Genomic DNA, 54,957 nt, shown 5'->3' with positions numbered 1-54,957 from the left:
GACCGACACGGTGCGCGCCGTCGGCGTCGCCGACCTGGTCGCCGAGCGCCTGGCCGGCCGGGCCGTGGTCGCGCCGCCGTTGCCGTACGGCGTCTCGCCGCACCACATGGCCTTCGCCGGCACCATGACGTTGTCCCCGGCAACCTTCGCGTCCGTCGTCCGGGAGCTGGTGGACAGCCTGCACCAGCACGGCTGGCGGCAGTTCCTGGTCGTCACCGGGCACGGCGGCAACAACGCCGCGCTGTCGGTGCTCGCCCAGGAGTACGTGCGCAGCGACCTCACGTTCGCCTGGACCCCGCTGACCGAGATCGTCTCCGACCTGATCACCGACGTCAGCGAGGTGCACGGTCACGCCGGCGAGGCGGAGACCGCGCAGATGCTGTACCTCGCGCCCGAACTGGTCCACTCCGAGGACCTGGAGCCGGGCGCGCTGACGTTCGACGAACTGAGCACCCCGGCCCGCCTGTCCCGCACCAAGCGGGGACCACGGATGTCGGTCGGGTTCGACGTGTACCACAAGCGTGGCGTCCTGGGAGACCCCCGACGCGCCACCGCTGAGCAGGGTCGTCTCCTGGTCGAGACGGCCGCCGACCGGATCGCAGCCTTCGCCGACGAGCTCCTCTCGGCCTGACCCCACCCGGTCCAGCGCCGCTGCGACCGATCGTTTCCCCACTCACTGGACACGCCCGATGCGTTCCAGGCGCGAGCCTGCCCGCCCGCAGGCCGCACGCCCGAGGAGGCACCCCTGATGAGACTCCATCGCCTTGCTCTTGCCGGCCTGGTCACGGCCGGCCTGGTGACCGCCGTGGCCAGTTCACCGTTGGTTCCGGCCACCGCCGCCCCGGCGGCCGGGACCACGCAGGAGCAGCAGGACAGCGTGGCCGACCGCAGTACTGGTTGCTTCAAGCAAACGACGCAGAAGCCCGGGACCGGCGCCGACCACACGCTGGTCAGCGGCGGCATCGAGCGCACCTACCGCCTGCACCTGCCCGCCAAGTACGACGCACGCAAGGCGCAGCAGCTGATCGTCGTCTACCACGGCCGCGGCAAGACCGGTGAGTTCACCGAGGCCTTCTCGGACCTGTCGAAGCTCGACGCGATCGTTGCCTACCCCAACGGTGTGCTCGGCGACGAGGACAAGCAGGCCTGGCAGGGCGCGCCGTACTCGAAGGCCGGTGTCGACGACGTGAAGTTCACCGCCGACCTGCTGGACAGTCTGGAGGCGACGTACTGCGTCGACCAGAACGCGGTCTACGCGACCGGCAAGTCCAACGGCGCCGGCTTCACCGGCATCCTGGCCTGCACGATGGCCGACCGCTTCGCCGCGATCGCCCCGGTCTCCGGCGCGTTCTACATCGAGGGCGACCGCTGCGCCCCCAGCCGCCCGGTCCCGGTGCTCGCGATCCACGGCACCGGCGACACCACCATCCCGTACGGCGGCGACGGGTCGCGCGACCTGCCGAGCGTGCAGACCTGGGTCCGCGACTGGGCCGTCCGCGACCACTGCGACCCGGAGCCGCGGCTGACCACCAAGGGCGATGACGTCCTGACCGCGACGTACAAGGGCTGCAAGGCCGACGTCGTGCACGTCGCCGTGACCGACGGCGGGCACAGCTGGCCGGGGTCGGACGCGGCGTCCGGTCCGGGCTACGTCACGCAGACCTTCGAGGCGCACGAGCTGATCGGTTCGTTCTTCCGCGCGCACAAGCTGAGGAGCTGACATGAGCACGGCGACCGAGGAGACCAAGGAACTGCCGCGCCTGGTGAGGGCGATGGCAGTGATCGAGAGGGCGGGCAACGCGCTGCCGCACCCGTTCTGGCTGTTCTGGATCCTGTCCGCGATCCTCGCGGTGGTGAGCTGGATCCTGTCCGTGCTGGACGTGTCGGTGATCTCGCCGAAGGACGGCAAGACCGTCGCGGTGCAGAACCTGCTGTCCGGTGACGGCCTGCAGATGGCGGTCTCGACGGCGATCTCGAACTTCGCCGAGTTCCCGCCGATGGCGACCATCGTCGTGGTGATCATGGGCGTCGCGCTGGCCGAGCGGACCGGGTTCCTGCAGTCGGTGATGAAGGTCAGCGTCTCGCGGGTCCCGACCTCGATGGTGGTCTTCGCGGTCGCCTTCGCCGGCACCATGTCGCACGTCGCGTCGGCCGCGGCGTACATCATCCTGGTGCCGCTCGGCGGGCTGGCCTTCCGGGCCGTCGGCCGGTCGCCGATCCTCGGCATCGTGGTGGCCTACACCGCGATCGCCTCCGGGTACGACGCCAGCCCGATCCCGACGCCGAACGACGCGATCTTCGCCGGCATCACCGAGGCGGCCGCCAAGACCGTCGACCCGAACGCGTCGATCTCGCCGCTGTCGAACTGGTTCTTCAACATCGCCTCGTCGATCCTGCTGTCACTGGTGATCACGCTGGTGGTCCGGCTGGTGCTGAGCAAGCGGACCGATCTCGACGCGGATCCGGACGCGCCGGGCGACGAGCCGGACGCGCTGCACCTGTCCGACCGCGAGCGGACCGGCCTGCGCCGGGCCGGCCTGGTGTTCCTGCTCGCGGCGGTCGCGATCGTCGCGATCCTGCTGCCGCACAACTCCCCGTTGCGCGGTGAGAACGGCAGCATCGTCGAGTCGCCGTTCCTGGACGGGATCGCGATGGTGGTGGCGATCCTGTTCGGCCTGGTCGGCATCACGTACGGCGTGACCGTCGGCACGATCAAGACCGGCGGTGACGTGCCGAAGCTGATGGCCGAGGGCATCAAGCAGATGGCGCCGGTGCTGGTGCTGTTCTTCGCGATCGCCCAGTTCCTGGCCTACTTCAGCTGGAGCAAGATCGGCGACCTGCTGTCGGCCGAGTCGGCCCGCTGGCTGGGGGAGATCGGGGCGCCGACGGTGGTGATCTTCCTCGGCATCCTGGTGCTGCTGACGCTGATCAACATCCTGGTCACCAGCGGCTCGGCGATGTGGGCGCTGACCGCGCCGATCCTGGTGCCGATGATGCTGCTGCTGAACGTCCCGGCCGAGACCACCCAGGCGCTGTTCCGGATCGCGGACTCGGGATCGACGGCGATCACGCCGATGAGCCCGTACTTCGTGATGGCGCTCGGGTTCCTGCAGCGCTACCGCAAGGACGCCGGCGTCGGCACGCTCGCGTCGTACACGGTGCCGCTGGCGGTCGCGATGACGATCGCCTGGACGCTGCTCTTCCTGGCCTGGTGGGCGCTCGGCATCCCGCTCGGCCCCGGAGCGCCGGTCAGGTAAGCGCGACCCCTGCCGCGCGCAGCTCGACCAGAGTCTGTTCGGTGCTGGCCGGAGCCACCCCTGCGGTGAGCCCGGTCAGCACCGTCGTCGTGAAGCCCTCGCCGTGCGCGTCCAGGGCAGTCGCGCGGACGCAGTAGTCGGTCGCGATCCCGCAGACGTCGACCTCGGTGACGCCCTTGTCCCGCAGCCAGGCGGCCAGGCCCTCCCCGTCGTGCGACTTGCCCTCGAAGCCCGAGTACGCCGCGGCGTACTCGCCCTTGTCGAAGATCGCGTCGAACGGCTGGGGGTCCAGGTTCGGGTGGAAGCCGACGCCGTCGGTGCCGGCCACGCAGTGCTTGGGCCAGGAGCTCACGAAGTCGGGCGTGTCGGAGAAGTGGTCGCCCGGCTCGATGTGGTGGTCGCGGGTGGCGACCACGTACCCGTACTGCCGGTCGTTCGGGTCGGCCTGGTGCCAGTCGTTCAGCAGCTGCCCGATCCGGAACGCGACGTCCGCGCCCCCGGCGACGGCCAGGCTGCCGCCCTCACAGAAGTCGTTCTGCACGTCGACCACGATCAGCGCCCGTGTCATCGCGGGACTCCTCTCTCCTGCCTCCACGGTACAAGCCGCGGTCCCGGATCGCGGTGAGGAGGAGCACGAGCAGGCCCAGTACGGCGAAGACGGCGTTGCCGGTGGTGAGCAGGACCGCCTGCCCGACGGTCGCGTTCTCCATGTTCGTGACGTGGAAGAAGAAGTGCGGGATCGCGAACGCGCTGTAGGCCAGCCCGGCCGGGATCAGGTGGTGGGCCCGCGGCCGGACCAGCGCGAACCCCATCACGATCGCCAGGCCGAGCATCGTCGCGCCGAGGTCGCGGGCGAAGTGCTCGCTGTACGGCGGGTTGATGTCGACGGTGGGGAGGTCGAGGTAGAAGCTCCTCGGGGCGACGGTGTTCCAGACGCCGATCGTGAGCACCTCGAGGAACAGGAAGCCGAGCAGCAGGCGGATGGCGCGGGTCATCGGGAATCTCTCCTTCGTTCGGTGTGCGGCTAGGACCGGACAGGGCGGTGATTCGTGACACGGCGGGTCGGTGTCACGAATCGCCCGGCTGTCCGGTCCTTGCCGTAGGACCGGACAAGAGAGGGTTGTGATGACGAAGTTCCTGGTGACGGGATCGAGCGGGCAGGTCGGGAAGCCGGCGGCGGAGGCGCTGCGGGCGCGCGGGGCCGAGGTGGTTGGTCTGACGCGCCGTGGTGGGCCGGGCGCGGTGGCGGCCGACCTGGTCAGCGGCGAGGGGCTGGACAAGGCTCTGGCCGGCGTCGACACCGTCGTACACCTTGCCTCGGGCAACAACAAGCGCGACCTGCCGATGCTGCGGAACCTGACCACCGCGGCCGCCGCGGCCGGGATCAGGCACCTGGTGATGGTGTCGATCGTCGGGTGCGACCGGGTGCCGCTCGGCTTCTACCGGCAGAAGGTGGAGCTGGAAGAGATCGCGCTGGCGTCCGGCGTACCGGTGACGATCCAGCGGGCGACGCAGTTCCACTCGTTGGTCGAGCAGGTGTTCACCGCGCAGAAGTTCCTGCCGGTCGTCTTCGGGCCGGCCTGGTCGTTCCAGCCGATCGCGGTCGAGGAGGTCGGTGCGCGGATGGCGGAGCTCGCGCAGGGGGCGCCGCGGGGGCGGGCCGAGGACATCGGTGGGCCGCTGCAGCAGACCGTGCGGGAGCTGCACGCGCTGTGGAAGCGAGCGACGGGGAGCCGGCGGCCTGGGGTGATCTTCCGGCCGCCGGGCAAGATGTCGGCCGCGTATGCGGCGGGGGTCCATATGGTGCCGGGGGCGGCGTACGGGCAGCAGACGTTCGAGCAGTACTTGCAGAGTCGATGAGCCGGGGCCCGACCGTGGGTCGGAGGCGGGTGGTGCTGGGGCTGGCGGGGCTGTGCCTGCTGGTGGTGACGGTCGCTTGGCCGAGTGGCGCCTGGGCGCATGGCGGGGTGGCGGCGACGACGCCCGCCGCTGGGGCGCGGCTTGCTGACGCGCCTGCTCGGGTGCGGATCGAGTTCACGACGCCGATCCGCAGTGGGGCGCTCGTGCTGTCGGATGCCTCGGGCAAGCACTGGTCGCGCGGAGAGGCCCGGGTCGAGGGCGTCCTGCTCGAACGGGCGGCCGGGGCCGGGCTTGCGGACGGGGACTACCAGGCGCGCTGGTCGGCGGTGACCGACGACGGGACGCCGCTGGACGGCGTGCTGCGGTTCCGGATCGGGGTCGTGCCGGACGACGGAAACCCGTTCGACGACGTGATCACGGCGCACGGGATCATCCAGCTGCGCAACGCCGCGATCGTCGGGGTCGGGCTGCTGACGCTCGTCACAGCCGCCGCGCTCGCCGGTACCTACCCACGGCCGCGCCGGTGAGAGATGCTTGAAAGATGAACCCGATCCTGCCGCACGGCCTGCACCACGTCACCGCGGTCGCGACCGATCCGCAGCGCAACATCGACTTCTACACGACGGTGCTGGGCCTGCGGCTGGTCAAGCGGACGGTCAACTTCGACCGGCCCGAGCTCTACCACCTGTACTACGGGGACGAGTCGGGCCGGCCGTCGACGCTGCTGACGTTCTTCCCGTGGCCGGAGGCGCCGGACGGCAAGCAAGGCACCGGCCTGGCGACGGCGACCGCGTTCAGCATCCCGCCGGAGAGCCTTGGCTGGTGGCAGCAGCACCTCGCCGGGCTGAAGGTCGACGTCGACGCGCCGGTACGGCGTACGGACGAAGAGGTGATCGCGTTCCGTGACCCCGACGGGCTGGTGATCGAGCTGGTCGCGGCCGAGGGCGACGCGCGGTCGGGGTGGGACGGCGCGGCGGGGATCCCGGCGGAGCACGCGGTCCGCGGGCTGCACGCGATCACGGTGACCGAGGCCGAGCTCGAGCCGACCGCCGAGCTGCTCAGCGGGATGCTCGGGATGACGCTGGGTGACGAGAGCGGCGGACGGGCGCGCTTCACGATGTCCGGTGACAACCCGGGCACGCTGGTCGACGTGGCCGCGGGCGCCGGTGACAAGGGACTGCAGGCGGGCGGCACGGTGCACCACGTCGCGTTCCGGGCGCCTGATCGGGAGACCCAGGCGCAGTGGCGGGAGCAGCTGATCGAGTCGGGTGCGAAGGTGACCGAGATCCTCGACCGGCAGTACTTCACCTCGATCTACTTCCGCGAACCCGGCGGCGTGCTGTTCGAGATCGCGACCGACCAGCCCGGCTTCACCGTCGACGAGCCGCTGCTGGAGCTGGGCCGCTCGCTCAAGCTGCCGCCGTGGCTGGAACCGGACCGGGAGCAGATCGAGAACACGCTGCCCTCGTTGCGGCTGCCCAGCTGAAAGGACCGGCTGCGGACCGGATCCTGACAGGATCCGGAAAAGTCTCCGCGAGCCTGTGACTCGACCTGGGGCGTGTCTCCAAGCCCCTCGCATACTGCGCGGCACTCGGCACGGCACCTCGAAGCACTGGAGCAAAGCCCACGATGGAAAAACATCGAGGGCTTCACTCCAGCACTCCGAGCTACCGCACCGAGCACCTGCTCGCTACGGCGAGGGACTTGGAGACACGCCCTCTCCCGAGTCATAAGGAACCGCATGTCTCGTCTTCTCTTCCTGACCGGCGCGGTGGCCGCCGGCCTGCTCGGTACTGCCCTGCCCGCTGGAGCTGTCGGTGCGCCGGTGGCCGCGCTGCACGGGGACCACCTGTTCCTGGCCAACCTCGACGACGACGCCGGGCGGTGCCAGGCCAAGGCGCGCACGGTCGCCAAGGACGCGGTCGCGCAGGAGGCGGCGTACGACGACGCCTTCTACCAGCGCAAGGCCGAGCTGGACAAGGAGCCGGACAAGGAGAAGGCGGAGCAGCTGTACCAGGAGCTCGTCCGGACGTACCAGCGGCAGAAGAACGCGGCTGATCGGACCATGGCCGCGTGCAACGACGCTGCCGACTCGGTGGTCAACGGGGCTCAGGACGCGAAGGACCTGGCGCGCGTGCGGACGCAGCCGTGGGTCGGCGCGCCTTCTGGTTCGACCGGGCGGATCACGGTGTCGACCGATCGTGTGCGGGTGTTCGTGAAGCGCGGGTCGGGGTGGTCGGCGTCGACTGTACTGACGGCGGACGAGTTGCGGCACGGGGTGGAGCTCGGGATCGAGGGCCGGGACATCGTCCGCGACGCGGCCGTGTGGGACGGTACGGCGTCGGTGAAGCTTGTTGTCAGCGGCAACGGTTGGACGGCGAGCGCTTCGCTGGCGCTCAAGGAGGCGCCGGTGCTGACGCAGCTGAACACGCAGCGGCTGCAGCGGGTGTTCGCCGGTGACGCGGGGGACAGCGACAAGGTCGGTACGGCGTGGCGCGAGCAGGTCGACACGGTGGTCAAGCAGTCCGGCGTACAGGGTGGTTTGGAGCAGCTCGATCAGGCTGATGACAGCTGGACGCAGGATCTGTTCGAGCCGGCGTACATGTCGATTCCTGGTCCGGGTGGCAAGCCGCACGGGATGAAGGTGCTGCTCGGGTCGGTGAACGACTCGCGGCGGGTCGGTTCGCGGGTGATCTTCACCGAGCTGGCCGGGGCCGATGTCGCGGCGGTGCACGTGGAGCACGTTCCGGTGCCGGAGGAGAACGACAGCTACGACTCGATGGGGAACCTGGAGACGATCCCGCCGACGCCCGGGCACCCGGTCGGGCGGATCGTGATCGGGGGCGACGGGTTCGACCACGGGAAGACCGGGCCGGCGCCGGAGATGCTGACGCTGCTGAAGTCGCAGGGGATGCAGGACCCGCTGGCGCTCGACACCTCGTGGCTGACTGTCGGGCATGTCGACGAGTTCCTGCAGTTCGTGCCGGCGCCGGGCAGCCGGCTGGGGTGGCGAGCGCTGATCGCTGATCCGACTGCGGGGCTGGAATTGTTGCGCGGAGCGCAAAAGAGCGGGCACGGCAAGGAAATCATGCACGGCGGGCTGCCGACGCTGGAGTGGCCGTACGACCTGCGGATCGATCAGCGGAGCACTTCAGAGTTCCTTGCTGACCAGCAGTTCGTGGAGACGAACGAGCGGGCCGCCTCGAAGATTCAGGCGAACGTCGAGGTGCTGAAGGCCCAGGCCGGTCTGACCGATGCGGACCTGGTGCGGGTGCCGTCGCTGTTCACCGCGAAGTCGATGGACTACGGGATGCTCGAGACCGAGATCAACCAGATGAAGGCCGGGCCGGACAAGGACAAGGCGATCGCCAAGCTGCACGCGATGCGGGACGGGGTGGCGGAGATCCCGGGTGCGGTGAACGGGTTGGTGCTGAACGGCGGGCAGTACGTCGCACCGAAGCCGTACGGGCCGGTGGTCAACGGCAAGGACGTCTTCGCGTCCGCGATCGACAAGGCACTGCGCGAGATCGGCTACCAGGTCACCTACGCCGACGACCTGACGTCAGAGCACGTCTCCGAAGGCGAGATCCACTGCGCGACGAACACCTTGAGGGACTCGCTCTCCACACGATGGTGGAACTAAGGCCTTGCTGGCACCGGGCGGGTCTGGTCCTTCTTTCGTGCCCGGTAGGCCTTCGCCTTCATCTTGTTGCCGCAGGTCTCCATCGCGCACCACTCGCGGCGGCCTCCTCGGGAGCGGTCCAGGTAGACCTGGGTGCACTCGGGGCGGCCGCACTCCTTGAGCAGTTCGGCGTCGGAGCCGCCGAGGACGGCGATCGCGTCGCGGGCGACCGCGGACAGGGCCTGGTCGGCGGTGGCCTCGATCCGGTGACCGTCCGGGACGAGCTGGGGGACTGCTGCCGGGAAACGCGCCGCCGCATTGAGGATCGCGGCGGCGTGCTCGTCGTACGGGAGCTCGTTGAGCCGGGCGAAGACGAGCGTGTAGATGGCTTCGCGGACGCTGACGGCCTTCGGGATGTCGGCCGCACCGCAGCTGACCTCGCTGCCGGCGACGACACCCGCCTCGCGGTACCAGGACGCGAGGCCGGTGGGCGCGGTGAGCGTCTCCCGCGGGCCGGGGTTGCGGCGCGCCTTCAGCGTGCCGACGAAGTCGAGGGCGGTGTTGCCACACGGAAAGGCATGCTCCACGTCACCAGCTTGGCAGGTGACGACCAGCGATGCAACGGCCGCCACCGTGCGACGACTGCCTCCATGTATGACGGCTGCCTCGTTGTGGGACGACTGACGTGTTGTACCGCTGCAGTCGTCGCCTACGGCTGCAGTCGGCGTTCGGCGGAGCCTCGTCGTGTGTGCCCGCGGCAAGGTCAGCTGAGGTGGTGGGCGATCTCGGCGGCCAGGGCGGTGGTGAGGGACTCAGGGGTGTCGTCGGGGAGCTCCGGTACGACGTGGTGGACGATGCCGGCGGTCTGCAGATCGGCGGCGGCGATGCGTTGCGTGGTGGCGAGCGCGGACGCGTAGGCGGTGTCGCCGTACATGATCGCGCTGGCGCCTTCGGGCGGAAGCGGCGCGAGCCAGGCATGGCCGGCGGCGATCACGGTCGTTGCCGGGAGCAACGCGAGCGCGCCGCCGCCGGTGCCCTGGCCGAGCAGCACGGAGACAGTCGGGACGGTCAGCGTGCTCATCGTCGCGATGCACTGGGCGATCTCGCCGGCCAGCCCGCCTTCCTCGGCGGCCCGCGAGAGTTCGGCGCCTGCGGTGTCGATCAGTGTGACCAGCGGGAGACCGAGATCTTCCGCCAAGCGCATCCCGCGCCGCGCCGCGCGGAGGGCGGACGGTCCGAGCGGGCGGTCCGACTCGCGATCCTGCCCGACGAGCACGCACGGCCGACCGTCCACGCGCGTCAACGCGACCAGCACACTGGCGTCGGCAGAAGTCAGCCGAACGGTGCCCGTACAGGCAAAGCGCAGGAACTCGCGGACTCCGGCCCGGTCCGCCCGCCGCGTCGACGTAACGGCCTCCCAGCCGTCCGTGGCGAGGACGATTGCGTCAGCCTCCGTGACTGCGGAGTGGGAGGTAGCGGCGTCGGCGGGGGCGTGGGGGCCGTCTGTGGTGGCGAGTGCGTCTGTTGCTGTGGGGGCTGAGCGGTTGCCGGTGCGTCGATCCAGCGTGGGCGGCGTCGGGGGATCGACGAGTATGCCCAAGGCGCGGTCGAGCAGGACCGGGAGGTCGACCGACTCGACCACGCCGTCGATGACGCCGTGCTCGGCCAGGTTCTCCGCGGTTTGTACGTCGGCGGGGAACGGCTCGTCGTACAGGGCTTGGTAGACCTTCGGGCCGAGGAATCCGATCAGCGCGCCTGGCTCGGCGACGGTGACGTGACCGAGGGAACCCCAGGAGGCGAAGACGCCGCCGGTGGTGGGGTGCCGCAGGTGGACGAGGTACGGCAGGCCGGCGGCCTTGTGGTCCATCAGGGCGCGGGAGATGCGGACCATCTCGAAGAACGCCGGGGCGCCTTCCTGCATGCGCGTTCCGCCTGATGCCGTCGAGGCGAGGATGGGCAGGCCTTCCGCGGTCGCCCGGCGGACGGCGGAGGTGATCCGTGCCGCCGCCGCGCGTCCGATCGATCCGGCCAGGAACGCGAACTCACTCACCAGTACGGCGACCGGCCGGCCGTGCATCAGCCCGCGCCCCGTCAGCACCGACTCGTCGGCCCCCGACCGCTCAGTTGCCTTGGTGAGTTGGTCCAGGTACGTCGGGGAGTGCCCAGTGAGATCGGCGGGTTCGTCCCATGACTCGAAGGAGTCCAGGACAACGTCGATGAGTTCTCGGGCGCTCATGACACCCAGCCCCGGATCTCCTCGCCGTGCTGATCCAGCGTCGGCGGCGCCGCGTGGTCCTGCCGAGTCTTCTCAGCGCCGTCCACCCCGAAGAACCGCAGCGGCGGCCCAGGCAGTCGCACAGAACCCAGCGACGAGTGCTCGACATCGATCAGCAGCCCCTGGCTCGCCGTCTGCTCCCACTCGTACACCTCGTCCAGCCGCCGCACCTTGCCCGCCGGCACCCCGACCTCGTCGAGCCGCGCCAGCAACCGCTCGGCAGGCCATTCGGCAAAGGCCGCCTCGACCACCGAGATCACCCGCGCCCGATCGGCCACCCGCACGGCGTTCGTCTCCAGTCCGGTCTCGTCCAGCCCGAACGCCCCGACCAGTCGTTGCCACAGGCTCTCACTGCCGACCGCGATCTGCACCGACCCGTCCGCGCAGCCGAACAGCCCGTACGGCGCGATCGACGGATGATGGTTGCCCTGCGCAACACCAACCTCCCCGGCCACCGTGTACCGCGTGCCCTGGAACGCGTGCACCCCGACCGCCGCCGCCAGCAGCGACGTCCGCACGACCTGCCCGACGCCGGTCTGGTCCCGCTCCCGCAAAGCAGCCAGTACGCCGTACGCGCCGTACATCCCCGCCAGCAGATCCCCGATCGGGACCCCGACCCGCTGCGGATCCGAAGGCCCGGACCCGGTCAGCGACATCAACCCGGCCTCGCCCTGCGCGATCTGGTCGTACCCGGCGCGCCCACCCTCGGGCCCGTCGTGCCCGAATCCGGTGATGGACAGCGCGACCAGCCGTGGATTCCTGGCCTGCAACGACTCCAGCCCGAGTCCGAGCCGCTCCAGCACGTCGGTCCGGAAGTTCTCCACCAGCACGTCGGCACGGTCGATCAACCGCAGCAGGACCTCGCGGTCGCCGGCATCCTTCAGGTCGAGCGCGATCGACTCCTTGTTCCGGTTCGCCGACAGGAAGTACGTCGACTCGTCGCCGACGAACGGCGGCCCCCAGCCGCGCGTGTCGTCGCCGCGGCCCGGCGCCTCGATCTTGATCACCCGCGCGCCGAGGTCCCCGAGCATCATCGTCGCGTGCGGCCCGGCCAGCGCCCGGGACAGATCGACGACCAGTACGCCGTCCAGTGGCCCACTCATCGGCTCACCACCCCGGCAGGACCAGGGCGGCCCAGACCAGCAGCGGGCCGACCAGGACGACGATCATGCTGTAGGTCAGGATCTGCTTGTAGTACACGGGTTCGCTGATCGTGTCCGGCTTGTTGGCCAGCATCAGCGCGCCGTTGGTCGAGAACGGGCTGACGTCGACGATCGTCGACGCGATCGCCAGTGCGGCGACGAACAGGCCGGCGTTGATCCCGCCGTTCGCGATCAGCGGTACGGCGATCGGGATGATCACCGGCAGCAGCGCGGTCGACGAGGCGAATGCCGAGACCACGCCGCCGACGTAGCAGAGCACCAGCGCGCCGATCGCGACCGCGCCCAGCCCGGCGGCCCAGTTCCCGACGAACTCCGGCGAACCGGCCTCGGTCAGGATCGCGGCGTACGTGCTCACTCCGGCGACCAGCAGGACGGTCGGCCAGGCGATCTGCTTGACCGCGTCCTTGTGCTCCTTCGGCGCCAGCATCGCGAGGATCACCGCGGCGGTGATCGCGACGAAGCCGATGTTCTTGTCGAAGGCGAGCGCGACGACGGCGACGCCGACGAACGCGATCAGCGTCAGCACCTGGTCACGCCGTACGCCGAGCGCCTGCGTCCCGGTCGGTGCCGACGTACCGTAACCGCGCGCCGGGACGGTCGCGCCCCCACGATGCAGATCCTCGGTCAGGGAGTCGTCGTCCGGATCGACCCGCTGGGCCATCAGCTTGCGCCCGCCGAACAGCACGAACAGGATCGCCGCCATCACCAGGTTGACGGCCAGGCTGGCCAGGAACACCGTCATCTCGCTCGACGGCAGGTTGTTGTCCTCCATCACCGAGTTGGTGATCGTGCCGTAGATGCTGATCGGGGAGAACCCGCCGCCCTGGGCGCCGTGCACGACGAACATGCCCATCATCAGCGGGTTGATCTTGTACCGGGCGGCGAAGCCGAGCGCGATCGGGCCGATGATCGCGCAGGCGGCCGGGCTGGCCGCGCCGATCGCGGTCAGCAGCGCGGTCACCGCGAACATCACCCACGGGATCAGCGCGACCCGGCCGCCGACCGCGCGGACCGCGGATCTGACGATCAGGTCCACGGTGCCGTTGTTCTTGGCGATCGCGAACAGGTAGGTGACACCGATCAGCGTCAGGATCAGGTCACCGCTGACCCCGCCGAGAATGTCCTTCTCGCTCAGGTCGAGCGAGAACATGCCGACCAGCCACGCCGCGACGTACGCGAGCGCGCCCATGTTGATCGGCAGCAGCGTGCCGATCACGAACAAGGCGACCAGCGCCAGGATCGCTACCCATTCCGGGCCCATCTTGGTTCTCCAGACGATGTGGGGCGGTGAGATCACAGTCACAGTTGGCTCAGTGACCTAGCCAATAGCTCAGTGACCCACTTGTCAATACATTGGTGCTCATGGACGACACCCCGCGCTTCCCCCGTCCCGTACTGCGGACCCGCCTCTACGAGCAGGTCGCGGAGCAGATCACCGGGTGGATCGCGGAGAACGGGCTGCGGGCCGGTGATCGGCTGCCGCCCGAGCGGGAGCTCGCCGTCCGGCTCGGGGTGAGCCGGGCGACGCTGAGCCAGGCGCTGGTCGCGCTCGAGGTGATCGGCGTGGTCGTCGTACGGCACGGTGACGGGACTGTGCTGACCGAGCGGGCGCGGACCGCGCCGGTGATCGAGGCGATCCGGGCGCACGCCGACCGGCTGCCGGAGATCATCGAGGCCCGCGACGCGCTGGAGTCGAAGCTCGCGGCGCTGGCGGCCGTACGGCGTACCGACGCCGACGTGGTCGCGATCCAGGCGGCGCTGGCCGCGATGGAACGCGACATCGCGGCCGGCGGACGCGGCGTCGAGGCGGACGAGCAGTTCCACGGCGCGGTCACCACGGCGGCCCGGTCGGAGCTGCTGGCGCAGATGATGGCGGCGCTCCACGACCTGATCCGGGAGACCCGGATCGAGTCGTTGTCCCAACCGGGCCGGCCGAAGGACTCGCTGGCCGGGCACCGCAAGGTCGCCGAAGCGATCGTCGCGGGCGACCCGAACGCGGCCTCGGCGGCCATGCACGACCATGTGCTGCTGGTCAGCGACGTCGCTCTGCTGCGTGAGCAGCGTGGAGCTGATGCCGCCGAGCCGGCGCCCGCTCAGCGGCGTACGGACGACGACCTCGAGGTCGAGCAGCCGTGACGGGCACCGAGCATCTGATCATCATCGCGGCGGGTCTGGGAGCAGGGCTGCTGACTTCCACCGTCGGGGTCGCCTCACTCGTGAGCTTCCCCGTACTGGTTGCCCTGGGCATCCCACCGGTGGTCGCGAACGCGTCCAACACGGTCGGGCTGATCCCTGCCGGTCTCGGCGGATCGCTGGGGTATCGCCGAGAGCTCCGCGAGCAACCCGCGGTCACCTGGCTCGTCGTCGCCACCTGCGCGATCGGCTCGATCGGCGGCGCGGTGCTGCTGCTCGCACTGCCCTCAGGGGTCTTCGAGGCGATCGTGCCCTGGCTGATCCTGTTCACCTGCCTGATCGTCGGCGCCACCCCGACGATCTCGAAGTGGCTGCGGTCCCGCCGGCCCGACGAGGTCGCGCCGCGGACGAAGATGTCGCCGCTGACCACGTTCTTCGCGGCCCTGACCGGCGTGTACGGCGGCTACTTCGGCGCCGGCTCCGGCGTGATGATGATGGCCGTGCTGGGCCTCGGCCTGGACCTCGAGCTGCGCATCGTCAACGCGCTCAAGACCCTCGCCGTCCTGGCCGCGAACGTCGTCGCCGGCCTGATCTTCGTCTTCGTCGCCGACCTCGACTACACCGCGGTCGGCCTGCTCGCGATCGGCTCGGTCGTCGGCGGGTACGCCGGCGCCCACATCGGCCGCGTGCTGCCGCCGACGCTGCTCCGGATCCTGATCGTTCTGGCCGGCATCATCGCCGCGGTCACGATGCTCACCTGACCGGCGGCGTCAGACCCTTCAGCAGGTCGTCGGCTTCGGCCTCGTCGACGGGCTCGTACCGGCTGTTCCGCAGCTCCTCCAAGGCGACCGCGGCCAGTCCGACGACTCCGGCCTTCGCCGCCTCGGCGAGCTTCGGATCACCTTCGGTCAACGCGCCGAGAGGTGCGGCGGCACCCGCGATCGACACCAGTACGACGATCCGCAGCGCCGAGCTGAGAAAGGCGTCGAGCTGCTCGTGGTCGACCTGCCGCAGCTGGTCGCGCAGCTCTTCGGCCTGCGCGATCGCTTCCTCGGTCGGACCGGCGTACCCCCGCGCGGTCAGCGCGTCCACGATCTCGGCCACGTCCTCGCCGTCGAGATCGAGGAAGTCGGCCGCGGCGTCCAGCGGCTTGTAGCCGGTCGCCTCGACCAGCAACGGCACCGCCTCGACCACGCGCTCCCGCGCCTTCGCGTGCTCGACCCCGCGCAGCAGCAGCACCGCCGTGGTGAAGGCAACGTCGAGATCCGCCACCACGTTCTTCAGCTCCCGCGCACCGTCCGACCCCGAGGCCAGCGCGGCGGCGCGCTCCTTCTCGTGGTCGAACAACCGCCGAGGCATCGGCACCGACGCGATCACCGGCTGGAACGCCCCGACCGACAGCGCGGCCGTCCGGTCCACCGGCGCCTTCTCACCAGGCTTCACCGGCGCCCCGGCGCCCTTGCCCGGCACCTTGAAGAAATCCTCGCGTCGCGGACCACCAGAGGTAAGACTCACCCGTCCAGCCTAACGAACGTCAGATCAGACGTGCGAAAGAGCTGACGAGGATCAGGCCGATGATGATGCCGTTGGCGACCTTGTGGTCGACCAGGACGGCGATGAACTCGCGGATCGTCGCGCTCGGCCAGAAGTAGCGCGCCGTGGGGGAGCCGAGGACGTGGCCGTTGACCTTGGCCTTGCGGGCGGTGAAGGCGGCGCGCAGGGCGTGGAAGTTGTTGGTGACGACGAGGCAGCGGTACTTGGGTTTTTGCCCGGCCATGATTCTGTGGCTGAAGGTGAGGTTCTCGTACGTCGTGGTCGAGCGGTCCTCGCGCAGGACGGCGTCCGCCGGTACGCCGTGGTCGATCAGGTAGTCGGCCATCGCGACCGCCTCGGCGACCTCCTCACCCGGGCCCTGGCCGCCGGAGGTGATCAGCAACGGCGTACGGCCCTTGTCGCGTTCCTTCTGCCAGACCGCCTGCGCCTTGTCGAGGCGGCTGGCCAGCAACGGCGGTACGCGGCGGCCGCGCAGGCCCGAACCGAGCACGACGATGAAGTCGGGGCGGCGGAAGAAGCGGATCCGGGCGTAGACGAACGCGTAGGCCAGGAAGCAGACGAACAGGAACGACACGTAGCCGATCACGCCGAGCAGCGCGGTGTCGACGGCGGCCAGGAACGACGAGCCGGTCTGCTGGACGATCAGCGTGAACACGACGTAGGCGAAGAACCCGACGCCGGCGGCCAGCGAGAGCAGGTTCGCCGGGCGGCGGCCCTCGCGGCGCAGCATGACGACGCCGTTGCCGATCAGCGCGACCGCGAGCACGACGATCGTCAGCGGGAGGCCCACCAGCACGAGCGCGATCAGCAGGCTGGCGGCGCGGTCGTTGATCTCGGCCAGCGCGAAGACGGTACCGATGCCGGCGAAGAGCACGGTCAGGACCAGGTAGACACCGTTGCGCAGCACCCGCCGGTCGCGCACGAAGCTGATCACGAACAGCACGAACCAGAACGCCGCGATGCCGAAGCCGAAGATCATCCGTGCGCCTTTGCTGTTTCTCGTACGACGGCTGGGAGCGGCCGGCCGACCTCGAGGCGGCGCCAGCTGGCCCAGAAGATCAGCGCGCTGATCGCCGACAGCGCCGACGCAAGCGCGCCGGCGCCCAGGAAGAGCGGCCACTGGCTCTCGATCAGGGCCTGCTGGAATCCCTCGCTGATGAGCGGGACGCCCCAGAGGATGCCGCCGAGCGCGAGCCACGCGACGACGTACAGGCAGGTCAGGACGACGAAGACGACGCGCGGGACGTACCGCTTGCCGTCGTACGGCCTCACGAGACCGCGGCGAGACAGCCACCACGACGCCAGGCAGGCCAGGCCGAGCGCGACCGCGTCGGCGGCGATCGTGTCGGAGAGCCGGTGCCACTTCGCGGTCAGCGTGTAGGCGCCGATGCCGGTCGCCCAGCTCAGGGTCAGGAACATCGCGACGCCGCGCCACCGGTACGGGACGACGATCAGCGCGGCGAACAGCACGGTCATCGCGATCGTGGTGTGCCCGCTCGGCAGGCTGTTGCCCTTGAAGTCGCCGGTGACGTCGACCAGCTCGGGGCGGACCAGCAGGTAACGCTTCAGGCCCTGGGTGACGACCTGCCCGGCGAAGATCACGCCCACCGCGGCGACCGCGAGATCGAGCCGGCGACGCAGCAGCCCGATCAGGCCGATCAGCACGCACGCGCCGATCAGCGAGTAGAGGGTGATCTCGTCCAGAGCGTTGTTGGCGGCAACGAACTCGCTCCGGTTCGCCGAGTCGTCGGCGCCACGCAGCACCGCGTTCTCCAGCTCCTGACCGGTCCTGGTGCGGACGGCGAGCAGGTAGGTCGCGACCAGCGTCACCGCGGAGCCCCCTGCGATCAGCAACCAGCGCCGAGGGGGTGCCACGCTACGTGTCTCCTTGATCACCGGCGGATGCGAGCGGTCGTATCAAACCACGGTCTTCGGTGGTCGTCGGGGGATGGCTCGCCGCAGGTGGCGGAAACTTGCCGGGACAGGGTGTGGAAGGCTCGGGGCGGGTGTCGGCGAGAGGAAACTGATGAAGAACTGGGCGGGCAACATCACGTTCGCGGCGGGGGAGTTGCGGCGGCCGCGGTCGGTGGGGGAGTTGCAGGAGCTGGTCGGGGGGAGCGAGCGCGTCCGCGTGCTCGGGACCGGGCACTCGTTCAACCGGATCGCGGACACCGCGGACACGCTCGTCTCCGTGCTCGACCTGCCGAAGACGATCGAGATCGCGGCCGACCGGCGCAGCGTGCGGGTCGCCGGCGGCCTCCGGTACGGCGAGGTGACGGCTGCGTTGCAGACCGACGGGCTCGCGCTGCACAACCTCGGTTCGCTGCCGCACATCTCGGTCGCCGGGGCCTGCTCGACGGGGACGCACGGCTCGGGCGACACGAACGGGACGCTCGCGTCGGCCGTCGTACGGATCGAGTACGTCGGTGCGGACGGCTCGCTGGTCGCGTTCGACCGGTCGGACCCGGACTTCGACGGCGTGGTCGTCGCGCTCGGGGCGCTCGGGGTGACGACGCACCTCACGCTCGCGGTCGAACCGTCGTACGAGATCAGGCAGGTCGTGTACGACGGCCTGCCGGTCGAGCGGCTCGGTGCCTCCTTCGACGAGGTGTTCGCGAGCGCGTACAGCGTGAGCGCGTTCACCGACTGGGTCGATCCCGAGGTGATGGTGTGGCGCAAGGCCAAGCAGATCGAGCTCGAGCCCGAGTGGCTCGGCGCGCGGCTCGCGGACGGCGCCCGGCACCCGATCAAGACCATGCCCGCCGATTTCGCCACCCAGCAGGGCGGCGTCCCCGGCCCGTGGAACGCGCGGCTGCCGCACTTCCGCCTCGAGTTCACGCCGTCGAACGGCGAGGAGCTGCAGTCGGAGTACTTCCTCCCGCGCACCCAGGCCGCCGCCGCGATCGACCAGATGCGGGCCCTGGGCCACCAGATGGCGCCCGTCATCCAGGTCTCCGAGCTGCGCACGATCGCCGCCGACACCCTCTGGCTCAGCCCGAGCCAGGGCCGCGACACGGTCGCCTTCCACTTCACCTGGATCCAGGACGAAACAGTGGTCCGCCCGGTCGTCGAGTCCGTCGAGAACGCCCTGCTCCCGCTCGGCGCTCGCCCGCACTGGGGCAAGGTCTTCACCGCCGACGCCGCCACGCTGCGCGAGTGCTACCCGAAGGTCCCGGACTTCACCAATCTGGCCACCCGCCTCGACCCCGCAGGCAAGTTCCGCAACGACTACCTGAACACCTACCTACCCCGCGGATGACCGGCCGCTCGAGCTTCCGCACCCAGTTGATCGTCCACGCGGTCCTGACAGCGGGCTTCCTCGGCCTGGTGATCGCCCTCGCTGTGCTCGGCGTCTGGCCGGCCGCGGTGATCTGGGCCGTGCCAACAGCCGGCATGGCGACCCGCGTACTCACCGTCGTACGCCTGAACCGGCTGGGCTGGTGGGCACCGGACCCAGCCGACCGCCCGCCGGTCTCAGCAGCCAACCGCCTGCAGTCCGTCGTGTTCCTCGTGCTCCTCGCCGGCTGGACCCTCGCCGCCGTGTACTTCGCGGCGACCCTCTTTTGGCCCGGCCTGCTCCTGGCGGTGGTCCTGGGCGCCATGAGCTTCGCCACAGCCCAAATGCTCCGCCGCCGCTCACCGGAGCTCCTCCCAGGAGCCTGACGGATCAGTCGGATGAGGGACGAAGCCGTCGGCGGACGTATTGTTGACACATAGGGGTCACGTGTCAACAATTTGTCCGGTAAGGAAGGTGTCGTGGCGAGCGAGCAGCTACCGACAGTGGTGCGCCGACGGGATCTCGGCGACCTCGGCCTGTCGAGGTACCGGCTGTACGAGCTGGCGCGGACAGGCGAGTACGAGCAGATCGCGCCTGGGATCTATGCCCGGGCAGGGGTGCTGGACGACACGACAGCCGGTCTGGCGTCGGTGGCACTCAGGAAGCCGGGAGCAACGCTGTGCCTGCTGAGCGCGCTGTCGCTGCACGACCTCACGGACGAGATCCCCCGCGCAAGTGATGTCGCGTTACCGCGCGGCGAGCGAACCCTGAGTACGACGTACGCAAAGGTTCGCTGGCACTACTTCGACCCGGCCACCTTCGACATCGGCCGGCAGCACCACCACCTGGTGGACGGCATCGCGATCGGCGTGTACTCACCCGAGCGAACGATCACCGACGCCTTTCGGCTGCGCCACGAGTTGGGCGCCGACCTCGCGAACGAGGCGCTCCGGCGCTGGCTGAGCCGGAGCGCGAGTCAGCCCGCCGAGCTGCTGACGATCGCCAAGGGCTTCCCGAAGGCGTACTCGGCGGTGCGAGCGGCTCTGGAGATCCTGCTGTGAGCCCGATGCCCGAACGCGGGACGCCGTCAGCGGATGCCTTCCTCGCCCTGCAGGCTCTCGCCCGCCGTACCGGCGCTGACGTCCAAGAACTCCTCACGCTCTACGCCTTGGAAGGTTTGCTCGCCCGGGTGGCGGCATCAGCGTGGGCCGACGAGTTCGTGCTGAAGGGCGGAGTGCTGCTGGCTGCCTTCGACCTGCGACGTCCGACGAAGGACATCGACCTGCAGGCGACCGGACTCCCCAACGAGGTCGACAGCGTGCTCGAGCGGATGTCGGCGATCGCCGCCGCCGACCTCGGTGACGGACTGGTGTTTGCCGCTGGAGCGAACACTGCGCAAGCGATCCGCGACGAGGACCAGTACTCCGGCGTACGGGTCCGGCTCGTCGCCGGCTTGGCGAACGCCCGGCTCACGATCGGCGTCGACGTCAACTTCGGCGACCCCATCTGGCCCGGTGCCGAGCAGGTGGTGATCCCGAGACTGCTGGACGACGGACGCGATCCCGTCCAGGTGCTCGGTTATCCGCTGCCGATGGTGGTGGCGGAGAAGGTGCTGACGGCGGTCGAGAGAGGTGAGGCCAACACGCGATGGCGAGACTTCGCCGACCTCTTGATCATCAGCAGGGCCCAGAAGTTCTCGGCGGGAGAACTGGCGACGGCGCTCGCGACGGTTGCTGCACACCGTAATCTGGCCGAGGCGCCGCTCGGGACCCGGTTGGTGGGCCTGCCGGCGATTGCCCAGAGCAAGTGGGCGATCTGGCGGCGACGGCAGGCGAGCGCCGACCAGCTGCCCGCGAACTTCGCGCAGGTGCTGGACGAGATCGCCGTCTTCGTCGACCCCGTCCTCGAACGGTCTCTCCCGCAGAGCAGCAGCTGGGACCACCAGAACCGGTCCTGGTTCTAGCGTCAGGTGCCGTCCTACATCGTGCTGCGAGGAGCGTACGGGTTTCGGCTGGTGAGGTCGCCGGTGTAGTCCGTCGGGATGGCGGGTTCGCCGCGGCTGAGTTGGCTGGCGCTGCGGGGGAGCTCGTCGCGGACCTTGAGGTGGTGGGCCTGGGACTCCGCCGGGGTGGTGCGGCCGATGATCTTGCCGGCCTCGACCAGGGGCCTCAGCAGCAGGCGGTCGTCGCCGTCGTCGACGGGGGTCTCGCCGACGCCGATCACCTCGGCCTCGGCGACGCCCTGGCGGTTGCGGCGGCGCAGGGCGTACTTGCGGCCGCCGATCGAGATCTTGTCGGGGCTCTTCTTCGCGACCGGGGCCATCGTGCCGTCCGCGTCCTCGCGGGCGACAAGCTTGTAGACGAAACCGCAGGTCGGGTACCCGCTGCCGGTCACCAGCGACGTGCCCACGCCGTACCCGTCGACGGACGCGGGCGCCAGCGCGGCGATCTGGTACTCGTCCAGGTCGCTGGTCACGATGATCCGTGTCTTGGTCGCGCCGAGCGCGTCGAGCTGCTCGCGGACCTGACCGGCCAGCGACGGCAGGTCACCGGAATCGAGCCGTACGGCGCCCAGTTCCGTCCCGGTCACCTCGATCGCGGTCCGCACCGCCTCGGTCAGGTCGTAGGTGTCGACCAGCAACGTCGTGCCCTTGCCGAGCGCGTCGACCTGGGAGACGAACGCGTCCCGCTCGGTGTCGTGCAGCAGCGTGAACGAGTGCGCCGCCGTACCGGCGCTCGGGATGCCGAAGCGCCGCGCGGCCTCCAGGTTGGACGTCGTCGCGAAGCCCGCGATGTACGCCGCCAGCGCGGACGCGACCGCGGCCTCCTCGTGCGTACGCCGCGACCCCATCTCGATGCACGGCCGGCCGCCGGCCCACCAGGTCATCCGGGACGCCGCCGACGCGACCGCGGAGTCGTGGTTCAGGATCGACAGGAACACGGTTTCCAGCAGCACGGCCTCGGCGAACGACGACTCCACCACCAGCACCGGCGACCCGGGGAAGAAGATCTCGCCGTCGGCGTACCCGGAGACGTCGCCGCTGAAGCGGTAGCCGGCCAGCCAGTCGCAGGTCGCGTCGTCGACCACCCCGCGCTCGCGCAGGAACTCGACGGTCGCCGCGTCGAAGCGGAACCGCTCCAGCGCGTCGAGCAGGCGGTTCACGCCCGCGACCACGCCGTACCGGCGCCCGTCCGGCAGCCGGCGGGCGAACAACTCGAAGACCGACCGGCGGTGCGCCGTACCGTCGGCCAGGGCGGCCTGCAGCATGGTGAGCTCGTAGTGGTCGGTGAGCAGGGCGGTCGTAGGCTCCACTGGGCTGGTCACAAGGGCAGCCTATTGCGAGACGAGAACCCGTAGTGGAGAGAATGGGCCCGTGACCACCGCACCGAGCGAGCTCGCCAGCCCCGAAGTCGACGAGGCGATCGAGTTGAGCCCACCGTGGGTGACGATCGTCTGGAACGACCCGGTGAACCTGATGGACTACGTCACGTTCGTCTTCCAGACCTACTTCGGCTACTCCAAGCAGAAGTCGGAGAAGCTGATGAGGCAGGTCCACGAGGAGGGCAAGTCGGCCGTGTCCAACGGCAACCGCGAGGCGATGGAACGCGACGTCGAAGCCATGCACACCTACGGCCTGTGGGCCACCTGTGAGAAGTCGTGACCCGGTTCCGCAAGCGTCGCAAGACCGTCGTCGTCAGTTTCGCCGAGCACGAGGCGGACATCCTGTCCAACCTCCTGCGCAACCTCGTCGAGCTCCTGTACGACGGGATGCCACCGCGCGCCACCGCGGCCGGCGACGACCCGCTGGCCGCGCTGCTCGACTCCGACGGCCCGACCGCGCCGCCGGAGGACGTCGTACTGCAGCGCCTGCTGCCGAACGCGTACTCCGGTGACGACATGGCCGCGTCCGAGTTCCGCCGGTTCACCGAGCGCGGCCTGCGCGACGGCAAGGCGAACGACGCCAAACGGGTGCTGACTGCGCTCGAGGAGCAGGCTCCCGAGGACGGCATCCCGCTCGAGCCCGACGACCAGCTCGCCTGGCTGCGCGCCCTCAACGACCTCCGCCTGGCGATCGGCACCCGCCTGGACATCAAGGAGGACGACGACTACGCGGTCTGGGAGAAGCTCCCCGACGACGACCCGCGGCGTCTCACCTACGACCTGTACGACTGGCTCGGCTACCTCCAGTCCGCCCTGCTGCACAACATGCGCTGACCCGCACTCTTTTCTTCCTTCCCTTCCTCATCCCAGCAGTGCGGTTCGCCGTAGGGTTGGCGGCATGGAGAAGCGGACTTTGGGGCGTACTGGTCGTGACGTCGGTGTGGTCGGGCTCGGGGCGTGGCAGCTCGGGGCCGACTGGGGTGAGGTCGGGGAGGACGCGGCGCTCGGCGTACTGCGGGCCGCTGTCGACGGTGGGGTCACCTTTATCGACACCGCCGACGTGTACGGCGACGGGCGCAGCGAGCGGCTGGTCGGCAAGGTGCTCAAGGAGTACGACGGCCTGACGGTCGCCAGCAAGATGGGCCGCCGGGTCGAGCAGCAGCCGGGGAACTACACGCTGGACAACTTCCGCGCCTGGAACGACCGCTCCCGGGAGAACCTGGGCGTCGAGACGATCGACCTGGTCCAGCTGCACTGCCCGCCGACCCCGGTCTACTCCACGGACGCCGTGTTCGACGCGCTCGACGAGCTGGTCGCCGAGAAGCGGATCGCGGCGTACGGCGTGAGCGTGGAGACCTGCGCCGAGGCGCTGGCCGCGATCGCCCGGCCGAACGTGGCGTCGGTGCAGATCATCCTGAACGCGTTCCGCCTGAAGCCGCTCGACGAGGTGCTGCCGGCCGCCCAGGAAGCCGGGGTCGGGATCATCGCCAGGGTTCCGCTGGCCAGCGGCCTGCTGTCGGGCAAGTACGACGAGACCACCACCTTCGGCGCGGACGACCACCGCACCTACAACCGCCAGGGTGAGGCCTTCGACGTCGGCGAGACGTTCTCCGGCGTCGATTTCACGACCGGCCTCGAAGCCGTCCAGCGCCTGCGCCCCGAGGTCCCGGCCGGCGCCACGATGGCCCAGTTCGCGCTCCGCTGGATCATCGACCAGCCGGGCGTGTCGGTCGTCATCCCGGGCGCCCGCAACCCCGAGCAGGTGGCCGGCAACATCGGCGCCGCGGCCCTCCCGCCGCTCACCGCCGAGCAGCTCGAAGCCGTCCGGTCGACGTACGACGAGCTCGTCCGCCCGCAGGTCCACAGCCGCTGGTAGTCCACATACTGGACCGGAAGCCGGGTTGGCGGGCCGCCCTGGTCGCGCTCCGTATCGTGGAACCGTGCTCATCATCGACCAGGCGAACCACGACGCGATCGTGGCGCACGCGCGGCGGGACCATCCGGACGAGGCGTGCGGTGTGGTCGCCGGGCCGGAGGGTTCGGACCGGCCGAGCAGGTTCGTCCCGATGCTGAACGCGGCGATGTCGCCGACGTTCTACGAGTTCGACTCCGGGGACCTGTTCAAGCTCTACCGGGAGATGGACGAGCGCGACGAGGAGCCGGTGGTGATCTACCACTCGCACACCGCGACCCAGGCCTACCCGTCGCGCACCGACATCAACCTCGCGCAGGAACCGAACGCGCACTACGTGCTGGTCTCCACCCGCGACGGCGCGGACCAGACGTCGTACGACGGCCCGGTCGAGTTCCGGTCGTACCGGATCATCGACGGCGCGGTCACCGAGGAAGAAGTGAAGATCGTGGCGGACTACAGCGAACCAGGAGACAACTGAGATGGCGATCGAGCTTCGGGTCCCGACGATTCTGCGGACCTACACCGGGGGCGAGAAGGCGGTGAACGGCGACGGCAGCACGCTGGCCGAGTTCATCGACGACGTGAACGGCAACCACCCGGGCCTGAAGGAGCGGATCGTCGAGGGTGAGCCGGAGGAGCTGCGCCGGTTCGTCAACGTGTACGTGAACGACGAGGACGTGCGCTTCACCGGTGGGCTGACCACCGGCGTGAAGGACGGCGACGTGGTCGTCGTGCTGCCGGCCGTCGCCGGCGGCTGACCAACCCCTTTCCCCAGGAGCGTTCATGCGTTTCGACAGCCTGCTCGACTCCATCGGCGGTACGCCGCTGGTCGGGCTCCCGAAGCTCTCGCCGTCGGCCGACGTCCGGCTGTGGGCGAAGCTGGAGGACCACAACCCGACCGGCTCGATCAAGGACCGGGCGGCACTGCGGATGCTGCTCGACGCGGAGAAGGACGGCCGGCTCCGGCCGGGCAACACGATCCTCGAGCCGACGTCGGGCAACACCGGCATCTCGCTGGCGATGGCCGCGAAGCTGCGCGGCTACCGGATGGTCTGCGTGATGCCGGAGAACACCTCGGAGGAGCGCCGCCAGATCCTGCGGATGTGGGGTGCCGAGATCATCTCCTCACCCGCGGCCGGCGGCTCCAACGAAGCGGTCCGGGTCGCCAAGCAGGTCGCGGAGGAGCACCCGGACTGGGTGATGCTCTACCAGTACGGCAACCCGTCGAACGCCCTGGCGCACTACGACGGCACGGCCCGGGAGATCTTCGCCGACCTGCCGTCGATCACCCACTTCGTCGCCGGGCTCGGCACCACCGGCACCCTGATGGGCGCCGGCAAGTTCTTCCGCGAGCACAAGCCCGAGGTGAAGATCGTCGCCGCCGAACCCCGGTACGGCGAGCTCGTCTACGGCCTGCGCAACCTCGACGAGGGCTTCGTGCCCGAGCTGTACGACGCGACGCTGATCGACGGCCGCTTCTCGGTCGGACCGCGCGACGCCGTCCGGCGGGTGCGTGAGCTGCTCGACAACGAGGGCGTCTTCGCCGGCATCTCGACCGGCGCGATCCTGCACGCCGCGCTCGGCCAGGCGGCCAAGTGCGTGCGCGACGGCGAGCAGGCCGACATCGCGTTCGTGGTCGCCGACGGCGGCTGGAAGTACCTGTCCACCGGCGCCTACGAAGGCACGATCGACGAGGCCGAGGACCGCCTCGAAGGCCAGCTCTGGGCCTGACCCGTCAGCTGAGCCCGAGCGCCTTGCGCCGGGTGACCCGGTACGACGCGGCGAACTCCTTGCCGTCGAACGCCACGTCGTCGATCCGTGCGTCGCCGTGGAGCGCGATCCAGCTTCCGCCGTGCTCGGCCGACGCCAGACCGGCGATCACGGAGAGCTCCGGCTCGACCAGTTCCGCGAAGCTGACCGGCTGCTCGCGCTCGCCACTCAGATGCCCGACGGTGACGTCGATGAACCGGCCGTAGAGGTCACTCCCACCGGCCTCGACGTGATGGACCCCCTCAGGGTGCACGAGCGTCGCGAAGAATCCGTACCCTCCGGTCCCAGGCGGCGCCACGGCAACGACGGCGGTCCGCCCGTCGCGCCAGCGCAGCTCGACCCGCCGGCCCTCGTCGTCGAGCGAGCGGGCCGCCTCCACGCCCGGCCCGAGCAGGCCTGACAGCAGCGCGTAGGCGTGGATCCCGTAGTCGAGCGGATGCCCGTACGTCGCGCCGTACGCGGTCAGTACTTCGTTGCCCGTCGCCTGCCAGTCGGAGACCGCGGCCGACCAGCGCAGCGCCGAGCCGCCGCTCAGCCGCACGCCCGAGTCCGCCCAGCGGATCATCTCGCGGAGGTCGGCGGCGCGGCCGGCGAACGGCTTGCAGATGTGGATCGGCACGCCGGCCTCGGCGAACGGCCGCGCCCGGACCAGGTGGTTGTCCCAGTCGACGCTGTGGATGAAGACCGCGTCGACCACGCCGAGCAGGTCCTCGGGGTCCGCGACGACCTGCAGGCCGTGCTCCGCGGCGTAGCCACGGGTGTAGTCGTCGTCGACCACGGTCTGGCCGCCGTACACGGCGACCACCTCGTGGCCGCGCTGTCGCAGGAGCGGCAGGAAGGCTGCCGGGTGGGAAGTGTCGAGATCGACGACGCCGATACGCATGGCCAGCGACTGTATTACGGACAGGTGAGTTGCCACAACAGTGCGCCCAGAAGTTGGCAAGCTGTTCCCTGAAGTCGTTGACAGCGCGCTCTCCGCGTCCTACGGTCACGACCATAAGTCGAGTTCTGGACGTCAGAAAGGCGGGCACCGCGGATGAGCAAGCGTGTGACTACGACTTCGGTGCCACCGGTTGGCCCCAGCCGCAGGAACTTCCTGCGGTTGTCGGGACTGACCGCTCTGGCGCTGGGTGGAACCTCTACCCTCACCGGCTGCGGGCTGTTCGGCAGCGAGGAGAACGAGGCGGTGGCCGGTCAGCAGCAGCTGACGATCGACTACGTGCCGGTCGAGGTGCTCGACCCCCAGCTGATCACCAACGGCATGTGGATCCTGAGCCGCGGCATCTCGGAGGGCCTGGTCGTCCAGAACGACAAGGGCGACGACGTGCTCCCCGGGGTCGCCAGCGCGTGGAAGCTGTCCGACGACCGGCTGACCTACACCTTCACGCTGCGCGACAACGCCAAGTGGTCGAACGGCGACCCGGTGGTCGCCTCGGACTTCGAGCGGTCGTACAAGCGGCTCTTCACCCCGGCCTCGTCGTCGGCCGGCGGTACGACGCTGGGCGCGAACAGCTACCAGACGACGACCGCGATCAAGGGCGGCGAGCAGTTCCTGTCCGGCGTCCTGACGGACTGGGCGCAGGTCGGGGTCAAGGCGACCGGCGACCACGAGCTCGTGCTGACGCTGTCCAACCCGAACCCCGACTTCCTGCTCGCGCTGACGCACCCGGCGCTGCTGCCGCTGCCGATGAACGTGGTCGAGAGCAAGCCGAAGGACTGGCAGAACCCGCCGAACTTCGTCTCCAACGGACCGTTCACGGTGACCGAGTGGGTGCCGAACTCGCGGCTGATCCTGGTCCCGAACGAGAACTACTGGGACCGCGACAAGGTCAAGCTCAGCCGTGTCCAGGTCAACCTCGTCGAGCCGAGCGCGGCCGCGACGGCGACCGTGTCGTACGAGAACGGCGAGACCGACCTCACCCAGGTCAGCGGCGCCGACGTCCTGCGCTTCCAGAAGGACGCGAACCTGTCCAAGGAGCTGCAGCAGACCGCGAACTACAGCATCCTGTACCTGGCCAAGCTGCGCAGCCAGCACAAGGCCCTGGACGACGTCCGGGTCCGCAAGGCGCTCTCGCTGGCCCTGGACCGCAAGACCCTGGCCGGTGTCTCGCCCGGCCAGGAGCCCGGCGTCTCGCTCGTCACCAGCCGGACCGCGGGCTGGGACGAAAGCATCGCCATCAAGGAGAACGTCACCGAGGCCAAGGCGCTGCTGGCCGCGGCCGGCTACCCCAACGGGCAGGGCCTGCCACCGGTCCGCATCCTGATCGGCGTCACCGACACCACGCTCGCCGACGCGATCATCGACGTCTGGACCAAGCAGCTCGGCATCAAGGCGAGCCTCGACCACGTCGAGTCCGGTGTGTACGTCGAACGCCGGTGGGCGGTCCAGAAGGGCGACTACATCGGCTACTACTACGGCACGTTCGCCGGGCTCCCGACCTGGCCCACGATGGTCGGCTCGCTCTGGTCGCCGAAGAACGTCCAGGAGCTCAGCCTGCCGAGCGACCAGTGGGAGAAGTACCAGGGGGTCCAGCAGGACAAGAACCTCAAGCCCGCCGAGCGGTCCGCGCAGCTGCAGGCGATCCTGGACGGCCAGTCCTCGCCGGCCTCGCAGCAGATGGCGACGCTGGTGACCAAGGCGGCCGGCGAGCCTGATGACAAGAAGCGAATGGACCTCTACAAGCAAGCCGCCAAGCTGCGCGAGGAGGAGTACCTCTACCTCCCCGTGCTCTGGCAGAGCCTGTACCACGCGGTCAAGCCGAAGGTCGACGGGCTGAAGCTGCGCGCGTACCCGGACTACTTCTACTTCAAGTCGATGGGTGTAAGGAGCTGAGCGTGGGACTCGCCGCGTACCTCGGCAAACGGATAGTCCGGCTGGTCCTGTCGCTGGTCGCGGTCTCGGTGCTCACCTTCACCCTGCTGCAGCTTGCTCCGGGCAACTTCGCGGACCTGCAACGGGTGAACAGTGGAGCGACCAACTTCGGTGGCGTCGGGACCGAGTCGGTGGTCGGTGAGCTGGCCTCCCGGTACGGCGACGACGTGCCGATGTGGAAGCAGTACCTGATCTTCATGAAGGGCGCGCTGCAGTGGGACTTCGGTCCGTCGTACAAGTACGCCAGCCGTGACGTGCAGGACATCATCGCCGAGGCGTTCCCGGTCTCGGCGACGCTGGCCCTGATCGCGGTGGTGCTGGCGTTGCTGATCGCGGTGCCGATCGGCGTGTTCGCGGCGCTGCGGCACAACTCCAAGACCGACCACGGCACGATGTTCCTGGTCACCCTGGGCCACGCGCTGCCGAGCTACCTCACCGCCGCGTTCCTGATCCTGCTCTTCTCCGCGACGCTGAAGTGGCTTCCATCCGGAGGGTGGAGCGGGCCGGCGAACCTGATACTCCCGGTGCTGGCCCTGAGTCTCGGCCCGGCGGCCGTGCTGGCGCGGTACGTGCGGTCGAGCATGCTCGAGACCTTGCGGGAGGAGTACGTCACGGCCGCGCTGGCCAAGGGCGGTCCGCCGCGCACGGTGATCGTCCGGCACGTGCTGCGCAACTCCCTGATCCCGCTGGTCACCGTCGTCGGACCGTTGCTGGCGGCCCTGATGACCGGCACGGTCTTCGTCGAGGCGCTGCTGCGCATCCCCGGGCTCGGCCTGTACTTCGCCAACGCGGCCGCCAGCCGGGACATGCCGTTGCTGATGGGCACCGCCTTGTTCTTCGCGCTGATCCTGATGGTCACGAACCTGGTGGTCGATCTGGTGTACGGCGTGCTCGATCCCCGCATTCGTACCGAAGGAGGTGGGTCCCATCACGGACATTGACGGCGGCAAGGCCGCAGAAGTTGCCCTCGGCACCGAGGTCGACCAGCCGGTCGTGGCGCCCGCCGGGGCCGAGGCGACCCGCGCCCGTGGGCCGTGGGCCCGGGCCTGGGGCCGGTTCCGGCAGCACCGGCTGGCGTTCGGCAGCCTGATCTTCGCCGTCCTGCTGGTGGTCGTGGCGATCGCGGCGCCGCTGATCGCGCCGTACGGGTACGGCGAGACCGACGTCGCGAACAAGCTCGTCGGGCCCGGCTTCGACGGGCACCTGCTCGGCACGGACCTGCTGGGCCGCGACATCCTCAGCCGGCTCATCTACGGTCTGCGCACCGCGCTGACCGTTGCCTTCGGCGCCGAACTGACCGCGCTCGTGCTGGCCCTCATCATCGGTCTGGCCGCGGGCTACCTCGGCGGGCGGGTCGAGTCGGTGCTGATGGCGGGCACGGACGTGATGTACGCGTTCCCCAGCTACCTGTTCGCCGTCGTGATGGTGACCGTGCTCGGCCGCAGCATCTTCGCGCTGGTGATCGCGATCGGTATCGCGTCGTGGGTCACCCAGGCCCGCCTGGTCCGCGCGCAGGTGATGACGCTCAAACAGCGGGAGTACGTCGAGGCGGCCCGGTCGATGGGCGCGAAGGGCCCGACGATCGCCGTCCGCTACATCCTGCCCAACGCGATCGGCCCGATCCTGGTCACCACGAGCTTCGCGATCCCGGCCGCGATCGCCGCCGAGGCCGGCCTCGCGCTGCTCGGGCTCGGTGTCCAGCCGCCGACGCCGTCCTGGGGAGCGATGATCAGCGAAGGCAGCCGGTACCTGCTGGCGGCACCGCACATGCTGGTGGCGCCCGCCGTACTGTTCGCGCTGACCCTGCTCGCCTTCACGTGGATCGGCGACGGTCTGCGCGACGCGTTCGACTCGAGCGGGGAGCAGCGATGACCGGGCCTGACGACGTACTGCTCGCCGTACGGAACCTGCGGACGGCGTTCCAGCGCAACGACGGGGACCCACTGACCGCTGTCGACGGCGTGACGTTCGACGTCCGTCCTGGTCAGGCGCTGGCCATCGTGGGGGAGAGCGGCAGCGGCAAGAGCATCACCGTGCGCAGCGTGCTCCGCGTGCTGCCGAAGACCGCGCGGATCACCAGCGGCGAGGCGCACTTCGGTGGGCGTGACCTGCTGAAGCTCAGCGAGAAGGAGATGCGCCGGATCCGCGGCCGGGAGATCGGCATGGTCTTCCAGAGCGCCATGGAGGCGATGAACCCGACGCTGACGCTGGAGCGCCAGCTGACCGAGCACCTGCTCTGGCACGGGCTGTGCACCAAGGCGGAGGCGCGGAAGCGGGCGGTGCAGGCCCTCGGTGACGTCGGCATTCCCGAGCCCGAGAAGCGCATCCGCACCTACCCGTTCCAGCTGTCCGGCGGGATGCGGCAGCGGGCGATGATCGCGATGGCGATGGTGACCAGGCCCGCGCTGCTGATCGCCGACGAGCCGACGACCGCGGTCGACGTCACCGTGCAGCGGCAGATCCTCGAGCTGCTGGCCGGGCTGAAGGAGACCGGTACCGGCATCATCATGATCACCCACGACCTCGGGGTCGCGCGCTCGTTCTGCGACGACGCGGTCGTCATGTACGCCGGGCGCGTGGTCGAGCGGGCCCCGACCCGCGAGCTGCTCGACGAGCCGCGCCATCCCTACACCGTCGGGCTGATCGGGTCGAGCGTCGAGGTCGGTGGGCGTGGCCTGCCGCTCGCGCCGATCCCGGGCAGCCCGCCCGACCTCACCCGCCGGCCCGAGGGGTGCTCGTTCCACCCGCGGTGCTCGCGGGCCGAAGCGCCGAGATGCCACACCGAGCAGGAGATCCTGAGCATCGGTGGCGGCCGCGAGGCAGCCTGCTGGAAGGTGACCGCCGATGCCTGAACAGAGTCCGAGCCCGGTCATGGTCCGCGCCGAGTCGGTGACCAAGATCTTCTCGAGCCGGGCCGGTGACGTCCGCGCGGTCGACGACGTCAGTCTCGACATCCGCCGCGGTGAGACCCTCGGGCTCGTCGGGGAGAGCGGCAGCGGCAAGTCGACGATGGCCCGGATCGTGATGGGCCTGCAGCCGTGCACGAGTGGACGGGTGCTGTTCGACGGCAAGGACCTGGCCGCGCTCCCGGCCCGGGAGCTGCGGGCGGTGCGGCCGCGGCTGCAGATGGTCTTCCAGAACCCGTACGGTTCGCTGCTCCCGCACTTCACCGCGATCGCCAACGTGACCGAACCACTGCGGCTGCACGGCCGCGACGACAAGTCCGTACGCCGTACCAAAGGCCTGGAGCTGCTGGAGCTGGTCGGGATCAACCCGCGGCACGCGGACCTGTACCCGCGGCAGTTCTCCGGTGGCCAGCAGCAACGGATCGCGATCGCCCGGGCGCTGGCCCTGGAACCCGACCTGCTGGTCTGCGACGAGCCGACCTCGTCGCTCGACGTCTCGATCCAGGCGCAGATCCTGGAGCTGTTCATCGACCTGCGCGCGAAGCTCGGGCTGACCTGCCTGTTCATCTCGCACAACCTCGCGGTCGTCGAGCGGCTGGCCGACCGGGTCGCGGTGATGCACCACGGCCGGGTCGTCGAGGAGAGCGCGACCGAGGAGCTGTTCAGCAGCCCGCAGGAGGACTACACCAAGCAGCTGCTGGACGCCGTACTGCCGGTACGGCGTGACGTCTGAGACCTACCAGGACTGCGGTTCCCCGCCGGAGTCGGCACTGAGTTGAGCCAGCAGCGCGATCCGCGTCGCTGCCAGGCTCTCCGCGGTGCCGACCTCCGGGCGGCGACCTTCGACCAGCGCGGTCAGGAACTCCTCGGCCGGCCGGACGGGACGGCCCAGGGCGGGGCTCCAGACGTCGCGGTCGTGCGTCACCACGTCGAGCGTGCCGCGCGCCCAGTCGAGCTCGGCCGTGCCCGCCGTACCGGTCAGGCGCATCCGGTAGTGGCCGTGGTACGCCGAGGCGGCCGGCCACATCCAGTGCGCCTCGATCGTCGCGGTCACGGCTCCGGCGCCGAGCAGCACCGCGCCGTTGTCGGAGAAGCCCGGATGGTCCGGCAGGGAAAGGTTTCCGGCCCGCCCGGCCACGGTCCCGGCGCTCGCGCCGGACAGCGCCAGGACGAGGTCGATGTCGTGGACGGCGAGATCGCCGAGGATGCCGCCGTACCGGGCGCGGTCGAAGAACCAGTCCGGCCGGGACGCGTAGTTGAGCTTGTGCGGACCGGTCGAGGCGACCAGCGCCAGGTCTCCGAGGACGCCGTCGGCCACGAGCCGGCGGGCGGCGATGGTCACCGGGTAGCCGCGCTTCTCGAACATGACCGACACCGTGCGGTCGGCCGAACGAGCCGCCGCGGTGATCCGGTCGAGGTCCGCGAGCGTCGTACAGAGTGGCTTGTCGGCCAGGACGTGCGCGCCTCGTTGCAGGGCCGCGACGACGGCGTCCGCCCGGGCGCCGTACTCGCCGCAGACCGCAACCACATCGACGTCGGGCAGCTCCTCGTGCGACGCGTGCACCGGTACGCCGAGGCCGTCGGCGTACCGCGCGGCCGCAAGCGGGTCCGGCTCGCTGATCGCGACGAGCTCGACGTCCGGCTGGTGAGCCAGCTCGGACAGGACGTAGTCGACGTGGGGATGTGCGGTCCCCGCGACGGCGAGGCGGATCATCGAGGCTCCGGAAGGGTGACGGCGTGCCCGGTCTGGCACGCCTCGTAGATCCCGCAGAGCAGCTGCACGGTGCGCAGCCCGTCGTGGCCGGTGACGGTGGGATCGTGGCCGTCCCGCCAGGCGCCGAGGATGTCGCGCCACTGGTCGAGGTGGCCGGCGTCGCCGATCGCGGCGGGGTCGGACGAACCGGCGGCGACGGCCGAGACCTGCTCGGGTCGTCGTACGCCGTCGAACTCCCAGCGGGTGATCTCGGTGTGGGTGATCTCGAGAACGCCGGTACTGGTGAAGATCGTGAGCCGCGCGGGATCGCCGGGCCGGGTGGCCGTCGAGGTCACGGCCGTGCCGAGCGCGCCGGACGCGAACCGCAGGGTGGCGACGGTGGTGTCCTCGGCGTCCATGCCGGACCCGAGGGTCGCGTACTGCCCGGTGACCGTGCTGACCGGGCCGAGGAACCACTGCAGGAGATCGAGGTTGTGCAGGCCCTGGTTCATCAGCGACCCGCCGCCGTCCGCGAGCGACCTCCGCCAGTCGGCGTGGGCGTAGTAGGCCTCGTCGCGGTACCAGTGCACGAACGTCTCGCCGAGCAACGGGCGACCGAGAGCGCCGGAGTCCAGGAGTTGCTTGACGGCGGCGTTCTGCGGTTCCAGCCGCCGCTGGGCGATGACGGCGACCATCAGTCCCCGCTGCTCGCCCAGCCGGACGATCTCCTCGGCCGTCGCGGTGTCGACCGCGAGCGGCTTCTCGACGACCACGGCCTTGCCGGCCCGCAGCGCCGTGAGCGCCTGCGGGCCGTGCGCGCCGCTCGGACTCGTGATGGCGACGAGCTCGACGTCCGGGTGCGTCAGCACTTCGTCCGCCGACAGGTGTACGGCGGTGTGCAGGCCGAGCTCGGTCAGCAGTGCCGGGCTGCCGCCGCTGACGGCGACGACGTCGGCCTGGTCGGACAACTGGGTCAGCACCCGGGCATGGGTGCGGCCGATGCTGCCGAGCCCGACGATGCCGACGCGGGGCCGTGCGGATCCCACCTACTCGTCTCCGACCAGCTCGTCCGCGGCGGCCACGACCTTGGCGATCGCGGCCGCGACAGCGCGCGTCCGCTGCTCACTGCCGAGCAGCGTCTTCTGGTTCAGCCAGATGGTGTCCTGCGACACGAGGTCCGCGTTGGGGCAGTCCGCCACCGGGTACGGCTGTCCCAGCCGGCCGGCGATGTCCTTGCTCTCGGCAACCAAGGCGCCGTTGCGGTGCAGCGGCACGTACCCGCTGGAGACCTCGGCGAGCCCCTCGGCGGCGAGCGCGCGCAGGGCGGCGTCGCGTCGTCCGGGAGCGGCGAGGGCCGGGATCCGCATCAGGAACAGGTGCCGGCCGTGGGCGGTGATCGACGGGTCGTCGGGGGCGAGCAGCACGCCGTCCACGTCGCTGAGGAGACTCGTCAGCAGCACCGCGTTGCGCTCCCGGATCTCCTGCTGCGCAGGGAAACGGGCGAGCTGAGCCCGCAGTACGGCACCCTGGAACTCGGTGAGGCGCAGGTTGAGGCCGACCGACTCGTGCTGGTACCAGCCACCACCGCGGACCCGGCCGACGTTGATGGTGGAGTAGACCGCGGCGGCGAGGGTCTCGTCGTTGGTGAGCACAGCGCCACCTTCGCCGGCCGTCATGTTCTTGCTGGTCTGGAAGCTGAACGTGCCGAGGTCACCGATCGCGCCGACCGACCGGCCCTGGTACGCCGCTCCGACGGCCTGCGCGGCGTCCTCGACGATCGTCAGCCCGTGCCGCGCGCCGAGCGCGACGAACGCGTCCATCGCGGCGGGCCGGCCGGCCAGGTGAACCGGGACGACGGCCTTGGTCCGCTCGGTGATGGCGGCTTCGGTGGCCTCGGGGTCGAGCAGGTGCGTGCGCGGGTCGACGTCGGCGAAGACGGGCACCGCCCCCATGAACAGGGCGGCCGACGCCGTCGCGATGAACGTGTACGGCGGCACGATCACCTCGTCGCCGACCCCGACCCCGGCGGCGCGCAGCGCGGCGGAGATGGCCAGCGTCCCGTTCGACAGGCAGGTGCCGTGCGCCGCCTGCTGGAAGTCGGCGAACTCGCGCTCGAAGGTGGCGACGACGTCGCCGTGGGTGCTGCCCCAGTTCCGCGAGGTCAGGACGTCGAGCAGGCCCTTCTCCTCCGCGTCGTCGTACGTCGGCCACTCCGGGGCCACGTCGTCGGCCGGGACGGCCGCCGGGCCGCCGTTGATCGCCAGGGCTGGGAAGTCCGCGGGCATGTTCGGCACCTTCGATCTATTTCGGTCAACCGGATCTTGGATTACGTTACTGTAGAAAACTCCGCCGGTCGAGAGTGCCGGCGGAGACCACCTGCTTGGAGGTCTCCTCGTGCCGCAACCATCCGTGCCGCTCGCACTCCATGGCGGACCGCCAGTGCGGACCCAGCCGTTCCCGAGCGTCAGCAGCTCCGCCGGCCGCACCCTCGGCGACGAGGAGGTGGCCGCCGTCACCCGCGTGATCCGCAGCGGGAAGCTCAACAGCACCGTCGGCACCGAGACGGCCGACCTCGAGCGGGAGTTCGCGCAGTACTACGGAGTGCCGCACGCGGTGGCGTCGTCCTCCGGTACGTCGGCGCTGCACCTGGCGGTCGCGGCCGTCGACCCCGACCCGGGCGACGAGATCATCACCACCGGCCTGTCCGACGCGGGCACCGTGCTGCCGATCCTCGCGCAGAACGCGGTCCCGGTCTTCGCCGACGTCGACCCGCTGACCGGAAACCTCGACCCGGCCGCGGTCCGGGCGCTGATCACCGAGCGCACCAAGGCGATCATCGTCGTCCACCTCTTCGGCATCCCGGCGCCGGTCGCCGAGCTGCGCGAGATCGCGGACGCCCACGGGCTGCTGCTGATCGAGGACTGCGCCCAGGCCTACCTGACGCGCTGCGCGCCGGACGACGCCCTGGCCGGCACCGTCGGGCACCTGGGCTGCTTCAGCCTGCAGCAGTCCAAGCACATCACGGCCGGCGACGGCGGCCTCACGATCACCGCCGACCCCGCGCTGGCTCGCCGGGCCCGGCTGTTCGCCGACAAGGCCTGGCCGCGGGACACCGACGAGCGCACGCACCTGTTCCTCGGGCTCAACTACCGGATGACCGAGTTGCAGGCAGCTGTCGCGCGGGCCCAGCTCGGCAAGCTGGCTGGTGTCGTCGAGGATCGTCGTAAGAGCGCCGACAGCCTGACCGGGGCGATCGCATCGCTGGCCGGGCTGACTGCGGCGCCGCCTGCTGGTACGGCGTACTGGCAGTTCCCGGTGTACCTGGACGAGGCGGTTGCTGGCGGCAACGGCCATCAGTACGGCGAGGCGCTGCGGGCGGAAGGGATCCCGGCCAACGGTGGGTACATCCAGCGGCCGCTGTACCTCACGCCGCTGTTCACGGAGCGGCGGACGTACGGGTCGTCGGGCTACCCGTTGACCCTGGACAACGCACCGCAGTACGCCGAGGGCCTGTGCCCGCAGACGGAGAAGCTGATCACCGGTGGTGGGTTGCTGGTGATCTCGTGGAACGAGCACTACACCGCTGACGACGTGGCGGACATCGCGGTGGCGGTGCGGAAGGTGCACACAGCCTTCACCAGCTGAGTTGAGAACCGGCGCCGAGCTGAGCTCGGCGCCGGTGCTGGTCTCAGTGGGACAGCGACACGGTCCAGTTGTTGTCGCCGGCAACGAGGTCCACCTCGAGCTCGACGAAGTGACGGCCGTGCCGGGTGACCAGGCGTGCGGTCCCCTTGCCGTCCTGGACCACCGGCTCCGCCTTGGCGTCGAGGCCCGGCAGCGACAGCAGCACCGCCGCGCTCGGGATCGCGTCCTCGGCCTGAGCCCGGACGACCCAGCCGTCGGCCGCTGCCTCCGTGGACAGCGTGACACCGCGGCGGCCACGCTCCCAGGTGTTGATCTGGCGGGCCGTCCACCAGGGCATGCCACGCCGCCGAGCTTCTTCGGCCACGGCGACGCACGCCTCACGCGTCAACGGACGCAGGTGCAGGTGTGGCCCATGGAAGAGGAAGTGGGCGACGCCGTGCACCGACTCGGCGCCGTCGAGGATCACGTCGCGGATCGAGGCGTGCCCGGCCCAGGCGAGGTCCTGCGTGTGCAGCGGGAGGTTGAGCACGTCGTAGTACCGGTTGCCCTCGGTCGCGTCGGCGATCGGGAACGACACGTGCGCGGTGCCGAACAGGAAGCCGACACTGCCCTGCTTGCTGGCGCCGCGCGACTCGTCGATCTGCAGGCCGAGGCGCTCGCACCAGGTGTAGAACTCGGTCCAGCCCTCCCAGCGCGTGTAGTGGTTCTTGTTCGACACGATGTCCTCGGTGCCGGTCACGGCCTGCGCCCAGGCGTACTGCGCGCGGATCTGCGGCCAGCCCCAGGTGGCGAGGTCGGCATCGCCCATCGCGTTGTAGTGCAACGCGTTCTCGTGCCCGGCGGCGGTGATGGCCGCGCGGATCTCCGGCGCGTAGCCGCCGGGGAACACGTGGCACCAGGTGACCTTGACGTCCGCGGCCGCGAAAGCGTCGAGGGCCGCCTGGCCGTGCTCGTCGACGTTGCCGTCGGAGTCGTGCGACATGTGCGCGATGGCGGCGACCCCGGCAGGCCAGTAACCGAGCCACGGTACGACGGCGCCGGCGTGCTCGGCGGCCGACCACAGGCTCTGCAGGAACACCGAGCGCCACAGGTCCGCGTGCGGCTGGTCGAACATCGGTACGGCGGACGGCGGGGGATAGGTGTGCTCGAACCGCCCGGTCAACTCGGGTTCGCCCGGCGGCATCGCGCGGTCGCGCTCGAAGCTGAGCGTCATCCCGTCCTCGGCCTTGAGGATGCCGTCGTCGATCGGCGCGGTGCCGTCGGCCGCGGGCGCACCGTCGGCCTCGACGGCGTACCCCTGCTGGATGCGGACGATGCTCTGCCAGACGTCGACACCCAGCGTCACTGCGAGGCCCGCACCGACCTTGCGCCGTACGACGGCCGGTTGGTCGTCGTCAGCCCACTGAGCGATGACCTCCACGTCGTCGCCCGCCGTCAGCCGGACGCCGCCGACAGCATGCAACGGGACCTCCGGGCGCGAGGACCAGACGGCGTTGTCGAGGATCGTCACCTGCCCGTCGTCGACGGTGCCGGCGGCCGTGACGCCGGCGAGCGCCGAGAGCGGACCCGGGTCGCCCACCACGATGAACGTCCCGCCCGCGCGCACCCAGCGCTCGAAGCCTGCGCTCGCGGCCGGGTCGAGCGTCGGCGGTCCGGCGAAGACCAGGACGGCCACCTCCTCGGGCGGACCGGCTGCCTCCTCCGGCGTCAGCGACCGGAACGGCACCCTGGCGTGGCCGAGGACCTCGGTGACGTAGAGCCACCAGGCGTCGGCGTCGGCTGCTTGGATGCGTTGCGTCGCGGCGTCGTCGATCACGACTGCTACGGCATGACGTGCGGGCACGAGACCTCCTGCGATGAACGGCGTTCCGCCACCCTGCCCCACCGGGCCGGAATATGGCAAGCACTAAATCGCAGTTAGGGTCTGGTCGCAATCGTCAGCGCGGCAGTTTTTCGACCAGGAGCTGGTACGGACGCGGCGGCCGGCCGACCTTGCTCGAGTGCGATGGCGGCATCGGCCAGGCGAGCCCTTCGTCCACCAGCGTGTGCAGCGAGCGCCGGGCGGTTCGCAGCGTCACGCCGAGCAGCTCGGCGACCTTCTCGGCGTCGACGACGCGTTCGCTGTCGCCGAGCTCGTCCAGCCGCTCGGCGAGCCGGACGAGCACCTGGGCACCCTTGGAGTCCGGCGCCGCCGCCGGCTCGGTCGCGTGCGAGCGATCGCCCGGGAGCTGCAGGATCGTGTCCCGCGGGCCGACGATGAACGCGGTCCGCCCGCCGTCCGAGGCGGCCTTGTCGACCGCGGACTGCGCGTTCACCTCGGCCTCCCGGGTCGAGCGGCCGAGCCCGATGCCGATCTCCAGCAGGATGCCGAGCTCCTCGTGGATCCGGCCCAGGAACGGTGCCATCGAGAGGTTGTTCGTGGCCAGGCGCAACGACCCCATCGTCATCACGATCAGGAAGCTGTGGTCGTCGCGCGGGACGACGGCCGCGTCCATCGGCCGGGCGTCGCGCAGCAGCTCCCGGTGCAGCGACAGCTTGAGCTCCTGGTACCAGTAGTTGCTCGGGCTCGCGTGGGCCGGCAGTGCCGAGCCCGGCACCTGGATGATCATCGTGACGATCCGCGACTCCTCGAGCTTCGCGCCACTGCCCATCAGGATCGCGGTGGTCAGCGCGTCGCGGATCGTCGTCGCCGACGGAGCCATCCGCAGGCAGGGGATGTCCGCCTTGCGCAGCGCCGCCTCGACGCTCGGGACCGTGGTCACGACGCCGGTCGTCCTGCCCCGCTCGTACAGCTTGCGGTGGAAGTCGAAGAACTTGTCCGCGGACTCCGGGCCGACGTACTCGGTCAGCCGGACGTCGGAGACGTTGACGCCGATCTCCTCGTAGGCGTGCTGGAGATCGCGCTGCGAGATCGTGTCGACGCTGATCCGCGCCGGGTCGAAGACGTTCTCCAGCACCCCGCGGAGCAGGGTCGAGAACAGCGCGGGTCCGCCGGAGGGGACGTACGTCGCCGGAACCGGCAGCTGGCCCGCGGCCAGGGCCATGTCGTACGGGAGCGGTCCGGCGAACAGGCAGACGTCGACCCGGGACGCGATCCGGCTGGCCTGGGCGTGCGCGTCGTGCTCGTCGTCGTACACCGCGGTCACGAGCCGCAGCGACGGGTTGTCGAGCTCGCGGGCCAGTGCCATCGTCCGGTGCACGATCTGCTCGGCGCCGATGACGCCGACCGTGACCTCCTCGTGGGCTGAAGGCATGATCAGGGATTTCGGCTGGCCGCTAGGGAGAGAATCACGCACCAATATTAGCGCCCGATTCCCGTGAATCGCTCTCTACCGCGCGGGATGCGCGTCCCGCCGGCCGCAACCAGTCCGGCGCCGAGGATTGACGGACAGACATAATGGCAGTTACGGTCGCCCGGTATTAGACCTACCAGGGCAGGGAGCACGCGTGCGCACTGTGGCTGAGCTCGAGGAACGGCTGTCCGTCCCACGGCCGGAACTCGTCGCCGACATCGGCAAGCTGGAGGGCGACCTCGTCGTCCTGGGGGCGGGTGGCAAGTTGGGCCCGAGCCTGGTCCGGCTGGCCTTGCGGGCGGTCGAGGCCGCCGGGGCGTCGACGAAGATCACCGCGGTCTCGCGGTTCACCGAGCCGGGGCTGGCGGACTCCCTGCGGGAGGCCGGCGCGGAGGTGCACGTCGCCGACATCTCCTCCGACGCCGAGCTGGCCGGCGTACCGGAGGCGGCCAACGTGGTGTACCTCGTCGGTGCGAAATTCGGTACGGCGGGCCGCGAGCACGCCACCTGGGCCACCAACACCTATCTGCCCGGCCGCGTCGCGGGCCGTTTCCGGGACTCGCGCATCGTCGCGCTGTCGACCGGCAACGTGTACCCGTTCGTGCCGGTCGGCAGCGGTGGTGCCACCGAGGAATCACTGCTCGGACCGGTCGGGGAGTACGCGATGTCGTGCCTCGGCCGCGAACGGATCCTCGAAGACGCGAGCGACAGGAACGGCACACCCGTCGCGCTGATCCGGCTCAACTACGCGGTCGAGATGCGGTACGGCGTACTGCTGGACGTCGCCTCGGCGGTCTGGCACGGCGAACCCGTCGACGTGACGACGGGTCATGCCAACGTCGTCTGGCAGGGCTACTCCAACGAGGTGACGCTGCGCGCGCTCCACCACGCTGCCAGCCCGCCGTTCGTCCTCAACGTGACCGGTCCGGAGACCGTCTCGGTGCGCCAGTTGGCCGAGCGGTTCGGACAGATCCTCGATCGGGAGCCTGTCATCACCGGCGAGGAGCTGCCCACCGCTCTGCTCTCGAACGCCTCGAAGTGCCACCAGCTCTTCGGCTACCCCGACGAGACGCTCGGCGCGATGCTCGAGGACGTCGCGGCGTGGGTCAGGGCCGACCTGCCGCGGCACGGCAAGCCGACCAAGTTCCAGCGGCGCGACGGCAGGTTCTGATGACGAGCGCCGAAGCGCTGAAGCGCTTCCACGACGGGTGCGTCATCCCGGCCCACCCCCTGGCCCTCGACGCCGACCGCCGCCTGGACGAACGACGGCAACGCGCGCTGAGCCGGTACTACCTGGAGGCGGGTGCCGGAGGACTGGCGGTCGCCGTCCACACGACCCAGTTCGCCTTGCACGAGCCCGGTCGCGGTCTGTTGGCTCCGGTCCTCGGGCTGGCGGCCGAGGTTGCCCGCGAGTACCCGGACGACTCGCCGGTCCTGGTGGCTGGCATCACCGGACCGACGGCGCAGGCCGTCCAGGAAGCCGAGCTGGCAGCGAGCCTGGGCTATCACCTGGCACTGCTCACGCCGTACGACGCGGGCGACAAGAGCGAGGAAGCCTTGCTGGAAAGGGCCCGCGCGGTCGGTGAGGTCCTGCCGGTGATCGGGTTCTACCTGCAGCCGGCGGTCGGCGGACGGGTCCTGTCGCGCGACTTCTGGCGCCGGCTGGCCGCGCTCGACTGCGTCGCCGGCATCAAGGTCGCGCCGTTCGACCGGTACGCGACGCTCGACGTGGTGCTCGGCGTCCGGGAGTCCGGCCGGGCCGACCGGATCGCCCTCTACACCGGCAACGACGACCACATCGTGCTCGACCTGATCACGTCGTTCCGCTCGCCGGGGATCGCCGAACCGGACCTCGCGTTCGTCGGCGGGCTGCTCGGTCAGTGGGCGGTGTGGGTGCGCGGCGCGGTCGACGTACTGAACGACGCCGAGCTGGCGCGCTCCGGTGACGACGACGCCCTCCGGCGCCTGCTGGCGATCGAGGCGGACCTGACCGACGCGAACTCGGCGGTCTTCGACGTGGCGAACGACTTCCACGGCTGCGTCCCGGGGATCCACGAGGTGCTGCGCCGGCAGGGTCTGCTCGAAGGCCGCTGGTGCCTCGACCCGGCCGAGAACCTGTCGCCGGGGCAGATGGACGAGATCGACCGGATCTGGGCGGCGTACCCGCACCTGCGCGACGACGAGTTCATCACCAGCAACGTGAGCCGCTGGCTCAGCTGAGCGCCCGGCTCACCTGAGCGGGAAGGGGTCGCACTCGCCGGTCAGGGCGGGTGCGACCCCTTTTCTTCGGGTCAGGGGCGAGTTCTTCGGGTCAGCGGGCGAGCGCCGCTCGCAGGTGCTCGGCGGTGGCCGAGTCCGGGTGGTCGAGCATGGCCTCCGGCGTACCGGAGAAGAGGATCCGGCCGCCGTGGTGACCGGGTCCGGGGCCGACGTCGACGACCCAGTCCGCGGCCGCGATCACGTCGAGGTTGTGCTCGATGGCGATCACCGTGCTGCCGGCATCGACGAGCCGGTCGACGATCCCGAGCAGCAGGTCGACGTCGGACATGTGCAGCCCGGTGGTCGGCTCGTCCATCAGGTACACCTTGGCCGGCGTCCGCAGCTCCGTGGCGAGCTTCACTCGTTGGGCCTCGCCCCCGGACAGCGTGTTCAGGGGCTGCCCAAGCTTGAGGTACCCGAGGCCGACATCGCCGAGCGACTGCACGACCCGCTCGATCACCTCGCTGTCGAACACCCCGGCGGCCTCGCCGACCGTCAGCTCCAGGACGTCGGTGATCGTCCGTCCGTCGAGCTTGTACTCGAGCACTTCGTGGGTGTACCGCTTCCCGCCGCACTCCTCGCACAGCGACTTCAGGTCGTCCATGAACGCCAGCTCGGTGGTGACGAAGCCGAGCCCGCGGCAGTTCGGGCAGGCGCCGTCGGAGTTCGCGCTGAACAGTGACGCGCTCACGGCGTTCTCCGCGGCGAACAGGCTGCGGATCTCGTCCATCAGTCCCGTGTACGTCGCCGGCGTCGAGCGGCTGTTGCCGGACAGCTGGCTCTGGTCGATCGCGACGACCTCGGGATAACGACGCCTCAACTCGTCGTTGACCAGGCTGCTCTTCCCCGAGCCCGCGACACCGCTGACCACCGTGAACACGCCGGTCGGGAAGTCGACGGTGACGTCCCGCAGGTTGTGCGCCGTGGCGTTGGCGACCGTCAGGACGCCGGTGGCCTCGCGTGGCTTGCGGTTGAGCCCGAGCTCCCGGTCCATGCACCGGCCGGTCGGCGTACCGGCGGTGCGTAGTCCGTCGACCGGACCCTCGTACAGGATCCGGCCACCGGCCGGTCCGGCGCCCGGCCCGACGTCGACGACGTGGTCGGCGATCTCGATCACGTCCCGGTCGTGCTCGACGACGAGCACCGTGTTGCCCTTCTCCTGCAGCTTGCGCAGCAGCTGGTTGAACCGCCGGACGTCGCTCGGGTGCAGCCCGGCGGTCGGCTCGTCGAAGATGTACAGCATGTCGCCGAGGCTGCTGCCGAGGTGGCGGACCATCTTGATCCGCTGCGACTCCCCACCGGACAGCGTCGTCGTGGGCCGGTCGAGACTGAGGTAGCCCAGGCCGATGGTCACCAGGTTGCTGAGCCGGTCGCGCAGGCTCTCGACCACCGACGCCGCGGCCGGCTCGTCGATCTGCGCCAGCACCTCCAGCAGCTCGTCGGCCTGCAGCGCCGCGAGCTCGGCGATGTTGCGGCCGTCGATCCGCGACCCGAGCGCCGCAGCGTTCAGCCGCTGGCCCTCACAGGTCGGGCACGTGCCCGACTGGACCAGCCGCTCGAACTCCGCGCGGCGCTTCGGCGACATCTTGCCGAGGTCCTTGCGCAGGAAGATCCGGTTGAACCGGTCGACCACACCCTCGAAGTCGCGCGGTGTCCCGGGCACGGGATCGGCCGCCTTGCCGCCGCGGCGCAGGGTCTCCCACTCACTGGCCGAGTAGTCGCCGAGCCGCTTGTCGGGGTCGAACACCGGGTTGTCGCCGTAGTACTGCCAGTACCACGTGCCGACGGCGAAGCTGGTGAAACGGAAGGCGCCCTCGTTCAGCGTCCGCGAGCGGTCCAGCAGCTCGTCCTCGTTGAGCCGGGCGCTGATCCCGGTGCCGTGGCAGTCCAGGCACATGCCCTCGGGGTCGTTGAACGAGTACCGGTTGGAGAAGCCCGCTGTCGGGCGGCCACCGCGGGAGAACAGCAGGCGCAGCAACGGGTGGATGTCGGTCACCGTGCCCACGGTGGAGCGGGCGTTGCCGCCGATCCGGCGCTGGGCGACCACGATCGCGGGCGAGAGGTTCTCGATCGCGTCGGCCGCGGGCTGCCCGTACTTCGGCAGCCGGTTACGGATGAACGTGCTGAAGGTCTCGTTCAGCTGACGCTGCGCCTCGGCCGCCAGGGTGTCGAACACCAGCGACGACTTGCCGGAGCCGGAGACTCCGGTCACCACGATCAGCCGGTGCTTGGGCAGCTCGAGCGAGACGTCGCGCAGGTTGTGCTCCCGCGCCCTCACGATTCGAATCATGCTCATGCAGCCCGAAGCTACCCGCGGCCTCCGACAGTTTCCGGCGCAGGACGTGGGCAGGTGGGCTGACTGACCCGCGGAGCCGAAGGCGACGCCAAAAGCACAGCTCAGGGTTGTTTGAAGAGCACCTTGCGTCCTAGCCGGGGATGGGTGCCACGGCCCTTGCAGCTGGTGCAGGGACGGGTGGCGTAGTTGAACAGCGATCCCTTGTGGCGTCCCATGCCCTTGCACCGGTTGCATTTCGCGAACGGGTGCAGGGACAACGACACGACGTAGACCGCGAAGGCGGCGAGCAGCAGCACCATCAGCATGCCGGTGGGCCCGAGGGCTCCGGCGATGTCGGTGGCGGTGCTGTCGGCGTTGGCATCGGCAACCTGACCGGCCGCTTGCGCGGCGTTGCTCGGTTGCGGATCTGGTGCGGCGGTGGAGCCCAGTGCCACCGCGATGTGGACTGCCAGGTTCATGGCGTCGCGAGGGGCGGTCGGAAATACATCGCTCCAGAGTGGCGTGCGTCACGTCAGATTGCAATTCCGCAGAGTAAAGATGTGGACAACTCCGGCGTGTCGTTCGGCGGGATTAGGTAAGCATTACTTCAGAACTGCCCGGTGCCGGTCCTGTCGGCGCGGAGAGCTAACCTTCGAGGTGTGGCAGACGCACCGATCGGCATCTTCGACTCAGGCTTCGGCGGGCTCACGGTGGCGCGGGCGGTGCTCGACCAGCTGCCGCACGAACCGATCCTGTACCTGGGCGACACGGCGCGGCAGCCGTACGGACCGAAGTCGATCGCCGAGGTCCGGGAGTACTCGCTGGAATGCCTGGACCACCTGGTCGAAGCCGGCGTGAAGGCGTTGGTGATCGCGTGCAACTCGGCCAGTGCCGCGATGCTGCGGGACGCTCGCGAGCGGTACGACGTACCGGTGGTCGAGGTGATCCTGCCCGCGGCCCGACGCGCGGTCGCCGCGACCAGGAACCAGAAGGTCGGCGTGATCTGCACGCGGTCGACCGCCGCCTCGCTCGCGTACGACGACGCGTTCGCCGCCGCGCCGCAGGTCGAGCTGACCACGCAGGCCTGCCCGAAGTTCGTCGACTTCGTCGAGTCCGGCGTGACCTCGGGCCCGGAGCTCCTGGCCGCCGCCCACGAGTACCTCGACCCGCTGGTCGAGGCCGGCGTCGACACGCTGATCCTCGGCTGCACGCACTACCCGTTGCTCACCGGCGTCATCTCGTACGTGATGGGCGACGAGGTCACGATGGTCAGCAGCGCCGAAGAAGGCGCCAAGGACATCTACGGCGTGCTCACCAAGGCCGGCCTGCTCCGCGACGCCACGCTGCCCGAGCCCCAGCACCGCTTCGTCACCACCGGCAACCCGTCCGACTTCGCCACCATCGGCTCCCGCTTCCTCGGCCCGGTCATCACCACCGTCGACCAGTTCGCCTGGGTGCGTTGAGATCCGGGTGTGACCCAGGTCGCAGCTGATGTTGTCCACGGCACCGGTCGCCCGCGCAAACGCCGCCAGGCAACTGTTCTGCGACGTACCGGTGTTGCCTGCGGGGCGGGCAACCCGCCGGTAATGTTCAAGGTATGAAGCTCACCGTGATCGGCTGCTCCGGGTCCGTCCCCGGGCCGGACTCGCCTGCGTCGAGCTACCTGGTCACCGCTGACGGGTTCGACCTGGTGCTCGACCTCGGCAGCGGCGCGCTCGGTGCGTTGCAGCGGCACCGCGCCGTGCACGAGATCGGCGCGATCGCGTTGTCCCACCTGCATCCCGACCACTGCATGGACCTGTGCGGTCTGTACGTCGCGCTGAAGTACTCGCCGTCGTCGCCGTTCCCGCGGATCCCGGTCTACGGCCCGCCCGGCGCGGCCGGGCGGATGGCGCTGGCCTACGACCTGCCCGACGAGCCGGGGATGGAGGAGGAGTTCGCGTTCCACACCTGGCAGGAGTCCCAGCAGATCGGGCCGTTCACGGTGCGCACGGCACCGATGGTGCACCCGGTCCCGGCGTACGCGATCAGGGTTGAGTACGGCAACAAGTCGCTCACCTACACCGGCGACACCGGCCCGAACGAGGCGCTCGTCGAGCTCGCCCGCGGCACTGACCTGCTGCTGTCGGAGGCCGCGCTGCAGGACAACAATCCGGACAACCCCGGCGATGTGCATCTGACCCCGTCCGACGCGGGCGAGCAGGCGAAGCGCGCCGGGGCGAAGAAGCTGGTCATCACCCACGTCCCGCCGTGGTACGACCGCGACGAACAGACCGAGAGCGCCCGCCGTACCTTTCCCGGCGAGGTCCTGACGGCGACCCCGGGCGCGGTCTACGAGATCTGAAACTGCTTGCCTTCGGCATCCATCGGTTCAGGTCAGCCACTCGCCGTGGCGCGAGTGGCTGACGCCTTGCTTTACAGGGCTTTCAGCGGTTCTGGCCGCCGTCGAAGTAGGTGATCAGGGCCGGGTCGAGCTGGGGGATGTCGATCGGGGTGCCGTTGGAGCGCAGGGACGTGGTGGCGGCGTAGCCGGCGGCGACCGCGGCGCGGGCGGCGATCGGGGAGGTCAGCGTGCTGCCGCCGTCGCGGACGAAAGTGACGAACTCCTCGACCAGCTTGGGGTCCGCGCCGCCGTGGCCCTCGTCCTCGGAGGCGACCTCGACGACCTGGTCGGCGTCGGTCCGGTAGCCCGAGCGGCCGCTGTTCCACACCTTGACGACGCTGCCGGAGGTGTCGCCGAAGTTCTCCAGCCGGCCGTGCGTGCCGATCACCGTGTAGTTGCGCCAGTAGTCCGGCGTGAAGTGGCACTGCTGGTAGCTGAGGAAGACCCCGTTGTCGAGCTGGAAGTTCGCCATCGACAGGTCCTCGACATCCATCACCGGCGCCAGGCCCTTCTGCTCCAGTGGCGGCCAGTTGTCGTTCGACACGAACTCGTTGAACCGCTGCCCGGTCCGGTCCTGGCGGTCCTCGATCCCGCCGTACAGGACGAGGCCGCCGAGCGCGGTCGCGTGCGTGGTGTAGCCGCCGGCCAGCCAGTGCATCACGTCGATGTCGTGGGCACCCTTCTGCAGCAGCAGGCTGGTCGTCCGGCGCCGGTCGGCGTGCCAGTCCTTGAAGTAGAAGTCGCCGCCGTGGCCGACGAAGTGCCGGCACCAGATCGCCTTCACCTCACCGATCGCACCCGACTGGATCAGCTCCCGCATGGTCTGGACCACCGGCATGTGCCGCATGTTGTGGCCGACGTACAGGCGGGTGCCGCTCTCGTACGCCGCCTGCAGCACGCGGTCGCAGCCGGACGTGGTGATCGCCAGCGGCTTCTCCACGAACACGGCGACGCCGGCCCGGAGGAAGTCGATCGCCGGGTCCTCGTGCAGGTCGTCCGGCGTGGTCAGGAAGATCCCGTCGAGCTTGAGGTCCAGGAGCTCGCGGTGGTCGCCGTACGCCGTCGCGTCCGGGTACGTCGTCAGCGCGGCCTGGCGCTGCTTCTCGACCGGGTCGCAGACGGCCACGATCTCGGCGCCGTCACCGGGTCTGTGCGCGTGCCGGGCCAGGCTGCTGCGCGCGCCGAGTCCGACCACACCGAACCGAAGATCAGTCATCGTTCACTACTCCTGCACGTAGTTGTTTGTAAGAGCCTATGTCCGAACACTTGCGATCCTCAACACCTGTTTGCTCCCACCGTGTTGCCCGTCCGGTCATCTTCCTCTCACCCAGGACCCGTTCGGTGCCGTCACCATGACGGAACGTGAGCCTCCACTACGTGGCACTCGGCGACTCGACCACCGTGGGTGTCGGGGATCCGCTGTACGGCAGCACGACCGACCTTTCCGGTGCCGGAGCGCGCCCGGGGCAGGGGTGGCGAGGCTGGGCCTCGCTGCTCGCCGACTCCCTGGGCAGCTCCCACCGTGTGACGTTCTCCAACTACGCGACCAGCGGCGCGACCGTTCCCCAGGTCACCGCCGACCAGTTGCCGGAGACCGGCGAGGGCCCGATCGACCTGGCCTCGCTGATCGTCGGCGTCAACGACACGCTCCGCTCGACCTTCGACGTCGGCCAGGTCCGGGACTGCCTGCACCAGTGCGCGGCCCAGCTGACCGAGCGCGGCGCACTGCTGCTCACCGTCCGCTTCCACGACCACGGGCAGGTGTTCGGCCTGCCGACCTGGCTGCGCAGGCCGTTGTGGAACCGGATCGAGCAGGTCAACGCCGTGTACGACGACCTGTTCCTCCAGTACGGCGGGATCAGGCTCGACCTGGCCGACTACCCGGAGGTCTACCGCCGGGACTTCTGGTCGGTCGACCGCCTGCACCCGGGCGAACGCGGGCACCGGCGGCTCGCGCGGGCCTTCGCCGACGAGCTGCTCGCGCGCGGCGTACGGATCGACGTACCGCCTGATCTGTCCTGTGCCGGGGAGCCGCCGAGCCGGTGGGCCGACGCGGTGTGGATGGTTCGTGAGGGTGTTCCGTGGCTCGGGCGACGAGCCGGCGACCTCACGCCCTGGGCCGCGCGGATGGTGCTCGGGCAGTTCCGCCCGCCCGCCGATGCGGGGGTGCAGCGCCTTCGGGCATAAAGTTTCGGGCATGGCTCGTAGCGATGGACGTACCCCTGACCAGCTCCGCCCCGTCACCCTGACCCGGAAATGGCTCGACCACGCCGAAGGATCGGTGCTGGTCGAGTTCGGCCGGACCCGGGTGCTGTGCGCGGCGTCGGTCACCGAAGGGGTACCGCGCTGGCGCAAGGGCTCCGGCCTGGGCTGGGTCAGCGCGGAGTACGCGATGCTGCCGCGCTCGACCAACACCCGGTCGGACCGCGAGTCGGTCAAGGGCCGGATCGGCGGCCGGACGCACGAGATCTCCCGGCTGATCGGGCGCTCGCTGCGCGCGGTCGTCGACTACAAGGCGCTCGGCGAGAACACGATCCTGCTCGACTGCGACGTGCTGCAGGCCGACGGCGGGACGCGGACCGCCGCGATCACGGGCGCGTACGTCGCGCTGGCGGACGCGGTGTCGTACCTGCGGGACCGCAAGGCGCTGAAGGGCGAGCCGCTGACCGGCTCGGTGTCGGCCGTTTCGGTCGGGATCATCGACGGCGCCCCGATGCTCGACCTCTGCTACGAGGAGGACGTGCGCGCCGAGACCGACATGAACCTGGTGCTCACCGGCGACGGGAAGTTCATCGAGGTGCAGGGCACCGCCGAGGGCGCGCCGTTCGACCGGGCCGAGCTGGACGCGCTGCTCTCGCTGGGGACCGCCGGCTGCGAGCAGCTGACGAAGCTGCAGCTGGAGTCGCTGGCATGAGCAAGGTGCTGCTCGCGTCGAACAACGCGAAGAAGCTCGAAGAGCTGCGCCGGATCCTGGCGCCGATCGTGCCGGGCATCGAGGTGCTCGGGCTGGGCGACGTCGCGGCGTACGAGGAACCGGCCGAGACCGAGCCGACGTTCGAGGGCAACGCGCTGCTGAAGGCGCGGGCCGCGGTCGCCGCGACCGGGCTGCCGTCGATCGCCGACGACAGCGGGATCTGCGTCGACGCGCTGAACGGGATGCCCGGCGTACTGTCTGCGCGCTGGTCGGGGCCCTTGAAGGACAACCACGCGAACAACGTGCTGCTGCTCGGACAGCTGGAGGACGTTCCGGACGAACGGCGAGGTGGCGCCTTCGTGGCAGCCGTCGCCTTCGTGCGGCCTGACGGCTCCGAGGAGGTGCTGCGTGGCGAGATGCGCGGGTCGGTGATCCGGGAGCTGCGCGGCACGGGCGGTTTCGGGTACGACGTGCTGTTCGTCGCCGAGGGCTACGACCGGACGACGGCCGAGCTGAGCGTCGAGGAGAAGGACGCGATCAGCCACCGGGGCAAGGCGCTGCGCGCGCTCGCCCCGCTCGTCGCCAAAGCCCTGGAGGCCTGATGCTCTTCGCCGGAACCGACACCGAGGGCGTCGCCGAGGGGCGCATCACCGCGGCGTACCGCCGCTGGGCCGAACCGCGCGTGATCGAAGGCCGCGTCTACCGCACCAACGCGGGCCGGATCGAGATCGACAGCATCAAGAAGGTCAACCCCGACCTGATCTCCGACTACGACGAGATGCTGCACCTGGCCGGCCGGATGAACGCCAAGGACGCCCGCCGCCGCCTCCGCGGCGACGAGACGCTGCCCACGTGGCTGATCCGCTTCCACCTGGTCGAGGGACCCGACCCGCGCGAGGAACTGGCCGCGGCCGCGGACCTGTCGCCCGCCGACGTCGAGGAGCTGACCACCAAGCTCGCCCACCTCGACGAGCTCAGCCGCCACGGCGCCTGGACGCGGCAGACCCTCGAGCTGATCAGGTCCAAGCCCGCCACCCGGGCCGGCGACCTCGCCGTCGACGTCGACCGGGACACTCCCGGCTTCAAGATCGACGTCCGCAAACTCAAGAACCTCGGCCTCACCCACAGCCTCGAGGTCGGCTACGAACTGACCCCCCGCGGCAAGGCGTACCTCGAGGCGCTGGACAAGTAAACCGTTCGCGCGGGCTGCCGTCTTGATGGTGAGGTGGCACGGTGATCAACGACGAGGGCCGAGGGCCCGGCCGTCCTTCGGTGGCTGTTCGGCCGTTGACGTTGGCTTGGGTGGAGCGGCAGCTGGAAGCCGGCGAGGCGGTTGTCGGGGTCGCGGCGTTGCATGGCGGGATCACTGCTGAGATGCGGCGGCTGACTATCGCGGCGCCGGACGGTGGGACGCGGGAGTTGGTGCTGCGGTCGTTTGTCGATGTCGAGCGGTCCGACGAGTGGCTGGGCCGGGAGGCTGGTGCGCTGACGCTGCTCGCTGCGAGCGTCGTACCGGCTCCTGGGTTGGTGGGGTTTGATCCGGCGGCGGAGCAGTGTGAGTACCCGTCGCTGCTGATGACGCATCTGGCCGGGCGGACGGTGCTCCGCGACGAGTGTCTGTCGGAGCGGGTTGCGGCCCTTGCCCGTCAGCTTGTGGAGATCCACGCGGTGCGGCCGGTTGAGCGGCCGGGGGAGTACGTGGCGTTGACGACCGCGGACACCGTCGTACCGCCGAAGGGCAGCGACGCGGCGGTTTGGGCGGCGGCGATCGAGGTGATTCGCGAGCCGGCGCCGGCGTACGACGGGCGGTTCTTGCACCGGGACTTCCAGCCGGGGAACGTGCTGTTCGAAGGCTCTCGGATCACCGGTGTGGTCGATTGGGCCGGTGCCTGCTGGGGGCCGACGGATCTCGATGTCGCGCACTGCGCGACCAACCTCGCGCTGCTGCACGGTACGGCGTGGGGCCTGCGGTTCGCTGCGGCGTACGAGGAAGCCGGTGGGGTGCTGGCCGCGAACGCGAGCGAGCGGCTGTACTGGCAGGTGCGTGACCCGCTGGCGGCCTCGGAGGACGTGGAGTTCTTCTCGCAGCCCTGGCGAGAGGCCGGAAGGCCGGAGCTCACCACGCAAGCCGTCGAGCAACGACTGGACGCCTACGTCATCGCCGTGATGGACGCCTTGGGCTAGCCGCTCGGGCGAGTCTCGGGCTCAACGCTCCGGGCCGCGATCCTCGCGTTGCGTCGGTTGGTGGGCCGCCGTACCGTCGATGACGACCACGTGCGCTGCCCGGACGACGATCGAGACAGCGCCGGAGGAGTGCACGGTGACGGTCCGGTCGACGTCCGGCCCGAAGGCCTGGTCGACGGCCCGCTCGACTTCCTGCTGGTTGCTCATCGCGAGTCCCCCTGCGGCCGGATCCGCAGTATAGAAGGCCGGAGGGCGATCACCGACGTGTCTCGTACGGCGGGCAGTGGCGTGGGGGACGCGGGATCCCGGGGATGATTTCGGGGTCCGGCCAGGGGTGTGTGAAGTGGGTCTCCAAAGTTGGGATCGACGGTCCAGGTCGGTAAAGTTGCTTAGGTTACCCTTACCTATTCTGTCTGGGGAGATCGTGCGAGAGCTCCGAGTCGCCGTTGTCGGTGCTGGACCGGCCGGTATCTACGCCGCCGACATTCTGACCAAGGAGTACGAGGGGGCTCACGTCGACCTGATTGAACGGCTGCCCGCGCCGTTCGGCCTGGTCCGGTACGGCGTCGCCCCGGACCACCCGCGGATCAAGGAGATCATCAAGGCGCTGCACCGGGTGGTCGGCCGGGAGCGGATCCGGTTCTTCGGCAACGTCGAGTTCGGTGTCGACCTCAAGCTCGAGGACCTGCGCCGGTACTACGACGCGGTGATCTTCTCCACCGGCGCGATGGCCGACCGTGAGCTCGCGATCCCGGGGATCGACCTCCCGGGCAGCCACGGCGCCGCCGACTTCGTCAGCTGGTACGCCGGGCACCCCGACGTACCGCGGGAGTGGCCGCTCGAGGCGCGCCACGTCGCGGTGATCGGCGCCGGGAACGTCGCGCTCGACGTCGCGCGGATGCTGGCCAAGCCGGCCGACGAGCAGCTCACCACCGAGATCGCCGACAACGTGTACCAGGGGCTGAAGGCGAACCAGGCGACCGACGTGCACGTGTTCGCGCGGCGCGGGCCGGCGCAGATCAAGTTCACGCCGATGGAGCTGCGCGAGCTGTCGCACTCGCCGAACGTGGACGTGATCGTGCACCCCGAGGGCTTCGAGATCGACGAGGCGAGCCAGAAGGCGATCAACGCCAGCAAGGGCACGCGGCTGGTCGTCGACACGCTGCTCAAGTACCTCGAGGCCGAGCCGACCGGCGCGGCGCACCGGATCCACATCCACCTGTGCCACGCGCCGGTCGAGGTGCTGGGCACCGATCGCGTCGAGGGGCTGCGGACCGAGAAGACCGAGCTGCAGGGCGACGGGACGGTTCGGGGCACTGGTGAGTACGTCGATACGCCGGTGCAGGCGGTCTACCGCGCCGTCGGGTACCTGTCGTCACACCTGCCGGAACTGCCGTTCGACCACCAGGCCGGCGTGATGACCAACGAGCGCGGTCGCGTGCTCGACATCGACGAGGTCCCGCTGCCCGGTCTGTACGTCACCGGCTGGATCAAGCGCGGCCCGATCGGTCTGATCGGCCACACGAAGTCCGACGCCGCCGAGACGATCGCCTGCCTGCTGGAGGACCTCGAGAGCCTGCCCCGCCCGGAGATCGCCGACCCGGACGCGATCATCACCCACCTGACCGGCCGCGGTGCCACGGTCGTCGACGCCGAGGGCTGGACCCGCCTCGACGCTCACGAGCAGTCCCTGGGCAAGACCACCGGCCGCGAGCGCATCAAAGTCGTCCCCCGCGAGGAGATGCTCCGCGCCTCACAGGGCTGACCTGTACGACGGGGAGCCGGCCGGCCGCGCGGGGAGCCGCGGCTGCCCAGTCTCCACCCCGGCCCCTGCCACCCCGGCCCCCGTTCCACGGCCGTCGGCCGCCCGGCCCCCGCCGCCCGGGCTCCGGTTCCACCGCCGTCGGCCGCGCACCTGCCCGGCCCTTCCCGGCCCCGGGCCCCCGCCTCGCCCGGCCCTGGGGTCCGCCTCGCCCAGCCCCCGGCCCTGGCCTGTCCCGGCCTCGCCCATCCCGGCCTCGCCCACTCTCGCCCGCCCCGCCCCGCCCCGCCCCGCCCCGCCCCGCCCCGGCCTCGCCCGTCCCGGCCTGTCCCAACCCCCGGACCGTCCCTGCCAGCGCGGGGAGCGGCGGCTGCTGACTGGCTCGTTGTTTGACGACTGCTGCGATGTAACGCGTCAGTCGTCGGGCAACGCGTCGGTCGTCGTACAACGCGTCGGTCGTCGCGGAAGGCGTCGGTTGTCGTACAACGCGGCTGCTGACTGGCTCGTTGTTTGACGACTGCTGCGATGTAACGCGTCAGTCGTCGGGCAACGCGTCGGTCGTCG

Annotated in this window: 55 protein-coding genes (1 of these 55 cut by a window edge); 35 read left to right on the top strand and 20 right to left on the bottom strand. The window is 70.1% G+C overall.

Annotation, left to right across the window (positions count from 1 at the left end; translation table 11 throughout):
- The 3 genes from ACLQ2O_RS38495 to ACLQ2O_RS38485 form a co-directional block, all read left to right on the top strand.
- On the top strand, positions 1 to 631 hold the 3' portion of the coding sequence (locus tag ACLQ2O_RS38495) for a creatininase family protein (RefSeq protein ID WP_425842417.1). 119 nt of this gene lie to the left of the window's left edge; 631 of the gene's 750 nt are visible here — the last part of the coding sequence; its start codon lies off the left edge, out of view; its stop codon occupies positions 629 to 631.
- Positions 632 to 748: 117 nt separating this feature from the next.
- Complete coding sequence (locus tag ACLQ2O_RS38490) at positions 749 to 1,720, top strand: alpha/beta hydrolase family esterase (RefSeq protein ID WP_425842416.1); 972 nt, start codon at positions 749 to 751, stop codon at positions 1,718 to 1,720.
- 1 nt (position 1,721) lies between these two features.
- The gene (locus ACLQ2O_RS38485) at positions 1,722 to 3,257 is read left to right on the top strand and encodes an AbgT family transporter (protein ID WP_425842415.1); all 1,536 of its coding nucleotides are present in this window, start codon (positions 1,722 to 1,724) and stop codon (positions 3,255 to 3,257) included.
- On the opposite strand, the gene ACLQ2O_RS38480 is transcribed toward ACLQ2O_RS38485, so the two are convergent.
- Together ACLQ2O_RS38480 and ACLQ2O_RS38475 are read right to left on the bottom strand one after the other, a co-directional pair.
- Positions 3,250 to 3,825 (bottom strand): nicotinamidase, encoded by a 576-nt coding sequence (locus tag ACLQ2O_RS38480; RefSeq protein WP_425842414.1) that lies wholly within the window; start codon positions 3,823 to 3,825, stop codon positions 3,250 to 3,252. The genes ACLQ2O_RS38485 and ACLQ2O_RS38480 overlap by 8 nt on opposite strands.
- Positions 3,779 to 4,252 (bottom strand): hypothetical protein, encoded by a 474-nt coding sequence (locus tag ACLQ2O_RS38475; RefSeq protein ID WP_425842413.1) that lies wholly within the window; start codon positions 4,250 to 4,252, stop codon positions 3,779 to 3,781. The genes ACLQ2O_RS38480 and ACLQ2O_RS38475 overlap by 47 nt, the downstream gene beginning before the upstream one ends.
- A gap of 130 nt (positions 4,253 to 4,382) precedes the next feature.
- Here ACLQ2O_RS38475 and ACLQ2O_RS38470 point away from each other — a divergent pair, with 130 nt between their 5' ends.
- The 4 genes from ACLQ2O_RS38470 (at position 4,383) to ACLQ2O_RS38455 (ending at position 8,760) form a co-directional block, all read left to right on the top strand.
- A complete protein-coding gene (locus ACLQ2O_RS38470) occupies positions 4,383 to 5,117 on the top strand; it encodes an SDR family oxidoreductase (protein ID WP_425842412.1) in 735 nt (244 codons plus the stop codon).
- A 32-nt stretch (positions 5,118 to 5,149) separates the two neighbouring features.
- The gene (locus ACLQ2O_RS38465; RefSeq protein ID WP_425842411.1) at positions 5,150 to 5,644 is read left to right on the top strand and encodes a copper resistance CopC family protein; all 495 of its coding nucleotides are present in this window, start codon (positions 5,150 to 5,152) and stop codon (positions 5,642 to 5,644) included.
- A 14-nt stretch (positions 5,645 to 5,658) separates the two neighbouring features.
- On the top strand, positions 5,659 to 6,603 hold the full coding sequence (locus ACLQ2O_RS38460) for a ring-cleaving dioxygenase (protein ID WP_425842410.1): 945 nt from the start codon (positions 5,659 to 5,661) through the stop codon (positions 6,601 to 6,603).
- Positions 6,604 to 6,858: 255 nt separating this feature from the next.
- Positions 6,859 to 8,760: a protein-arginine deiminase family protein gene (locus tag ACLQ2O_RS38455; RefSeq protein WP_425842409.1), complete on the top strand. Its 1,902-nt coding sequence runs from the start codon at positions 6,859 to 6,861 to the stop codon at positions 8,758 to 8,760.
- Here ACLQ2O_RS38455 and ACLQ2O_RS38450 read toward each other — a convergent pair.
- The 4 genes from ACLQ2O_RS38450 to ACLQ2O_RS38435 all read right to left on the bottom strand — a co-directional run bounded on the left by ACLQ2O_RS38450 (position 8,757) and on the right by ACLQ2O_RS38435 (position 13,438).
- Positions 8,757 to 9,326 carry a CGNR zinc finger domain-containing protein gene (locus tag ACLQ2O_RS38450; RefSeq protein WP_425842408.1) on the bottom strand — a complete coding sequence of 190 codons (570 nt, stop codon included), beginning with the start codon at positions 9,324 to 9,326 and terminating at the stop codon, positions 8,757 to 8,759. The genes ACLQ2O_RS38455 and ACLQ2O_RS38450 overlap by 4 nt on opposite strands.
- A gap of 176 nt (positions 9,327 to 9,502) precedes the next feature.
- Positions 9,503 to 10,975 carry a carboxyl transferase domain-containing protein gene (locus tag ACLQ2O_RS38445; RefSeq protein ID WP_425842407.1) on the bottom strand — a complete coding sequence of 491 codons (1,473 nt, stop codon included), beginning with the start codon at positions 10,973 to 10,975 and terminating at the stop codon, positions 9,503 to 9,505.
- Positions 10,972 to 12,117: a CaiB/BaiF CoA transferase family protein gene (locus tag ACLQ2O_RS38440; protein ID WP_425842406.1), complete on the bottom strand. Its 1,146-nt coding sequence runs from the start codon at positions 12,115 to 12,117 to the stop codon at positions 10,972 to 10,974. The genes ACLQ2O_RS38445 and ACLQ2O_RS38440 overlap by 4 nt, the downstream gene beginning before the upstream one ends.
- A 4-nt stretch (positions 12,118 to 12,121) precedes the next feature.
- Positions 12,122 to 13,438, bottom strand: coding sequence for an SLC13 family permease (locus ACLQ2O_RS38435; protein WP_425842405.1), 1,317 nt, complete (start codon positions 13,436 to 13,438; stop codon positions 12,122 to 12,124).
- Between the two features lie 101 nt (positions 13,439 to 13,539).
- Between ACLQ2O_RS38435 and ACLQ2O_RS38430 the strand changes: the two genes are divergently transcribed.
- Positions 13,540 to 14,313: a FadR/GntR family transcriptional regulator gene (locus ACLQ2O_RS38430; RefSeq protein WP_425842404.1), complete on the top strand. Its 774-nt coding sequence runs from the start codon at positions 13,540 to 13,542 to the stop codon at positions 14,311 to 14,313.
- Positions 14,310 to 15,071 carry a sulfite exporter TauE/SafE family protein gene (locus ACLQ2O_RS38425; protein ID WP_425842403.1) on the top strand — a complete coding sequence of 254 codons (762 nt, stop codon included), beginning with the start codon at positions 14,310 to 14,312 and terminating at the stop codon, positions 15,069 to 15,071. The genes ACLQ2O_RS38430 and ACLQ2O_RS38425 overlap by 4 nt, the downstream gene beginning before the upstream one ends.
- Here the strand turns inward: ACLQ2O_RS38425 and ACLQ2O_RS38420 are convergent.
- The 3 genes from ACLQ2O_RS38420 to ACLQ2O_RS38410 are packed head-to-tail and all read right to left on the bottom strand — an operon-like array spanning position 15,064 to position 17,739.
- The gene (locus ACLQ2O_RS38420; protein ID WP_425842402.1) at positions 15,064 to 15,825 is read right to left on the bottom strand and encodes a hypothetical protein; all 762 of its coding nucleotides are present in this window, start codon (positions 15,823 to 15,825) and stop codon (positions 15,064 to 15,066) included. The genes ACLQ2O_RS38425 and ACLQ2O_RS38420 overlap by 8 nt on opposite strands.
- Positions 15,826 to 15,844: 19 nt before the next feature.
- Positions 15,845 to 16,843 carry a YdcF family protein gene (locus ACLQ2O_RS38415; protein ID WP_425842401.1) on the bottom strand — a complete coding sequence of 333 codons (999 nt, stop codon included), beginning with the start codon at positions 16,841 to 16,843 and terminating at the stop codon, positions 15,845 to 15,847.
- The gene (locus ACLQ2O_RS38410; protein ID WP_425842400.1) at positions 16,840 to 17,739 is read right to left on the bottom strand and encodes a phosphatase PAP2 family protein; all 900 of its coding nucleotides are present in this window, start codon (positions 17,737 to 17,739) and stop codon (positions 16,840 to 16,842) included. Before ACLQ2O_RS38410 ends, ACLQ2O_RS38415 begins: the two co-directional genes overlap by 4 nt.
- Before the next feature lie 151 nt (positions 17,740 to 17,890).
- On the opposite strand from ACLQ2O_RS38410, the gene ACLQ2O_RS38405 reads away from it, so the two are divergent.
- The 4 genes from ACLQ2O_RS38405 to ACLQ2O_RS38390 all read left to right on the top strand — a co-directional run bounded on the left by ACLQ2O_RS38405 (position 17,891) and on the right by ACLQ2O_RS38390 (position 21,104).
- On the top strand, positions 17,891 to 19,123 hold the full coding sequence (locus ACLQ2O_RS38405) for a D-arabinono-1,4-lactone oxidase (protein ID WP_425842399.1): 1,233 nt from the start codon (positions 17,891 to 17,893) through the stop codon (positions 19,121 to 19,123).
- Positions 19,120 to 19,527, top strand: a complete 408-nt coding sequence (locus tag ACLQ2O_RS38400) for a hypothetical protein (protein WP_425842398.1) — start codon at positions 19,120 to 19,122, stop codon at positions 19,525 to 19,527. Before ACLQ2O_RS38405 ends, ACLQ2O_RS38400 begins: the two co-directional genes overlap by 4 nt.
- Positions 19,528 to 19,620: 93 nt before the next feature.
- Positions 19,621 to 20,202, top strand: a complete 582-nt coding sequence (locus tag ACLQ2O_RS38395; protein ID WP_425842397.1) for a type IV toxin-antitoxin system AbiEi family antitoxin domain-containing protein — start codon at positions 19,621 to 19,623, stop codon at positions 20,200 to 20,202.
- A 5-nt stretch (positions 20,203 to 20,207) separates the two neighbouring features.
- Positions 20,208 to 21,104, top strand: a complete 897-nt coding sequence (locus tag ACLQ2O_RS38390; protein ID WP_425842489.1) for a nucleotidyl transferase AbiEii/AbiGii toxin family protein — start codon at positions 20,208 to 20,210, stop codon at positions 21,102 to 21,104.
- A 14-nt stretch (positions 21,105 to 21,118) separates the two neighbouring features.
- Here the strand turns inward: ACLQ2O_RS38390 and ACLQ2O_RS38385 are convergent, their stop codons facing one another.
- Positions 21,119 to 22,408: a nicotinate phosphoribosyltransferase gene (locus tag ACLQ2O_RS38385; protein ID WP_425842488.1), complete on the bottom strand. Its 1,290-nt coding sequence runs from the start codon at positions 22,406 to 22,408 to the stop codon at positions 21,119 to 21,121.
- Positions 22,409 to 22,514: 106 nt separating this feature from the next.
- Here ACLQ2O_RS38385 and clpS point away from each other — a divergent pair, with 106 nt between their 5' ends.
- The 6 genes from clpS (at position 22,515) to ACLQ2O_RS38355 (ending at position 26,168) form a co-directional block, all read left to right on the top strand.
- Positions 22,515 to 22,802: an ATP-dependent Clp protease adapter ClpS gene (gene clpS, locus ACLQ2O_RS38380; RefSeq protein WP_184804610.1), complete on the top strand. Its 288-nt coding sequence runs from the start codon at positions 22,515 to 22,517 to the stop codon at positions 22,800 to 22,802.
- Positions 22,799 to 23,356, top strand: coding sequence for a DUF2017 domain-containing protein (locus ACLQ2O_RS38375; RefSeq protein ID WP_425842396.1), 558 nt, complete (start codon positions 22,799 to 22,801; stop codon positions 23,354 to 23,356). Before clpS ends, ACLQ2O_RS38375 begins: the two co-directional genes overlap by 4 nt.
- A 64-nt stretch (positions 23,357 to 23,420) precedes the next feature.
- On the top strand, positions 23,421 to 24,398 hold the full coding sequence (locus ACLQ2O_RS38370) for an aldo/keto reductase (RefSeq protein ID WP_425842395.1): 978 nt from the start codon (positions 23,421 to 23,423) through the stop codon (positions 24,396 to 24,398).
- A 64-nt stretch (positions 24,399 to 24,462) separates the two neighbouring features.
- A complete protein-coding gene (locus ACLQ2O_RS38365; protein WP_425842394.1) occupies positions 24,463 to 24,915 on the top strand; it encodes a Mov34/MPN/PAD-1 family protein in 453 nt (150 codons plus the stop codon).
- Position 24,916: 1 nt separating this feature from the next.
- Positions 24,917 to 25,195 (top strand): MoaD/ThiS family protein, encoded by a 279-nt coding sequence (locus ACLQ2O_RS38360; protein WP_425842393.1) that lies wholly within the window; start codon positions 24,917 to 24,919, stop codon positions 25,193 to 25,195.
- A 25-nt stretch (positions 25,196 to 25,220) separates the two neighbouring features.
- A complete protein-coding gene (locus tag ACLQ2O_RS38355) occupies positions 25,221 to 26,168 on the top strand; it encodes a PLP-dependent cysteine synthase family protein (protein WP_425842392.1) in 948 nt (315 codons plus the stop codon).
- 4 nt (positions 26,169 to 26,172) lie between these two features.
- On the opposite strand, the gene ACLQ2O_RS38350 is transcribed toward ACLQ2O_RS38355, so the two are convergent.
- Complete coding sequence (locus ACLQ2O_RS38350; RefSeq protein WP_425842391.1) at positions 26,173 to 27,090, bottom strand: hypothetical protein; 918 nt, start codon at positions 27,088 to 27,090, stop codon at positions 26,173 to 26,175.
- 165 nt (positions 27,091 to 27,255) lie between these two features.
- Here ACLQ2O_RS38350 and ACLQ2O_RS38345 point away from each other — a divergent pair, with 165 nt between their 5' ends.
- The 5 genes from ACLQ2O_RS38345 to ACLQ2O_RS38325 are packed head-to-tail and all read left to right on the top strand — an operon-like array spanning position 27,256 to position 32,718.
- Entirely contained in the window at positions 27,256 to 29,040 is a 1,785-nt protein-coding gene (locus tag ACLQ2O_RS38345; protein WP_425842390.1) for a peptide ABC transporter substrate-binding protein, read from the top strand.
- A gap of 2 nt (positions 29,041 to 29,042) precedes the next feature.
- Positions 29,043 to 30,020: an ABC transporter permease gene (locus ACLQ2O_RS38340; RefSeq protein ID WP_425842389.1), complete on the top strand. Its 978-nt coding sequence runs from the start codon at positions 29,043 to 29,045 to the stop codon at positions 30,018 to 30,020.
- Entirely contained in the window at positions 29,998 to 30,951 is a 954-nt protein-coding gene (locus ACLQ2O_RS38335) for an ABC transporter permease (RefSeq protein WP_425842388.1), read from the top strand. The genes ACLQ2O_RS38340 and ACLQ2O_RS38335 overlap by 23 nt, the downstream gene beginning before the upstream one ends.
- On the top strand, positions 30,948 to 31,931 hold the full coding sequence (locus ACLQ2O_RS38330; protein ID WP_425842387.1) for an ABC transporter ATP-binding protein: 984 nt from the start codon (positions 30,948 to 30,950) through the stop codon (positions 31,929 to 31,931). Before ACLQ2O_RS38335 ends, ACLQ2O_RS38330 begins: the two co-directional genes overlap by 4 nt.
- Positions 31,924 to 32,718, top strand: coding sequence for an ATP-binding cassette domain-containing protein (locus ACLQ2O_RS38325; RefSeq protein ID WP_425842386.1), 795 nt, complete (start codon positions 31,924 to 31,926; stop codon positions 32,716 to 32,718). Before ACLQ2O_RS38330 ends, ACLQ2O_RS38325 begins: the two co-directional genes overlap by 8 nt.
- Before the next feature lie 3 nt (positions 32,719 to 32,721).
- Here ACLQ2O_RS38325 and ACLQ2O_RS38320 read toward each other — a convergent pair whose 3' ends face one another.
- The 3 genes from ACLQ2O_RS38320 to ACLQ2O_RS38310 are packed head-to-tail and all read right to left on the bottom strand — an operon-like array spanning position 32,722 to position 35,963.
- Positions 32,722 to 33,699 (bottom strand): Gfo/Idh/MocA family protein, encoded by a 978-nt coding sequence (locus ACLQ2O_RS38320; protein WP_425842385.1) that lies wholly within the window; start codon positions 33,697 to 33,699, stop codon positions 32,722 to 32,724.
- Positions 33,696 to 34,724 (bottom strand): Gfo/Idh/MocA family protein, encoded by a 1,029-nt coding sequence (locus ACLQ2O_RS38315; RefSeq protein ID WP_425842384.1) that lies wholly within the window; start codon positions 34,722 to 34,724, stop codon positions 33,696 to 33,698. Before ACLQ2O_RS38315 ends, ACLQ2O_RS38320 begins: the two co-directional genes overlap by 4 nt.
- The gene (locus tag ACLQ2O_RS38310; protein WP_425842383.1) at positions 34,725 to 35,963 is read right to left on the bottom strand and encodes a DegT/DnrJ/EryC1/StrS family aminotransferase; all 1,239 of its coding nucleotides are present in this window, start codon (positions 35,961 to 35,963) and stop codon (positions 34,725 to 34,727) included.
- A 154-nt stretch (positions 35,964 to 36,117) separates the two neighbouring features.
- Here ACLQ2O_RS38310 and ACLQ2O_RS38305 point away from each other — a divergent pair, with 154 nt between their 5' ends.
- Complete coding sequence (locus tag ACLQ2O_RS38305; RefSeq protein ID WP_425842382.1) at positions 36,118 to 37,323, top strand: DegT/DnrJ/EryC1/StrS family aminotransferase; 1,206 nt, start codon at positions 36,118 to 36,120, stop codon at positions 37,321 to 37,323.
- A gap of 43 nt (positions 37,324 to 37,366) precedes the next feature.
- On the opposite strand, the gene ACLQ2O_RS38300 is transcribed toward ACLQ2O_RS38305, so the two are convergent.
- Together ACLQ2O_RS38300 and ACLQ2O_RS38295 are read right to left on the bottom strand one after the other, a co-directional pair.
- Positions 37,367 to 39,166 carry a hypothetical protein gene (locus ACLQ2O_RS38300; RefSeq protein ID WP_425842381.1) on the bottom strand — a complete coding sequence of 600 codons (1,800 nt, stop codon included), beginning with the start codon at positions 39,164 to 39,166 and terminating at the stop codon, positions 37,367 to 37,369.
- Between the two features lie 94 nt (positions 39,167 to 39,260).
- A complete protein-coding gene (locus ACLQ2O_RS38295; RefSeq protein ID WP_425842380.1) occupies positions 39,261 to 40,577 on the bottom strand; it encodes a hypothetical protein in 1,317 nt (438 codons plus the stop codon).
- 193 nt (positions 40,578 to 40,770) lie between these two features.
- Here ACLQ2O_RS38295 and ACLQ2O_RS38290 point away from each other — a divergent pair, with 193 nt between their 5' ends.
- Both ACLQ2O_RS38290 and ACLQ2O_RS38285 read left to right on the top strand, forming a co-directional pair.
- The gene (locus ACLQ2O_RS38290) at positions 40,771 to 41,787 is read left to right on the top strand and encodes an NAD-dependent epimerase/dehydratase family protein (RefSeq protein WP_425842379.1); all 1,017 of its coding nucleotides are present in this window, start codon (positions 40,771 to 40,773) and stop codon (positions 41,785 to 41,787) included.
- Positions 41,787 to 42,836, top strand: a complete 1,050-nt coding sequence (locus ACLQ2O_RS38285) for a dihydrodipicolinate synthase family protein (RefSeq protein WP_425842378.1) — start codon at positions 41,787 to 41,789, stop codon at positions 42,834 to 42,836. Before ACLQ2O_RS38290 ends, ACLQ2O_RS38285 begins: the two co-directional genes overlap by 1 nt.
- Before the next feature lie 91 nt (positions 42,837 to 42,927).
- On the opposite strand, the gene ACLQ2O_RS38280 is transcribed toward ACLQ2O_RS38285, so the two are convergent.
- Together ACLQ2O_RS38280 and ACLQ2O_RS38275 are read right to left on the bottom strand one after the other, a co-directional pair.
- A complete protein-coding gene (locus tag ACLQ2O_RS38280; RefSeq protein ID WP_425842377.1) occupies positions 42,928 to 45,171 on the bottom strand; it encodes an ATP-binding cassette domain-containing protein in 2,244 nt (747 codons plus the stop codon).
- Between the two features lie 101 nt (positions 45,172 to 45,272).
- Positions 45,273 to 45,629 (bottom strand): hypothetical protein, encoded by a 357-nt coding sequence (locus ACLQ2O_RS38275; protein WP_425842376.1) that lies wholly within the window; start codon positions 45,627 to 45,629, stop codon positions 45,273 to 45,275.
- A 180-nt stretch (positions 45,630 to 45,809) separates the two neighbouring features.
- Here ACLQ2O_RS38275 and murI point away from each other — a divergent pair, with 180 nt between their 5' ends.
- Positions 45,810 to 46,613: a glutamate racemase gene (gene murI, locus ACLQ2O_RS38270; RefSeq protein WP_425842375.1), complete on the top strand. Its 804-nt coding sequence runs from the start codon at positions 45,810 to 45,812 to the stop codon at positions 46,611 to 46,613.
- 134 nt (positions 46,614 to 46,747) lie between these two features.
- Positions 46,748 to 47,494: an MBL fold metallo-hydrolase gene (locus ACLQ2O_RS38265; protein ID WP_425842373.1), complete on the top strand. Its 747-nt coding sequence runs from the start codon at positions 46,748 to 46,750 to the stop codon at positions 47,492 to 47,494.
- An 82-nt stretch (positions 47,495 to 47,576) separates the two neighbouring features.
- Here the strand turns inward: ACLQ2O_RS38265 and ACLQ2O_RS38260 are convergent, their stop codons facing one another.
- Positions 47,577 to 48,749, bottom strand: coding sequence for a Gfo/Idh/MocA family protein (locus ACLQ2O_RS38260; RefSeq protein ID WP_425842371.1), 1,173 nt, complete (start codon positions 48,747 to 48,749; stop codon positions 47,577 to 47,579).
- A gap of 146 nt (positions 48,750 to 48,895) precedes the next feature.
- Between ACLQ2O_RS38260 and ACLQ2O_RS38255 the strand changes: the two genes are divergently transcribed.
- Genes ACLQ2O_RS38255 through ACLQ2O_RS38235 form a run of 5 tightly spaced genes read left to right on the top strand, consistent with a single transcriptional unit; the run spans position 48,896 to position 52,631 of the window.
- The gene (locus ACLQ2O_RS38255) at positions 48,896 to 49,720 is read left to right on the top strand and encodes an SGNH/GDSL hydrolase family protein (RefSeq protein WP_425842369.1); all 825 of its coding nucleotides are present in this window, start codon (positions 48,896 to 48,898) and stop codon (positions 49,718 to 49,720) included.
- 10 nt (positions 49,721 to 49,730) lie between these two features.
- Positions 49,731 to 50,447, top strand: coding sequence for a ribonuclease PH (rph, locus tag ACLQ2O_RS38250; RefSeq protein WP_425842367.1), 717 nt, complete (start codon positions 49,731 to 49,733; stop codon positions 50,445 to 50,447).
- On the top strand, positions 50,444 to 51,049 hold the full coding sequence (rdgB, locus tag ACLQ2O_RS38245; RefSeq protein WP_425842365.1) for an RdgB/HAM1 family non-canonical purine NTP pyrophosphatase: 606 nt from the start codon (positions 50,444 to 50,446) through the stop codon (positions 51,047 to 51,049). Before rph ends, rdgB begins: the two co-directional genes overlap by 4 nt.
- Complete coding sequence (locus ACLQ2O_RS38240; RefSeq protein WP_425842363.1) at positions 51,049 to 51,639, top strand: hypothetical protein; 591 nt, start codon at positions 51,049 to 51,051, stop codon at positions 51,637 to 51,639. Before rdgB ends, ACLQ2O_RS38240 begins: the two co-directional genes overlap by 1 nt.
- Positions 51,640 to 51,680: 41 nt before the next feature.
- Positions 51,681 to 52,631, top strand: a complete 951-nt coding sequence (locus ACLQ2O_RS38235) for a phosphotransferase family protein (RefSeq protein WP_425842361.1) — start codon at positions 51,681 to 51,683, stop codon at positions 52,629 to 52,631.
- Between the two features lie 21 nt (positions 52,632 to 52,652).
- Here the strand turns inward: ACLQ2O_RS38235 and ACLQ2O_RS38230 are convergent, their stop codons facing one another.
- Entirely contained in the window at positions 52,653 to 52,838 is a 186-nt protein-coding gene (locus ACLQ2O_RS38230; protein WP_425842360.1) for a hypothetical protein, read from the bottom strand.
- A gap of 217 nt (positions 52,839 to 53,055) precedes the next feature.
- Between ACLQ2O_RS38230 and ACLQ2O_RS38225 the strand changes: the two genes are divergently transcribed.
- A complete protein-coding gene (locus ACLQ2O_RS38225) occupies positions 53,056 to 54,396 on the top strand; it encodes an FAD-dependent oxidoreductase (protein ID WP_425842358.1) in 1,341 nt (446 codons plus the stop codon).
- The last annotated feature ends 561 nt before the right edge of the window (positions 54,397 to 54,957 follow it).

The sequence above is a fragment of the Kribbella sp. DT2 genome, from assembly GCF_049844575.1.
Classification (GTDB): domain Bacteria; phylum Actinomycetota; class Actinomycetes; order Propionibacteriales; family Kribbellaceae; genus Kribbella.
The sequence above is the reverse complement of the archived record's forward strand: the minus strand, read 5'-3'. Positions and strand labels throughout refer to the sequence as shown.

Excerpts from the sequence above, each read along its gene's own strand:
- ACLQ2O_RS38490 (WP_425842416.1), top strand. The coding sequence starts at position 749 with ATGAGACTCCATCGCCTTGCTCTTGCCGGCCTGGTCACGGCCGGCCTG.
- ACLQ2O_RS38485 (WP_425842415.1), top strand. The coding sequence starts at position 1,722 with ATGAGCACGGCGACCGAGGAGACCAAGGAACTGCCGCGCCTGGTGAGG.
- ACLQ2O_RS38480 (WP_425842414.1), bottom strand. The coding sequence starts at position 3,825 with ATGACACGGGCGCTGATCGTGGTCGACGTGCAGAACGACTTCTGTGAG.
- ACLQ2O_RS38475 (WP_425842413.1), bottom strand. The coding sequence starts at position 4,252 with ATGACCCGCGCCATCCGCCTGCTGCTCGGCTTCCTGTTCCTCGAGGTG.
- ACLQ2O_RS38470 (WP_425842412.1), top strand. The coding sequence starts at position 4,383 with ATGACGAAGTTCCTGGTGACGGGATCGAGCGGGCAGGTCGGGAAGCCG.
- ACLQ2O_RS38460 (WP_425842410.1), top strand. The coding sequence starts at position 5,659 with ATGAACCCGATCCTGCCGCACGGCCTGCACCACGTCACCGCGGTCGCG.
- ACLQ2O_RS38455 (WP_425842409.1), top strand. The coding sequence starts at position 6,859 with ATGTCTCGTCTTCTCTTCCTGACCGGCGCGGTGGCCGCCGGCCTGCTC.
- ACLQ2O_RS38445 (WP_425842407.1), bottom strand. The coding sequence starts at position 10,975 with ATGAGCGCCCGAGAACTCATCGACGTTGTCCTGGACTCCTTCGAGTCA.
- ACLQ2O_RS38440 (WP_425842406.1), bottom strand. The coding sequence starts at position 12,117 with ATGAGTGGGCCACTGGACGGCGTACTGGTCGTCGATCTGTCCCGGGCG.
- ACLQ2O_RS38435 (WP_425842405.1), bottom strand. The coding sequence starts at position 13,438 with ATGGGCCCGGAATGGGTAGCGATCCTGGCGCTGGTCGCCTTGTTCGTG.
- ACLQ2O_RS38430 (WP_425842404.1), top strand. The coding sequence starts at position 13,540 with ATGGACGACACCCCGCGCTTCCCCCGTCCCGTACTGCGGACCCGCCTC.
- ACLQ2O_RS38415 (WP_425842401.1), bottom strand. The coding sequence starts at position 16,843 with ATGATCTTCGGCTTCGGCATCGCGGCGTTCTGGTTCGTGCTGTTCGTG.
- ACLQ2O_RS38405 (WP_425842399.1), top strand. The coding sequence starts at position 17,891 with ATGAAGAACTGGGCGGGCAACATCACGTTCGCGGCGGGGGAGTTGCGG.
- ACLQ2O_RS38400 (WP_425842398.1), top strand. The coding sequence starts at position 19,120 with ATGACCGGCCGCTCGAGCTTCCGCACCCAGTTGATCGTCCACGCGGTC.
- ACLQ2O_RS38390 (WP_425842489.1), top strand. The coding sequence starts at position 20,208 with ATGCCCGAACGCGGGACGCCGTCAGCGGATGCCTTCCTCGCCCTGCAG.
- ACLQ2O_RS38385 (WP_425842488.1), bottom strand. The coding sequence starts at position 22,408 with ATGCTGCAGGCCGCCCTGGCCGACGGTACGGCGCACCGCCGGTCGGTC.
- ACLQ2O_RS38370 (WP_425842395.1), top strand. The coding sequence starts at position 23,421 with ATGGAGAAGCGGACTTTGGGGCGTACTGGTCGTGACGTCGGTGTGGTC.
- ACLQ2O_RS38360 (WP_425842393.1), top strand. The coding sequence starts at position 24,917 with ATGGCGATCGAGCTTCGGGTCCCGACGATTCTGCGGACCTACACCGGG.
- ACLQ2O_RS38355 (WP_425842392.1), top strand. The coding sequence starts at position 25,221 with ATGCGTTTCGACAGCCTGCTCGACTCCATCGGCGGTACGCCGCTGGTC.
- ACLQ2O_RS38350 (WP_425842391.1), bottom strand. The coding sequence starts at position 27,090 with ATGCGTATCGGCGTCGTCGATCTCGACACTTCCCACCCGGCAGCCTTC.
- ACLQ2O_RS38330 (WP_425842387.1), top strand. The coding sequence starts at position 30,948 with ATGACCGGGCCTGACGACGTACTGCTCGCCGTACGGAACCTGCGGACG.
- ACLQ2O_RS38325 (WP_425842386.1), top strand. The coding sequence starts at position 31,924 with ATGCCTGAACAGAGTCCGAGCCCGGTCATGGTCCGCGCCGAGTCGGTG.
- ACLQ2O_RS38320 (WP_425842385.1), bottom strand. The coding sequence starts at position 33,699 with ATGATCCGCCTCGCCGTCGCGGGGACCGCACATCCCCACGTCGACTAC.
- ACLQ2O_RS38310 (WP_425842383.1), bottom strand. The coding sequence starts at position 35,963 with ATGCCCGCGGACTTCCCAGCCCTGGCGATCAACGGCGGCCCGGCGGCC.
- ACLQ2O_RS38295 (WP_425842380.1), bottom strand. The coding sequence starts at position 40,577 with ATGCCTTCAGCCCACGAGGAGGTCACGGTCGGCGTCATCGGCGCCGAG.
- ACLQ2O_RS38285 (WP_425842378.1), top strand. The coding sequence starts at position 41,787 with ATGACGAGCGCCGAAGCGCTGAAGCGCTTCCACGACGGGTGCGTCATC.
- ACLQ2O_RS38280 (WP_425842377.1), bottom strand. The coding sequence starts at position 45,171 with ATGAGCATGATTCGAATCGTGAGGGCGCGGGAGCACAACCTGCGCGAC.
- ACLQ2O_RS38275 (WP_425842376.1), bottom strand. The coding sequence starts at position 45,629 with ATGAACCTGGCAGTCCACATCGCGGTGGCACTGGGCTCCACCGCCGCA.
- ACLQ2O_RS38265 (WP_425842373.1), top strand. The coding sequence starts at position 46,748 with ATGAAGCTCACCGTGATCGGCTGCTCCGGGTCCGTCCCCGGGCCGGAC.
- ACLQ2O_RS38260 (WP_425842371.1), bottom strand. The coding sequence starts at position 48,749 with ATGACTGATCTTCGGTTCGGTGTGGTCGGACTCGGCGCGCGCAGCAGC.
- rph (WP_425842367.1), top strand. The coding sequence starts at position 49,731 with ATGGCTCGTAGCGATGGACGTACCCCTGACCAGCTCCGCCCCGTCACC.
- rdgB (WP_425842365.1), top strand. The coding sequence starts at position 50,444 with ATGAGCAAGGTGCTGCTCGCGTCGAACAACGCGAAGAAGCTCGAAGAG.
- ACLQ2O_RS38240 (WP_425842363.1), top strand. The coding sequence starts at position 51,049 with ATGCTCTTCGCCGGAACCGACACCGAGGGCGTCGCCGAGGGGCGCATC.
- ACLQ2O_RS38230 (WP_425842360.1), bottom strand. The coding sequence starts at position 52,838 with ATGAGCAACCAGCAGGAAGTCGAGCGGGCCGTCGACCAGGCCTTCGGG.